General features: G+C 65.0%; 54 protein-coding genes (2 of these 54 running past the window's edge). 28 read left to right on the forward strand and 26 right to left on the reverse strand.

All coding sequences use genetic code 11. The annotated features are described in order from the left end of the window. Both ACSVIK_RS06010 and ACSVIK_RS06015 read left to right on the forward strand, forming a co-directional pair. Positions 1-610, forward strand: the 3' portion of a protein-coding gene (locus ACSVIK_RS06010; RefSeq protein ID WP_442443455.1) for a substrate-binding periplasmic protein. It extends 140 nt beyond the left edge of the window; the window shows 610 of its 750 coding nt (coding positions 141-750); its start codon lies off the left edge, out of view; it ends in the stop codon at positions 608-610. A gap of 73 nt (positions 611-683) precedes the next feature. Continuing rightward, positions 684-1,439 (forward strand): substrate-binding periplasmic protein, encoded by a 756-nt coding sequence (locus tag ACSVIK_RS06015; RefSeq protein WP_442443456.1) that lies wholly within the window; start codon positions 684-686, stop codon positions 1,437-1,439. A gap of 204 nt (positions 1,440-1,643) precedes the next feature. Here ACSVIK_RS06015 and ACSVIK_RS06020 read toward each other — a convergent pair whose 3' ends face one another. From ACSVIK_RS06020 to gpmI, 3 genes are all read right to left on the reverse strand, one after another. Further along, on the reverse strand, positions 1,644-2,957 hold the full coding sequence (locus ACSVIK_RS06020; protein WP_442443457.1) for a S41 family peptidase: 1,314 nt from the start codon (positions 2,955-2,957) through the stop codon (positions 1,644-1,646). Positions 2,958-3,004: 47 nt separating this feature from the next. Then, complete coding sequence (locus ACSVIK_RS06025; protein ID WP_442443458.1) at positions 3,005-4,246, reverse strand: murein hydrolase activator EnvC family protein; 1,242 nt, start codon at positions 4,244-4,246, stop codon at positions 3,005-3,007. A gap of 176 nt (positions 4,247-4,422) precedes the next feature. Next, complete coding sequence (gene gpmI, locus ACSVIK_RS06030; protein ID WP_442443459.1) at positions 4,423-5,955, reverse strand: 2,3-bisphosphoglycerate-independent phosphoglycerate mutase; 1,533 nt, start codon at positions 5,953-5,955, stop codon at positions 4,423-4,425. A 146-nt stretch (positions 5,956-6,101) separates the two neighbouring features. Between gpmI and ACSVIK_RS06035 the strand changes: the two genes are divergently transcribed. The 3 genes from ACSVIK_RS06035 to secB are packed head-to-tail and all read left to right on the forward strand — an operon-like array spanning position 6,102 to position 7,285. After that, positions 6,102-6,515: a rhodanese-like domain-containing protein gene (locus ACSVIK_RS06035; RefSeq protein ID WP_442443460.1), complete on the forward strand. Its 414-nt coding sequence runs from the start codon at positions 6,102-6,104 to the stop codon at positions 6,513-6,515. Position 6,516: 1 nt separating this feature from the next. Continuing rightward, positions 6,517-6,777 carry a glutaredoxin 3 gene (grxC, locus tag ACSVIK_RS06040; RefSeq protein ID WP_268179422.1) on the forward strand — a complete coding sequence of 87 codons (261 nt, stop codon included), beginning with the start codon at positions 6,517-6,519 and terminating at the stop codon, positions 6,775-6,777. A gap of 28 nt (positions 6,778-6,805) precedes the next feature. Next, positions 6,806-7,285 carry a protein-export chaperone SecB gene (secB, locus tag ACSVIK_RS06045; protein ID WP_442443461.1) on the forward strand — a complete coding sequence of 160 codons (480 nt, stop codon included), beginning with the start codon at positions 6,806-6,808 and terminating at the stop codon, positions 7,283-7,285. A gap of 1,004 nt (positions 7,286-8,289) precedes the next feature. On the opposite strand, the gene trmL is transcribed toward secB, so the two are convergent. Beyond that, positions 8,290-8,754 carry a tRNA (uridine(34)/cytosine(34)/5-carboxymethylaminomethyluridine(34)-2'-O)-methyltransferase TrmL gene (trmL, locus tag ACSVIK_RS06050; RefSeq protein ID WP_442443462.1) on the reverse strand — a complete coding sequence of 155 codons (465 nt, stop codon included), beginning with the start codon at positions 8,752-8,754 and terminating at the stop codon, positions 8,290-8,292. Here trmL and ACSVIK_RS06055 point away from each other — a divergent pair. After that, positions 8,753-9,196: a hypothetical protein gene (locus ACSVIK_RS06055; RefSeq protein ID WP_442443463.1), complete on the forward strand. Its 444-nt coding sequence runs from the start codon at positions 8,753-8,755 to the stop codon at positions 9,194-9,196. The two genes, trmL and ACSVIK_RS06055, sit on opposite strands and share 2 nt — an antisense overlap. Before the next feature lie 426 nt (positions 9,197-9,622). On the opposite strand, the gene ACSVIK_RS06060 is transcribed toward ACSVIK_RS06055, so the two are convergent. Next, on the reverse strand, positions 9,623-12,001 hold the full coding sequence (locus ACSVIK_RS06060; protein ID WP_442443464.1) for a penicillin acylase family protein: 2,379 nt from the start codon (positions 11,999-12,001) through the stop codon (positions 9,623-9,625). 118 nt (positions 12,002-12,119) lie between these two features. Between ACSVIK_RS06060 and ACSVIK_RS06065 the strand changes: the two genes are divergently transcribed. Next, positions 12,120-13,136, forward strand: a complete 1,017-nt coding sequence (locus ACSVIK_RS06065) for an AraC family transcriptional regulator ligand-binding domain-containing protein (protein WP_442443465.1) — start codon at positions 12,120-12,122, stop codon at positions 13,134-13,136. On the opposite strand, the gene ACSVIK_RS06070 is transcribed toward ACSVIK_RS06065, so the two are convergent. Further along, a complete protein-coding gene (locus tag ACSVIK_RS06070) occupies positions 13,133-13,708 on the reverse strand; it encodes a DUF6436 domain-containing protein (RefSeq protein ID WP_442443466.1) in 576 nt (191 codons plus the stop codon). The genes ACSVIK_RS06065 and ACSVIK_RS06070 overlap by 4 nt on opposite strands. A gap of 110 nt (positions 13,709-13,818) precedes the next feature. Between ACSVIK_RS06070 and ACSVIK_RS06075 the strand changes: the two genes are divergently transcribed. Beyond that, complete coding sequence (locus ACSVIK_RS06075; RefSeq protein WP_442443467.1) at positions 13,819-14,760, forward strand: alpha/beta hydrolase; 942 nt, start codon at positions 13,819-13,821, stop codon at positions 14,758-14,760. 229 nt (positions 14,761-14,989) lie between these two features. Here ACSVIK_RS06075 and ACSVIK_RS06080 read toward each other — a convergent pair whose 3' ends face one another. Further along, positions 14,990-15,754, reverse strand: a complete 765-nt coding sequence (locus ACSVIK_RS06080; RefSeq protein WP_442443468.1) for a hypothetical protein — start codon at positions 15,752-15,754, stop codon at positions 14,990-14,992. 120 nt (positions 15,755-15,874) lie between these two features. Here ACSVIK_RS06080 and ACSVIK_RS06085 point away from each other — a divergent pair, with 120 nt between their 5' ends. The 3 genes from ACSVIK_RS06085 to ACSVIK_RS06095 are packed head-to-tail and all read left to right on the forward strand — an operon-like array spanning position 15,875 to position 17,483. Next, on the forward strand, positions 15,875-16,492 hold the full coding sequence (locus ACSVIK_RS06085) for a 2OG-Fe(II) oxygenase (RefSeq protein WP_442443469.1): 618 nt from the start codon (positions 15,875-15,877) through the stop codon (positions 16,490-16,492). 3 nt (positions 16,493-16,495) lie between these two features. Further along, positions 16,496-17,008 carry a DUF523 domain-containing protein gene (locus ACSVIK_RS06090; protein ID WP_442443470.1) on the forward strand — a complete coding sequence of 171 codons (513 nt, stop codon included), beginning with the start codon at positions 16,496-16,498 and terminating at the stop codon, positions 17,006-17,008. 37 nt (positions 17,009-17,045) lie between these two features. Further along, positions 17,046-17,483: a DUF4399 domain-containing protein gene (locus ACSVIK_RS06095; protein ID WP_442443471.1), complete on the forward strand. Its 438-nt coding sequence runs from the start codon at positions 17,046-17,048 to the stop codon at positions 17,481-17,483. Between the two features lie 252 nt (positions 17,484-17,735). Here ACSVIK_RS06095 and serA read toward each other — a convergent pair whose 3' ends face one another. After that, complete coding sequence (serA, locus tag ACSVIK_RS06100) at positions 17,736-18,965, reverse strand: phosphoglycerate dehydrogenase (RefSeq protein ID WP_442443472.1); 1,230 nt, start codon at positions 18,963-18,965, stop codon at positions 17,736-17,738. A gap of 181 nt (positions 18,966-19,146) precedes the next feature. Here serA and ACSVIK_RS06105 point away from each other — a divergent pair, with 181 nt between their 5' ends. From ACSVIK_RS06105 to ACSVIK_RS06125, 5 genes are all read left to right on the forward strand, one after another. Further along, positions 19,147-20,538, forward strand: coding sequence for an FAD-binding oxidoreductase (locus ACSVIK_RS06105; RefSeq protein ID WP_442443473.1), 1,392 nt, complete (start codon positions 19,147-19,149; stop codon positions 20,536-20,538). A gap of 86 nt (positions 20,539-20,624) precedes the next feature. Beyond that, the gene (locus tag ACSVIK_RS06110) at positions 20,625-21,290 is read left to right on the forward strand and encodes a fumarylacetoacetate hydrolase family protein (RefSeq protein WP_442443474.1); all 666 of its coding nucleotides are present in this window, start codon (positions 20,625-20,627) and stop codon (positions 21,288-21,290) included. A gap of 79 nt (positions 21,291-21,369) precedes the next feature. Beyond that, complete coding sequence (locus ACSVIK_RS06115) at positions 21,370-22,287, forward strand: SdiA-regulated domain-containing protein (protein WP_442443475.1); 918 nt, start codon at positions 21,370-21,372, stop codon at positions 22,285-22,287. A gap of 231 nt (positions 22,288-22,518) precedes the next feature. Next, on the forward strand, positions 22,519-22,866 hold the full coding sequence (locus ACSVIK_RS06120; protein WP_442443476.1) for a YgiW/YdeI family stress tolerance OB fold protein: 348 nt from the start codon (positions 22,519-22,521) through the stop codon (positions 22,864-22,866). 61 nt (positions 22,867-22,927) lie between these two features. Continuing rightward, entirely contained in the window at positions 22,928-23,839 is a 912-nt protein-coding gene (locus ACSVIK_RS06125) for an SdiA-regulated domain-containing protein (protein ID WP_442443477.1), read from the forward strand. Between the two features lie 9 nt (positions 23,840-23,848). Here ACSVIK_RS06125 and cadR read toward each other — a convergent pair whose 3' ends face one another. Further along, on the reverse strand, positions 23,849-24,301 hold the full coding sequence (cadR, locus tag ACSVIK_RS06130) for a Cd(II)/Pb(II)-responsive transcriptional regulator (RefSeq protein WP_442443478.1): 453 nt from the start codon (positions 24,299-24,301) through the stop codon (positions 23,849-23,851). A gap of 78 nt (positions 24,302-24,379) precedes the next feature. Between cadR and ACSVIK_RS06135 the strand changes: the two genes are divergently transcribed. Continuing rightward, on the forward strand, positions 24,380-26,590 hold the full coding sequence (locus ACSVIK_RS06135; RefSeq protein ID WP_442443479.1) for a heavy metal translocating P-type ATPase: 2,211 nt from the start codon (positions 24,380-24,382) through the stop codon (positions 26,588-26,590). A 231-nt stretch (positions 26,591-26,821) separates the two neighbouring features. On the opposite strand, the gene rpiA is transcribed toward ACSVIK_RS06135, so the two are convergent. After that, positions 26,822-27,493: a ribose-5-phosphate isomerase RpiA gene (gene rpiA, locus ACSVIK_RS06140; RefSeq protein WP_061240136.1), complete on the reverse strand. Its 672-nt coding sequence runs from the start codon at positions 27,491-27,493 to the stop codon at positions 26,822-26,824. Positions 27,494-27,652: 159 nt separating this feature from the next. On the opposite strand from rpiA, the gene ilvA reads away from it, so the two are divergent. Together ilvA and ACSVIK_RS06150 are read left to right on the forward strand one after the other, a co-directional pair. Then, entirely contained in the window at positions 27,653-29,167 is a 1,515-nt protein-coding gene (gene ilvA / locus ACSVIK_RS06145) for a threonine ammonia-lyase, biosynthetic (protein ID WP_442443480.1), read from the forward strand. 14 nt (positions 29,168-29,181) lie between these two features. Continuing rightward, positions 29,182-29,622, forward strand: a complete 441-nt coding sequence (locus tag ACSVIK_RS06150) for a DUF2269 domain-containing protein (protein WP_442443481.1) — start codon at positions 29,182-29,184, stop codon at positions 29,620-29,622. A gap of 398 nt (positions 29,623-30,020) precedes the next feature. Here the strand turns inward: ACSVIK_RS06150 and ACSVIK_RS06155 are convergent, their stop codons facing one another. Beyond that, positions 30,021-30,674, reverse strand: a complete 654-nt coding sequence (locus ACSVIK_RS06155) for an HAD family hydrolase (protein ID WP_442443482.1) — start codon at positions 30,672-30,674, stop codon at positions 30,021-30,023. Positions 30,675-30,818: 144 nt separating this feature from the next. Between ACSVIK_RS06155 and ACSVIK_RS06160 the strand changes: the two genes are divergently transcribed. Beyond that, positions 30,819-31,298 (forward strand): RNA pyrophosphohydrolase, encoded by a 480-nt coding sequence (locus tag ACSVIK_RS06160; protein WP_159970811.1) that lies wholly within the window; start codon positions 30,819-30,821, stop codon positions 31,296-31,298. A 20-nt stretch (positions 31,299-31,318) separates the two neighbouring features. Next, positions 31,319-33,598 (forward strand): phosphoenolpyruvate--protein phosphotransferase, encoded by a 2,280-nt coding sequence (ptsP, locus tag ACSVIK_RS06165; RefSeq protein WP_442443483.1) that lies wholly within the window; start codon positions 31,319-31,321, stop codon positions 33,596-33,598. A gap of 101 nt (positions 33,599-33,699) precedes the next feature. Here ptsP and ACSVIK_RS06170 read toward each other — a convergent pair whose 3' ends face one another. Continuing rightward, positions 33,700-34,440, reverse strand: coding sequence for an NRDE family protein (locus ACSVIK_RS06170; protein ID WP_442443484.1), 741 nt, complete (start codon positions 34,438-34,440; stop codon positions 33,700-33,702). Positions 34,441-34,837: 397 nt separating this feature from the next. Between ACSVIK_RS06170 and ACSVIK_RS06175 the strand changes: the two genes are divergently transcribed. The 4 genes from ACSVIK_RS06175 to ACSVIK_RS06190 all read left to right on the forward strand — a co-directional run bounded on the left by ACSVIK_RS06175 (position 34,838) and on the right by ACSVIK_RS06190 (position 38,351). Then, positions 34,838-35,620, forward strand: coding sequence for a sulfite exporter TauE/SafE family protein (locus ACSVIK_RS06175; protein WP_442443485.1), 783 nt, complete (start codon positions 34,838-34,840; stop codon positions 35,618-35,620). Between the two features lie 10 nt (positions 35,621-35,630). Then, on the forward strand, positions 35,631-36,431 hold the full coding sequence (lgt, locus tag ACSVIK_RS06180; RefSeq protein WP_442443486.1) for a prolipoprotein diacylglyceryl transferase: 801 nt from the start codon (positions 35,631-35,633) through the stop codon (positions 36,429-36,431). Next, positions 36,431-37,225, forward strand: a complete 795-nt coding sequence (locus tag ACSVIK_RS06185) for a thymidylate synthase (RefSeq protein ID WP_442443487.1) — start codon at positions 36,431-36,433, stop codon at positions 37,223-37,225. The genes lgt and ACSVIK_RS06185 overlap by 1 nt, the downstream gene beginning before the upstream one ends. 64 nt (positions 37,226-37,289) lie before the next feature. Then, positions 37,290-38,351 (forward strand): transporter substrate-binding domain-containing protein, encoded by a 1,062-nt coding sequence (locus ACSVIK_RS06190; protein ID WP_442443488.1) that lies wholly within the window; start codon positions 37,290-37,292, stop codon positions 38,349-38,351. Here the strand turns inward: ACSVIK_RS06190 and ACSVIK_RS06195 are convergent. The 4 genes from ACSVIK_RS06195 to ACSVIK_RS06210 form a co-directional block, all read right to left on the reverse strand. Beyond that, positions 38,330-38,692 (reverse strand): hypothetical protein, encoded by a 363-nt coding sequence (locus tag ACSVIK_RS06195; protein WP_442443489.1) that lies wholly within the window; start codon positions 38,690-38,692, stop codon positions 38,330-38,332. The two genes, ACSVIK_RS06190 and ACSVIK_RS06195, sit on opposite strands and share 22 nt — an antisense overlap. Further along, positions 38,689-40,071: a GTPase/DUF3482 domain-containing protein gene (locus ACSVIK_RS06200; RefSeq protein WP_442443490.1), complete on the reverse strand. Its 1,383-nt coding sequence runs from the start codon at positions 40,069-40,071 to the stop codon at positions 38,689-38,691. The genes ACSVIK_RS06195 and ACSVIK_RS06200 overlap by 4 nt, the downstream gene beginning before the upstream one ends. A gap of 138 nt (positions 40,072-40,209) precedes the next feature. After that, a complete protein-coding gene (locus ACSVIK_RS06205; RefSeq protein ID WP_442443491.1) occupies positions 40,210-41,601 on the reverse strand; it encodes a DUF2868 domain-containing protein in 1,392 nt (463 codons plus the stop codon). Positions 41,602-41,661: 60 nt separating this feature from the next. Beyond that, complete coding sequence (locus ACSVIK_RS06210; RefSeq protein ID WP_442443492.1) at positions 41,662-42,801, reverse strand: glycerophosphodiester phosphodiesterase; 1,140 nt, start codon at positions 42,799-42,801, stop codon at positions 41,662-41,664. Between the two features lie 131 nt (positions 42,802-42,932). Between ACSVIK_RS06210 and ACSVIK_RS06215 the strand changes: the two genes are divergently transcribed. Further along, the gene (locus tag ACSVIK_RS06215) at positions 42,933-43,451 is read left to right on the forward strand and encodes a dihydrofolate reductase (protein WP_442443493.1); all 519 of its coding nucleotides are present in this window, start codon (positions 42,933-42,935) and stop codon (positions 43,449-43,451) included. A 48-nt stretch (positions 43,452-43,499) separates the two neighbouring features. Here ACSVIK_RS06215 and gloA read toward each other — a convergent pair whose 3' ends face one another. From gloA to ACSVIK_RS06235, 4 genes are all read right to left on the reverse strand, one after another. Then, positions 43,500-44,027, reverse strand: coding sequence for a lactoylglutathione lyase (gene gloA, locus ACSVIK_RS06220; RefSeq protein WP_442443494.1), 528 nt, complete (start codon positions 44,025-44,027; stop codon positions 43,500-43,502). Positions 44,028-44,271: 244 nt separating this feature from the next. Next, positions 44,272-44,730 carry a metallophosphoesterase family protein gene (locus ACSVIK_RS06225; protein ID WP_442443495.1) on the reverse strand — a complete coding sequence of 153 codons (459 nt, stop codon included), beginning with the start codon at positions 44,728-44,730 and terminating at the stop codon, positions 44,272-44,274. 164 nt (positions 44,731-44,894) lie between these two features. Continuing rightward, on the reverse strand, positions 44,895-45,707 hold the full coding sequence (locus ACSVIK_RS06230; RefSeq protein WP_442443496.1) for a formate/nitrite transporter family protein: 813 nt from the start codon (positions 45,705-45,707) through the stop codon (positions 44,895-44,897). A gap of 37 nt (positions 45,708-45,744) precedes the next feature. Next, complete coding sequence (locus tag ACSVIK_RS06235; RefSeq protein WP_442443497.1) at positions 45,745-45,894, reverse strand: hypothetical protein; 150 nt, start codon at positions 45,892-45,894, stop codon at positions 45,745-45,747. 351 nt (positions 45,895-46,245) lie between these two features. Between ACSVIK_RS06235 and ACSVIK_RS06240 the strand changes: the two genes are divergently transcribed. Next, positions 46,246-47,517: a nitrate- and nitrite sensing domain-containing protein gene (locus ACSVIK_RS06240; protein WP_442443498.1), complete on the forward strand. Its 1,272-nt coding sequence runs from the start codon at positions 46,246-46,248 to the stop codon at positions 47,515-47,517. 51 nt (positions 47,518-47,568) lie between these two features. Here the strand turns inward: ACSVIK_RS06240 and ilvD are convergent, their stop codons facing one another. After that, the gene (ilvD, locus tag ACSVIK_RS06245) at positions 47,569-49,407 is read right to left on the reverse strand and encodes a dihydroxy-acid dehydratase (RefSeq protein ID WP_442443499.1); all 1,839 of its coding nucleotides are present in this window, start codon (positions 49,405-49,407) and stop codon (positions 47,569-47,571) included. 439 nt (positions 49,408-49,846) lie between these two features. On the opposite strand from ilvD, the gene ACSVIK_RS06250 reads away from it, so the two are divergent. Next, positions 49,847-50,689, forward strand: coding sequence for a poly(ethylene terephthalate) hydrolase family protein (locus ACSVIK_RS06250; RefSeq protein ID WP_442443500.1), 843 nt, complete (start codon positions 49,847-49,849; stop codon positions 50,687-50,689). A gap of 210 nt (positions 50,690-50,899) precedes the next feature. Here ACSVIK_RS06250 and ACSVIK_RS06255 read toward each other — a convergent pair whose 3' ends face one another. The 5 genes in view from ACSVIK_RS06255 to ACSVIK_RS06275 are tightly spaced (at most 50 nt apart) and all read right to left on the reverse strand, a layout consistent with a single transcriptional unit that may run on beyond the window. Beyond that, entirely contained in the window at positions 50,900-51,964 is a 1,065-nt protein-coding gene (locus ACSVIK_RS06255; protein WP_442443501.1) for a protein-glutamate methylesterase/protein-glutamine glutaminase, read from the reverse strand. Then, positions 51,961-52,467: a chemotaxis protein CheD gene (locus tag ACSVIK_RS06260; protein WP_442443502.1), complete on the reverse strand. Its 507-nt coding sequence runs from the start codon at positions 52,465-52,467 to the stop codon at positions 51,961-51,963. The genes ACSVIK_RS06255 and ACSVIK_RS06260 overlap by 4 nt, the downstream gene beginning before the upstream one ends. Beyond that, a complete protein-coding gene (locus ACSVIK_RS06265; protein ID WP_442443503.1) occupies positions 52,460-53,269 on the reverse strand; it encodes a CheR family methyltransferase in 810 nt (269 codons plus the stop codon). The genes ACSVIK_RS06260 and ACSVIK_RS06265 overlap by 8 nt, the downstream gene beginning before the upstream one ends. A gap of 14 nt (positions 53,270-53,283) precedes the next feature. Then, positions 53,284-53,793 (reverse strand): chemotaxis protein CheW, encoded by a 510-nt coding sequence (locus ACSVIK_RS06270; protein ID WP_442443504.1) that lies wholly within the window; start codon positions 53,791-53,793, stop codon positions 53,284-53,286. Positions 53,794-53,843: 50 nt separating this feature from the next. Next, positions 53,844-54,637, reverse strand: the end of a protein-coding gene (locus tag ACSVIK_RS06275; RefSeq protein ID WP_442443505.1) for a methyl-accepting chemotaxis protein. It continues 826 nt past the right edge of the window; the window shows 794 of its 1,620 coding nt (coding positions 827-1,620); its start codon lies off the right edge, out of view; the stop codon is at positions 53,844-53,846.

Below are 54,637 nucleotides of genomic sequence, written 5' to 3' on the forward strand. Positions count from 1 at the left end.
CGCGCATGAGGAAAACATCGAAGGCATTGCCGTGGATGTCGTCAGGGAAATGTTCAAGCGGGCGGAGGTGCCCTACGACCTGACCCTGCGCTTCCCCTGGGATCGCATCTACAAGCTGGCGCTGGAAAAGCCGGGCTATGGCGTATTCGTCGCGGCGCGTTTGCCTGAGCGTGAGCAGCTGTTCAAATGGGTCGGGCCCATCGGCCCGGACGACTGGGTGATGCTGGCCAAGGGTGATAGCGAGGTGAAGCTCGACAGCCTGGAACAGGCCAGTCAGTACCGGATCGGCGCCTACAAGGGCGATGCCATTTCCGAGTACCTGAGCGAGCATGGCGTCGCGCACAGCACCTCGCTGCGCGACCAGGAAAATGCGCGCAAGCTGATGGCCGGGCAGATCGACCTGTGGGCCACGGGCGATCCGGCCGGGCGCTACCTGGCCAGGCAGGAGGGTGTCAGCGGTTTGAAGGTGGTGCTGCGTTTCAACAGTGCCGAACTTTATCTGGCATTGAACCGGGAAACCCCGGATGAGCTGGTGAAGCGCCTGCAGGCCGCTCTGGATCAGATGCGTGCCGAAGGTGTGCTGGACGAGATACAGAGAAACTACATGTGAGTGCGCCGTGCGGGAGCGGTTGCTCTCGGCGGTGGGCCGATCCTATCGATATGAAGTCTGGGGAGTCGCTCTTATGCTGAAGAAACTGAGTCAACGTCTGCTGTTTGTCCTGTGCCTCGGTGCCGGTATCGCCCATGCGGAACTGCCGCGCGATTACAAAGTGATCCTGCTGACCGAGAATTTCCCGCCGTTCAACATGGCGATCGATGACAAGAACTTCGCCCGTGACGACTCGATCGACGGCATCAGTGCCGATATCGTCCGTGAGATGTTCAAGCGCGCTGGCATCGACTACACCCTGACCCTGCGCTTTCCCTGGGATCGCCTGTATCGCCTGACCCTGGACAAGCCCAACTACGGCCTGTTCTCCACCACCTACACCGAGGAGCGCAAGCCGCTGTTCAAGTGGGTCGGCCCCATCGCCAGAACCGGCTGGGTGCTGCTCGCGGCGCCGGGTAGCGACATCAAGGTGTCGAGCCTCAAGGACGCGGCCAAGTATCGTATCGGTGCCTACAAGAACGACGCCGTCAGCCAGAACCTGGAAAGCCAGGGCCTGGCGCCGATCAACGCCCTGCGTGACCAGGAGAACGTGAAGAAGCTGGTGCGCGGACAGATCGACCTGTGGGCCACCACCGACCCGGTGGGTCGCTACCTGGCCAAGCAGGAAGACGTGACCGGCCTCAACACCGTGCTGCGCTTCAAGGATGCCGAGCTGTACCTGGCCCTGAACAAGGACACCCCCGACGAGGTGGTGCAGCGGCTGCAGCAGGCGCTGGATGCCATGCGTGCCGAGGGGTATGTCGACGAAGTGACCAACAACTACCTCTAACAGGCTGTTGAAAAACTACCTGCGTTGCCATTGCTGCGTTAAAAACAGGCTCAAAATGCTCATTTACAACTCGTAAACTGCGCTTCTTCGCCTGTTTTTGCCTTGCACTGGCTGCCTCGCCTACGTTTTTCAACGGCCTGCTAACGGCTGCGCAAAAAAAGCCCGGACTGAATGTCCGGGCTTTTTCATTTCAGCCGTGGGCTTTCACTCGCCGCGGGTGACGTTCAAACCCTTGAGCAGGTTCAGCGCCTGGCTCAGTTGATAGTCGTCATCCTGCGGGCGCTCTTTGCGGGCCGCCTGCGCGGCCTTGCTCGGACGGTCGGCGCCGCCATTGCCATTGCCCAGGTGGCCGAGCAGATCGGCTTCCTTGATGCCTTCGGGATCCTGCTCACGGGTGACCTTGGCGCGCTCCACCTCGATGTCCGGAACGATGCCCTGCGCCTGGATCGAGCGGCCGTTGGGGGTGAAGTACAGCGCTGTGGTCAGTTTCAGCGCGCGGTCGTTGTTCAGCGGCAGCACGGTTTGCACCGAGCCCTTGCCGAAGCTGTCGGTGCCCATCAGCACGGCGCGTTTGTGATCCTGCAGGGCACCGGCGACGATCTCCGAGGCCGAGGCGCTGCCGCCGTTGATCAGTACCACCAGCGGTACGCCTTCGCTGGCGTCGGCCGGGTCGGCGTTGAAGCGCAGTTCGGAGTTGGCCAGGCGCCCTTCGGTGTAGACGATCAGGCCGCTTTTGAGGAAGTGGTCGGCCACTTCCACTGCAGCCTGCAGCACGCCGCCCGGGTTGTTGCGCAGATCCATCACCAGGCCGCTCAGCTTCTTGTTGCCGTTTTCCTTGCGCAGCTTGGTCAGCGCCTTGCCCACTTCCTCGCCGGTGTTGACCTGGAACTGCGAGATCCGCAGGTAGCCATAACCGTCTTCGAGCAACTGGCTCTTGACGCTGCGCACCTTGATCACCGCGCGGGTCAGGGTGATGTCGAACGGGCGACCGCCATCGCGCACCAGGGTCAGCTCGATCTCGCTGCCGGCCTTGCCGCGCATCTTGTCCACGGCTTCCATCATCGACAGGCCCTTGGTCGGCTGGCCGTCGATCTTGACGATCAGGTCACCTGGCTGGATGCCGGCTTTCGAGGCCGGGGTATCGTCAATGGGCGACACCACCTTGACGAAGCCGTCTTCCATGCCCACTTCGATGCCCAGGCCGCCGAATTCGCCGCTGGTGCTTTCCTGCAGCTCGGCGAAGGCATCGGGTTCGAGGTAGGCCGAATGCGGGTCGAGGTTGCTGAGCATGCCCTTGATGGCATTCTCCAGCAGGGTCTTGTCGCTGACCGGCTCGACATAGGCGGCCTTGATGCGATCCATCACCTCGGCGAAGGTGCGCAGCTCATCCAGTGGTAGTGGCGCCGCCTTGCTGCTCGCCGCTGGCGCGGGGGCAGGCTCGGCAGCCTGCAGGGCGGGAGCGCCGAGCAACAGGCCAAGGGCCAGAGCCAGGCAGGTGGGGCGGAAGCGATGGGGCATGAAGACAACTCCTAAGTGGATGAGGCGCCACCAGGCAGCAAGCCTGGTTATCCCTGCGCGCGGCACCATTGTGCCGGATCACTCGGGCGACCGTTCTGGCGGATGGCGAAATACAGTGCCGGGGTAGCCTGGCCGCCGCTGGTTCCGACCGTGGAAATGGCTTCGCCCGCCTTGACCAGTTCACCGGCTCGCTTGAGCAGGCTCTGGTTGTGGCCATACAGGCTCAGATAGCCGTTACCATGGTCGAGAATGACTAACAGACCGGCGCCGCGCAACCAGTCTGCGAAAACCACGCGCCCTCCGTGCACGGCGCGCACCTGGCTACCCGCCTGCGCACCGATCAGGACGCCATCCCACTTAGTACGAGCATCATCGCCGCGAGGGGTTCCGTAGCGAGCTACCAATCGGCCATCGACAGGCCATGGCAGCTTGCCTCGTGCACTGGCGAAAGGCCCGCCATAGATGGCTCCGGAGCTGACCAGCGGGCCGCTGGCTGCCGGCTTGCCGGCACTGCTGGGGCGGGCTTCGCGGGCAGCCAGTTCGCGCTTGCGTGCCTCTTCGGCCTCGCGTGCCTGGCGCGCCAGGGTTTCTTCGATGGTCTTGAGCACGCGGCCCAGCTCGGCTTGCTCCTGCTGGCGCGCCTTGAGGCGCTTGTCGCGGCTGGAAAATTCGCTGTTGAGCTTGGCCAATGCCTGCTGGCGCTCCTTGCGGGCCTCGGCGAGCTGGGCATGGCGCTCATCCAGCTCGGCTTTCTGCGCCTGCAGTTGGGCCTGGTGAGCGTTGATTTCCTGTTCGACGTTGGCCAGTTGACGCAGGGTTTCGTTGAACGCCGAGAGTTGCTCCAGGCGCGCATGGCTCAGGTAGTCGTAGTAGGTGAGGGTGCGCGAGAACTTTTCCGGGTTCTGCTGGTTGAGCAGCAGCTTGAGGTATTCCTGGCGGCCGCTCTGATAGGCGGCGCGGGCCTGAATGGCGATCAGCCGTTGTTGTTCACTGCGCGCGCTCTGGAGTTTTTTTTTCTCCTTGTCCAGGCGCTGGATTTCCTGCTCGCTGTCCTTGAGCTCGTTCTGCAGATCCTTGACCTGGCTTTCCAGGTCGCCCATCTCGGTCTCGGTCTTCTTCAACTGCTGCTGTACGCCGGATTTCTCCTGCTGCAGTTTCTCCAGCAGCTTCTTCAGCTCGGCGACGTCCTGGCGCGCCGCTTCCAGTTGGCGCTGGGTATCGGCACGCTGATCGGCCATGGCCGGAGCGAGCAGGCTGCTGAGCAGAACGAGTATGAGGAAACGACGCATGGAGTGAGCGACACCTGGGCGGGGTAGCAATGGCGACTAGTATGCCTAAAAAAGCAGCGGCAAGCTGCAAGCCACAAGCTGCAAGAAGAACGAAAGCGACCTGTAGCCCGGATGCAATCCGGGAGCGGACTCCCCGGATTGCATCCGGGCTACGATTTCCGTGGCCTGAAGCTGCTCTATTGCAGCTCGACGATGGGCTTGCCGGTCATTTCGCTCGGTTGCGGCAGGCCCATCAGCTTGAGCAGGGTGGGCGCCACGTCGGCCAGTACGCCGCCTTCGCGGATGCGCGCCGGGCGCTTGCCGACGTAGATGAAGGGCACTGGCTCGCAGGTGTGTGCGGTGTGCGCCTGGCCGGTGCACTCGTCTTCCATCTGCTCGACGTTGCCGTGGTCGGCGGTGATCAGTGCCTCGCCACCGACCTTTTCCAGCGCCTCGGTGATGCGGCCGACGCAGGTGTCGAGGGTTTCCACGGCCTTGACCGCCGCCTCGAACACGCCAGTGTGGCCGACCATGTCGCCGTTGGCGTAGTTGACGATGATCACGTCATAACGCTGGTTCTCGATGGCGTCGACGATCTTGTTGGTGACTTCCGGTGCGCTCATTTCCGGCTTGAGGTCGTAGGTGGCGACGTTCGGCGAGGGAATCAGGATGCGCTCTTCGCCCTCGAACGGCTCTTCGCGGCCGCCGGAGAAGAAGAAGGTGACGTGGGCGTATTTCTCGGTTTCGGCGATGCGTAGCTGGGTCTTGCCGTTCTTCGCCAGGTACTCGCCGAGCACGTTGGTCAGCGCCTCCGGGGCGAAGGCCGCCGGTGCCGGGATGCTCGCCGCGTACTGGGTGAGCATGACGAAGCCGACCTGCGGCGCACGCTTGCGCTCGAATTCCTTGAAGCCGGGCTCGACGAAGGCGCGAGTCAGTTCGCGGGCGCGGTCGGCGCGGAAATTCATGAACACCACGGCGTCGCCGTCTTCGACCTGCACCGATTCGCCGATGCTGGTGGCCTTGACGAACTCGTCGCTCTCGCCACGCTCGTAGGCAGCCTGCAGGCCCTCCACGGCTGTGGCGGCCTTGAACTGGCCGGCGCCGTCGACGATCAGGTGGTAGGCCTGCTCGACGCGATCCCAGCGGTTATCGCGATCCATGGCGAAGTAGCGGCCGGTGAGGCTGGCGATGCGGCCCTTGCCGAGGCGGGCGAAGGTGGCGTCGAGCAGTTCGATGGACGGCTGCGCGCTCTTCGGCGGGGTGTCGCGGCCATCGAGGAAAGCGTGCAGGTAGATCTTCTCGGCACCACGCTTGGCGGCCAGTTCGGCCATGGCGACGATGTGATCCTGGTGGCTGTGCACGCCGCCATCGGAGAGCAGGCCGAGGATGTGCACGGCCTTGCCGGCGGCTACGGCCTTGTCCACGGCTTGGTTGATGGTGGCGTTGTCGAAGAATTCGCCGTCGCGGATGGCCTTGGTCACGCGGGTGAAGTCCTGGTACACCACGCGCCCGGCACCGAGGTTCATGTGACCGACTTCGGAGTTGCCCATCTGCCCGTCCGGCAAACCGACATCCATGCCGCTGCCGGAAATCAGGCCATGCGGGAAAGTGGCGCGCAGACGGTCGTAGACCGGTGTGTTGGCCGCATGGATGGCGTTGTATTCGGGTTTGTCGCTGTGACCGAAGCCGTCGAGGATGATCAGAACCAAGGGTTTGGGCGTGGCGCTCATTTAGCTGGCTCGCTCTGGGTCGATTGGCGGAAGACAAGGCCGGGCATTCTACGGTCAAGCGCCTGGCACGTCACTGCCGGACGGGGTTTGGCCGACCTGTGGGGCTGTGTATACTGGCCGGCATTTTACCGTCCTGGGTCTTATAGATGTTCGCCAACCTGATTGAGTTCGTCACCAACCACTACGTATTGGCCGGAACCTTCGTGGTTCTGCTGGTGCTGCTGATCGTCACCGAAATGCGCAAGGGCGGGCAGAGCCTGTCCACTCGTGAGCTGACCGCGCTGGTCAACAGCGACCAGGGCGTGGTACTCGACGTGCGTTCGCAGAAGGATTTCTCCGCCGGGCATATCGTCGACTCGCTGCACATTCCCTACGAGAAGGTCAGCACGCGCATCGCCGAGTTGGAAAAGCACAAGGCCAAGACCATCGTCATCGTCGATGCCATGGGCCAGCAGGCCGGCAGCATCGCGCGCGAACTGAAGAAAGCCGGTTTCACCGCTGCCAAACTCTCTGGTGGCATTGCCACCTGGCGTGGTGACAACCTGCCGCTGGTGAAGTGACATGGCCCAGGTGGTCATCTACTCCAGCGACTGGTGCCCCTTCTGCGTACGGGCCAAGCAACTGCTGGCCAGCAAAGGGGTGGATTACGAGGAGATTCGCGTCGATGGCCAGCCGGCCGTACGCGCGGAGATGACCCGCAAGGCCGGGCGCACCTCGGTACCGCAAATCTGGATCGGCAGCACCCACGTGGGTGGTTGTGACGACCTCTATGCCCTGGAGCGCGCCGGCAAGCTCGACGCCCTGCTGCAGAGCCCCGCTTGAAACCTCAACGTTAAGGAAGGCCAACGCCATGACCGAGCAAGCCAACAGCGGCGCCGCCGCCGAGCAGACCCCTCAGTTCTCCCTGCAGCGCATCTACGTCAAGGACCTGTCCTTCGAGGCGCCGAAGAGCCCGGAAATCTTCCGCCAGGAGTGGACGCCGAGCGTCGGTCTGGATCTGAACACCCGCCAGAAGGCCCTGGAAGGTGACTTCCACGAAGTGGTGCTGACCCTGTCGGTGACCGTGAAGAACGGCGAAGAAGTCGCCTTCATCGCCGAAGTGCAGCAGGCCGGCATCTTCCTGATCAAGGGCCTGGACGGCGCCTCCATGAGCCACACGCTGGGCGCCTTCTGCCCGAACATCCTGTTCCCTTATGCCCGCGAAGCGCTGGACAGCCTGGTGACCCGCGGCTCCTTCCCGGCGCTGATGCTCTCGCCGGTGAACTTCGATGCCCTGTACGCGCAGGAGCTGCAGCGCATGCAGGAGGCTGGTGAGGCCACTGTTCAGTAAGAGCATGTTGGTTGAGTGAGAAAGCGCCCTTCGGGGCGCTTTTTGCGTTTTGTGGAGTCATGCTGGACTGGCAAGTTTGTCGTGGCTTGTTGGCTTGTTGGCTTGTTGGCTTGTTGGTTGTTCGGGTGTTTGTTCCGAATTGCCGCGTTTTTGCTGATGTCTTTGGTTTCGCCCTCCCGGGCGAGTCACTTTGCGGGCAAAGTAACCAAACCCTCCGCCCTTTCATCCGGCCCTGGCTGCGCCAGGGTTCGCTCACTCCATCGCCGTTCCAGAGGCCCGCCGCGGTGGGCCATCCCTGGCCCATCGCGGCTCTCGCGACATCCATGTCGCTCAACCTCTTCCACGGCGATTCCGTTCGCCCTCCTGGGCGGGCTCTGCACGCGCCTGAACCTTAGGTAACCCAGAAGTTGCGCGGAGTGTTTGAGAGGGCCGCCGTAGGGCGGACTCAGGAGCGCCAGCGAACAGTCCGCCGGGCCATGCCGAGTTCGGCACTACGGCTCACGCCCAATACTTCCACCAACGGCGTACTGCTCCGCGAGTACGCCCTACGCGAATGAAAGTTTTGGTTTAACCCGGCAGCCACGTCATGGTTCCACTGTCACCAGAACACGCCGCACATGCCCGGAACCGATGTACGTTCAGGCGCGCGAATGGCCCCTTCAGGAGGGTGAGTGGAATCGTTGCGCAGAGGGGCGAGCGGCATGGATGCCGCGAGAGGCGTAATGGGCCAGGGATGGCCCATGTACGCCGACCCTCGGAGCAGCGATGGAGCGAACGAACCCCGGCGCAGCCGGGGCCGGATGGCGGGGCCAAGCCTTTTTGCTTTCTTTTGTGGCGTTTGACAAAAGAAAGTCGCCGGGGGGCGAAACGGGAGACATCAGCAGAGCGCCGATAAGCAGCTTGAACACCGAAAATAACAGCAGATCCACACAAATTTGCCAGTCCGGTGCCCGAACTGCCTTCCACGAAAATCCACGAAGAACCTTACTCGTCCGCCTACCGCCTCAATCGGCGTCGGCAAAGCCGTTCTGCCGCCAGGCCTCGTAAACGGTCACCGCCACGGTATTGGACAGGTTCAGGCTGCGGCAACCCGCGCGCATCGGCAGGCGCACGCGCCGTTCGGGTGGCAGGGCGTTGCGCACGTCCTCCGGCAGGCCACGGCTCTCCGGGCCGAACAGGAACGCATCGCCTGGCTGGTAGGCGATGTCGTGGAATGGCTGCGAACCCTTGGTGGTGAAGGCGAACAGGCGCGGTTGGCCGAGGCTGTCGAGGCAGCTATGCAGATCCGCGTGGCGCTTGAGCGTGGCGTATTCGTGGTAATCCAGCCCGGCGCGGCGCAGGCGCTTGTCGTCCAGCTCGAAGCCCAATGGCTCGATCAGGTGCAACTGGCAGCCGCTGTTGGCACACAGCCTGATAATGTTGCCGGTATTGGGCGGAATTTCCGGTTGAAAGAGGATGACGTGAAACATGCAGCACTCCGAGCACTGGGACGGGCGCCATTCTACGCCGCCGGAGGATCCGCGGCCGCGTTTGCGCTGGCGTTTCGTGGCCTCGATCATGCTCACCGCCTTTCTCGTCGGCGTGATGATCGGCCGGGTGTTCGATCCACCGCGCCTGCGCGTCGAGGCTGCCGAGCCCTGGGCGCAGGGGCTGCAGCTCTGGTTCAACCGGGCGCCAGAGGCACAGGCCGAGCCGGTCGACGGTGCGCTGAGATATCGTTTCGAGGATGCCTATGGGCGGGTGCGCGAAGGACAGTTGAAGCTGCCCCTGGGCATGGTGAACTGGCGCATCGAGCGCGATGGGCGGGATCTGCTGCTGGTGCTGATATCGCCGCGCCCGCTGAGCGGGGAGTGGCGCGGTAGCGAGGTGGACGGACGTTGGCGCGTGCAACTGACGCTACGCCCCGAATAAAGAGGGGGATTCCCCGGCCTGCCTGTACCAAGGTCCCCGAAACGGGTGGCGCCTGCCCCGTCGAGCGGGTTGTGGCGCACTGCACGTGACAACGTGGTCACGTCGAATAAAGAGGGGATTCCCCGGCCTGCCTGTACCAAGGTCCCCGAAACGGGTGGCGCCTCGCCCGTCGAGCGGGTTGCGGCGCGCAGCGTGTGACAGCGAGGTCACGTCGAATAAAGAGGGGGATTCCCCGGCCTGCCTGTACCAAGGTCCCCGAAACTGGGCTTGCACTAGCATATGCAGGGGGTGTGCCAATTTCGTGACCGGAGCGGCAAGGCCTGATTTGGCGGGCTTCAGAGCGCCCTGGCAAAGAACTGGCCGGGGCGTGGGGATGATGGGCGTGCACCAGAGAGCAGCATGCTGCTCTCTGGTGCACCATGCTGCTCAGCGCGGTAGCAACTCGAGGGTGCCCTGGGTATGGCTCGCTATGTCCGCTTCGTTCAGGTGCTGGGGCCGATAGAGGCCAAGCACATGGCCAGCGGCCTGGTCGGCGTAGTGCGCGTCGAACGGTACGCCGCTCTGGCCGACAGGATTGCCGCCCAGTGCCTGGCTCGCGTCGGCCAGGTCGATCAGGCGCCGCGTCGAGGGGCCATAGACCACCTGCCAGGGCGCCGGGCCGATCCTGTGCGAGAGGTTGTCCGGCACCTCGTGGCTACCCGGGGCGGCGAAGGGGCCGACGTTGAGCAGGCGGCCGAGCAAGGGCTGTTGGCCCAGCGGGTGGCCGTGGGTGAGGGTATGGACGCGGCCCCATTGCCAGTTCTGCGGATCATCCCCTAGCTGCTCGCGCAGGTGTGCCAGGCTGGCGCGCCAGGCGTCGGCGACGATTTGCGCGCGAGTTGCCGTGCCGTTGCTGTCCTTGCGTTGCCACCAGGGCGAATCTGCATCGGCGGTCAGACGCGGCAAGGCGATGTCGAGTGACCGGCTTTGCAGCAGGCTGTCGAAGAAGGCTTCGCCCAGTTCGTCGGCCATGGCTTCGTGGGCCAGTTGATAGAGCAACTGGTTGAACAGCGTCGCAGTGACCGAATCCAGCGGGTGCTCGCCATTCCATTCGGCCAGACGCTGCACCAGAGCCTGTTCCTGCTCGCCATGGGCGGCGCTGCGCAGCTCGCCGAGGATCGGCGCCAGCACGCGTCTGGGGTAGCCGCTGCCGGTGTCGAGCTGCAAGGCCTGGCTGTTGTGCACATCCCATTTCACCGAGGCGTCGCTCAGGCGCTGGTTCAGGCGCTGGCCACGGTCGGGCAGGTTGTAGTAGCCGGGAATCTCGATGCCACTGGCCGGCACTGGCTGATAGTTGGCCGAGACGATATAGCCACGCGCCGGGTTCTCTTCCTGCGGGTTGGCGCTGAAAGGGTGCCAGCCGAGCTTGTCCGCCTCGCCGCTGGCACCGTCGAGGATGAAGGTGGGGTTGACCCCGACCGGGCGCAGCGGCAGCTTGGCGGACGCCCACCAGCCGATATCGCCAGTGGCATTGGCCCAGATCACATTGAGGCCGGGTGCCTCGATCTTCTCGACGGCGGCGCGGGCCTTGTCCAGGGTGTCGGCGCGATCCAGTTGGTAGAAGGCGTCGAGCAAGGGGTTGTCGGTTTCGAGGAAGGCCCACCACATGGCGATGGGGGTGCTGCCGCTGCTCTGGCCGAGGGCGTCGTTGACGATGGGGCCATGGGGCGAACGGCGCAGGGTGATCTGCACCGGCTCGGCGCCCTTGACCTGAATGCTTTCCGTGCGTTGCTCGAGGTCGACCCAGCGGCCCTGATACCAGACCTGGTTAGGGTTGTCCGGGTTGACCCGCTCGGCGATCAAATCGAGGTCGTCGTTCTGGAACATGGTCAGGCTCCAGGCGAAGTCACGGTTGTGACCGAGCATGGCGCTGGGAATCAGAGCGTGATGGTAGCCGTACAGCTCGTAACCGGGCGCCTGCAGGTGCGCTTCGTACCACACCGCCGGCAGGGAGAAACGGATGTGTGGATCGCCCGCCAGTAGCGGTTTGCCGCTGGCGGTGCGGCTGCCGGACACGGCCCAGGCGTTGCTGCCCTCGAATTGCGGCAGGCCGCTGCCGGCCAGCGCGGCATCGCTGAGCTGGGCCAGGGCGGCCAGATCCTGCCAGTCGCCCGCGGCCAGGGGCGTGCCGAGTACGCCCTCGGGGTGCCATTCGAGGTCGAAGACCTTGAGGTAATCGGCGCCGAGCTGGTCGCGGATATGCGTCATGAGGGGCTCGGTACGCAGCGCGGCGGCGAAGCTGTAAGCCATGTAGCCGGCGACGCTGAGGGTGTCGGCGACGCTGAAGGGGCGCGGCTCGATGCCCAGCAGGTCGAACTCCATGGGCAGCGGGCGGCTGGCCTGGTACTGGTTGATGCCGTCCAGGTAGCTCTGCAGGGCGCGTACCGAGGGGCTGTTGGTATCCAACTGGGCGGCGCGGGCATCGGCGTGGCGGGCGATCTCCAGGGTGCGGAACAGACGGTCGGTGGGCAGCAGCTTCTCGCCGAGCACTGCGGCCAGCTCGCCGCGCGCCAGGCGCCTGAGCAGTTCCATCTGGAACAGGCGATCCTGGGCATGCACGAAACCCAGGGCACGGTACAGGTCGTCCTGATTCTGCGCCTTGAGATGCGGCACGCCGCGCTCGTCGTAGCGCACCGTCACCGGTGCATGCAGGCCAGCCAGGGCCAGTTCGCCGTCACGTTGCGGTTGTTTGCCATGCAGATACCAGCCAGCGCCGGCGGCACCAACGGCAACGATCAGGGCCAGAGCGGTGAGGGTACGTTTCATCGAGATCCTTGTTCTTGTGGGGCAGCAGGTCGGCATTCTGCGTAGCTGCCTCGGCGCTGGCATTGACCAAATGCAGCAGGCTTGAAAGTCTATCGTCAATTTTGCCCCGGATTCTGCCATGCCTGATGCCGAGCGCTCCGCATTCACCGCTCTGACGCACTCTGCCACCTTGCGCCGCCTGCTCTACGAGGCCCTGGCGGCACTGCGCCTGGATCCCACCGAGAGCTACCGACGGGCCTACGCCGGGGTGCCGCTGGCCTCGCCGCTGCGCGAGGCGCGTGAGGATCACGACAATGCGCCGCGCTTCTGGCAGGCCATCGCTGGCATCAGTGGCGATGCCGATATCGGCCTGCACCTGGCCGAAGCCATGCAGCCAAGGCCGATGGATGTGGTCGGTTACCTGCTGCTCAGCGCGGCCGACCTGCGTCAGGGGCTGCAGGCCTTCGTGCGTTTTCAGCACATTCTTTCCGGTGGCTTTGCCGCACGGCTGGAGGAGGGCAATGAGCAGGTGCGCCTGGTGATCGACCTCAACTACCGGGGCTTCGCGTCGTTGCGCCAGCAGATGGAATGCCTGGCCCTGCTGCTGCACAAGATGTTGCTGGCGGTCTGCCCGGTGCCCTTGCCGCTGCTGGGCGTCGAGTTTCGTCATGCCGCCCCGCGCCGGCTGCACGAGCATCGGCGCCTATTGGGCGTTACGCCGCTGTTCGAGCAGCCCCACGATGCCCTGATCCTGCCGCGTGGGGCGCTTGGTAGGCCGCTGCGTAGCGCCAATGCGCGGCTGTTCGAGGTGCTCTGCGAAGAGGCGCAGCGGCAACTGGAAGAACTGGTGGAAAACCAGTTGCTGGCGCGCGTGCGCTACTGGCTGGAGCGCAATCTGGGCCAGGCGCGCTGCGATCTGCGAAGCTGCGCGGCAGCGCTGGGTTTCTCCTATTCGGCGCTGCAGCGCGCACTGAGTGAACAGGGCAGCAGCTTTCGCGCCCTGCATGACGAGGTGCGCCGCCTCAAGGCGCTGCACCTGCTCGAACAGGGGCAGGCGGTGCGCGATGTGGCCCGTGCCTGTGGCTTCGCCGAGCTATCGCCGTTCTACCGGGCCTTTCACCGTTGGCAGGGAGGCACGCCGCGCGGGTATCGCTAATCCACGCTTTGCCAGTCACAGAAGCAGCCTACCGCCAGGGTGTTGCTGGCATCCACGCGGCGCCCTTCGGCCAGGGCTTCGAGGATCGGCTCGATGAAGCTGTTGCTCGAATTGCATACCAGCCCCTCGCTGTAGGGGCCGAAATAGGCAAGCTGGCCTTGCCGATCCCAGATCGCCACCGCCGGACTGGCCGGGATGGCGTCACTGCCTGGAAGTGTTTCCAGTACCTGCAGGCCGCCGAGATCGGCTGGCAGGCTGCCCTTGCTGCCGGGGCGTTGTACGGCGTAGAAGGCCACGCCCTTGGGCGCGTAGCCGCCGATCAGCTCGGCCAGGTGCTGCTGGTTGCCGACGTTGCACGGGCAGGCCGGATCCCAGAAATGCACCAGGCGGATCGGCCCAGGGCCGGCCAGTTCCTCGGGCAGGCGCAACGCGGCGCCGGAAAAGATTGCGGCGCGTTCGTCGAAGGGGCGCAGGTAGCGGGCCTCGAACCAGCGGTAGGCCATGAGCAAGGCCACCGCGCAGACGGCGGCCAGCAGCAGAGCGATCCAGGTAGTGCGTGATGGACGGGGCATGGGGGCAGGACTGGCAAACGGGCGCCTAGCTTGCCATGCCGCGCTCGGCAGCAGAATATCGCTGCATCGAGAAACTCTCTTCGCGTCATGCGAACCCTGTCGGAAGCCCCATGTCAGAGCCCTTCCAGCCCGAGCTGCTACGCCCCTTGCTGCGACCCTTGGCCGCAGCGCGCCTCGATCTTCCCGCCGTGCAGGCCTACCGCAGCTTCTATGGCCTCGACCTGGCGACGCGCCATGCCGGGCTGGACTGCCGCCTGGGCAGCTTCAACGCTGCCGGCTACCAGATCGCCGTGCAGCTCTGGGCACCGGCCGAGCCGCGCGGAACCTTGCTGCTGTTGCATGGCTATTACGACCATATGGGGCTGTATCGCCATGTCGTCGAGTGGGCCTTGGGCCTGGGGCTCGCCGTGCTGGCCTGTGACCTGCCAGGGCATGGTCTGTCCAGCGGCGCGCGGGCCAGCATCGACGACTTCGCCGAGTATCAGCAGGTGTTGCTCGGCCTGTTCGAGCAGGCCGCCGAGCTGGGGCTGCCGCAGCCCTGGCACCTGTGTGGGCAGAGCACCGGCGGGGCGATCCTGCTGGATTACCTGCTCACCGATGGCCAGCGACCCGAGCTGGGCCAGAGCATCCTGTTGGCACCGCTGGTGCGGCCGCGTGCCTGGAACTGGTCGAAGTTCAGCTACCTGATGCTCAGCCCCTTCGTGCGCGAGATTCCTCGGCGTTTCAGCGAGAACTCCAGCGACGCGGCCTTCATCGATTTCGTCCACAACCTCGACCCGCTGCAACCGCGCAGCCTGCCCACCCTCTGGGTCGGGGCGTTGAAACGCTGGGTGCCGCGCATCGAGGCCGCAGCGCGCAGCTCGCACAGCCCGCTGATCGTGCAGGGTGAAGAGGACATGACGGTGGACTGGCGGCACAACCTGGAGGTGCTACAGGACAAGTTCCGCCAGCCGAGCATCCTGCGCCTGCCCGAGGCGCGCCACCACCTGGCCAACGAGAACGAAACGCTGCGTCGGCGCTACTTCTACTTTCTCAGTGAGCGTTTGGCATAGCCGGCACAGGCGGTAGGAGCGGATTTATCCGCGATGGGCATGGTGCGTGCGTACCGGGCAGCGATTCGTGCGCGACGATGTACGCAGGCGGAGTTTCGCTGGAGAGTTGTGGTGCCGAAGTGGGCATGGCCCGGCGGGCTGTTCGCTGGCGCTCCTGAGCCCGCCCTACACGCTGGCCTCCTGAGCCCGGCCTACCTGCTGGCGTGCTGAGGTTGCCCTGCTTGATGATTCAGATGCCCTGCGGCGGTGGCACCAGCTCGCTGGTGCTCAGGCCCACGGCCAGGCCGGCGCGCAGGGCTGACAGGGCGGCCTTGTAGTAGGCCTGGCCATCGGCGGACTGGGCGAATTCGACGAACTGCTCCAGCTCCGGGTCGGACAGGTCGCGATAGACATGCAGCAGGGTATTGTCGAGATCCTGCTCGATCTGCGCCATCAGGCGTTCACGCTGGCCGTTGAGCAGGCTCTGTGCCTGGCCGCCGCTGAGCAGGCCGGGGATCATCTGGCTGAGGCTGTCGGCGGCCACGCCGGCCAGGGCCAGGCTGACCTCGGCACCGGCCTCCTTGGCCGGCAGGGCCTGCGCCAGGTGGCGGATCAGCAGGCGGCGGGTGGCATCGGCCTCGGTTCGGGGCAGGCCATTGGCGTAGCGTGCCAGTTGGTCACTGCTGGTGGCGCGCACCTCGGCGGCGACGATCTTGCGGCCCAGTTCGGACTCGAAGAAGGTCAGGGCCGGCTTGGGGTTGGCCAGCTCCATGCGCAGGCTGTACTCGGCACGGCGGTCGATGGAGGCCGCCGCGAAGCGCTGGTTGCTGTTGTCCACCAGTGCCTGGTAGACGGCCGGCGGCAGGGTGCTGCGGTAGCGTTGCTGGGCGGCGTCCAGTGCCTGGTTGAAATGCTCGCGCTGTTGCGGCCAGCCGGCCGCCTGGTACAGGCGCAGATGGTCGTCGGCCATGGCCGGCAGGGCCAGACAGAGCAACAGGGCAAACAGAACGCGCATCGCAAACTCCTTGGCAGACCGCCTGACCGTTGCACGGGACGAGGACTCGGCGGCGGGCTATTTTCAGTGGCTGGCATTGGCTTGTCGAGCGCTTCACCGGGGGCTGCTAGAATCGCCGGCATGACCGACATTCCTACCCCCTTTTCCGCTCTCATCAACGACCTGGCCAGCCAAGGTTGGTCCCAACAGGGGCTATTCGCCCCAGAGGGTCTGACCCGCGAACTGGCCGATGAGTGCCACCGCCGTGCGCAAAACGGCGACCTGCACGCCGCCGCCGTGGGTCGCGGCGAGGCCCAGCAGGTGCAGGAGGGCATTCGTGGCGACCGCATCCAGTGGCTCGAGCCGGGCCAGAGCGAGGCCTGCGACCGCTACCTGGGGCTGATGGACGAGCTGCGTCAGGCGCTCAACCAGGCCTTCTATCTGGGGCTGGAGGACTTCGAGTGCCACTTCGCCTGTTATGCCCCGGGAGCGTTCTACCAGCGCCATTTCGACCGTTTCCGCGACGACGACCGCCGTACCGTGTCGGCGGTGTTCTACCTCAACCACGACTGGCTGCCGGAGCAGGGAGGTGCGCTGCGCCTGCACCTGGCCGATGGCCGCGCGCACGATGTGCTGCCGCAGGCCGGCACCCTGGCGCTGTTCATGTCCGCCGAGGTGCCGCATGAGGTGCTGGCGGCCACCCGCGAGCGCCTGTCGCTGACCGGCTGGTTCCGCCGCCGTGGCGAGAGCCCGCTCTGAGTCATGCACAAGATTCTCGTCAGTCGCTGCCTGCTGGGCCATCACGTGCGCTACGACGGTGGCGCCCACGGCCCTTACGACCTGCTGCAGCAGTGGCTGGACGAGGGGCGGGTGGTGGCCCTGTGTCCGGAAGTGGCCGGCGGGCTGCCGACACCCAGGGCGCCCGCCGAGATCGCCGGTGGGCAGGGCGCGCAGGTATTGGATGGGCGCCTGCCGGTGCTGACCATCGAGGGTGGCGATGTCACCGATTCCTTCGTCGAGGGGGCGCAGCAGGCGTTGGCGCTGGTGCGTGAACACGGCATCCGTATGGCGCTGCTCAAGGCGCGCAGCCCTTCCTGCGGCAATCTGGAGAACTACGACGGCACCTTCAGTGGCGTGCGGGTGGCCGGTGAGGGGGTGACGGCTGCGCTGTTGCGTCGCGCCGGGGTGAGGGTATTCAACGAGCAGCAACTGGACGAGGCGCGGCAGGCCTTGTTGGCGCTGGAGAGCGAAACGGGAACGTCTGGCGCCGTTTAGAGTCCACCGTTTCCCTGTTTCTCTCGAGGACGCCGTGATGACCAGAACGCTGAATGCCATCTCTCTCTGCGCTGCCCTGCTGCTGGGCGCCAGTGCCACTGCCTGGGCCGACATGCCACGCACCGCGGCGCCGGAGGGTGCCAAGGTGTACTTCATCGAGCCGGCCGATGGCGCCACGGTGGATCAGACCTTTACCGTCAAGTTCGGCCTCAAGGGCATGGGCGTGGCGCCGGCAGGTGTCGATATGGCGGGTACCGGGCACCATCACCTGCTGATCGACGTCGACAAGCTGCCGCCGATGAACGCCCCCTTGCCGATGACCGATGCCATCCGCCACTTCGGCAAGGGCCAGACCGAAACCCAGCTGACCCTGCCGCCAGGCAAGCACACCCTGCAGTTGCTGGTCGGGGACAAGAACCACGTACCGCTGGATCCGCCGGTGATGTCGGAGAAGATCAGCGTCACGGTCAAATGATTCCGTAGCCCGGAGGCAATCCGGGGGGCAAGGCGCCAGACATCCCCGGATTGCATCCGGGCTACGGAGCTCCCTGTAGGAGCGAGCTCTGCTCGCGAAGCTTCTCGGTCGCCCAGGTTCGCGAGCAGAGCTCGCTCCTACAATCAGGCGGATGCTTTGCAACTCGCCGAAATCGCTGCCGGTAGAGCTTCCAGGCCAAGCCAAACGAAAAAGGGCGACCCGAGGGTCGCCCTTTTCATTTCCGCCTGTCGCTTAGAACAGCACGCGGCTACGGATGGTGCCATGCACCTGCTGCAGCTTCTCCAGCGCCAGATCGGAGTACTCGGCGTCGACGTCGATCACCACGTAGCCGACCTTGTCGTTGGTCTGCAGGAACTGGCCGGAGATGTTGATGTTGTTGTCAGCGAACACCTTGTTGATCTCGCTCATCACGCCCGGCACGTTCTCGTGGATGTGCAGCAGACGGTGCTTGCCAGCATGGGCCGGCAGGGCCACTTCGGGGAAGTTGACCGAGGATACCGAGGTGCCGTTGTCGCTGTACTTGACCAGCTTTTCGGCCACTTCCAGACCGATGTTGGCCTGGGCTTCGGCGGTGGAACCACCGATGTGCGGGGTGAGGATCACGCGATCCAGGCCGCGCAGCGGGCTCTCGAAGATGTCGTCGTTGGACTTGGGCTCGACCGGGAACACGTCGATGGCGGCGCCGATCAGGTGCTCGTCCTTGATCGCATTGGCCAGGTGATCCAGCTCGACCACGGTGCCACGCGCGGCGTTGATCAGGATGGCACCCTTCTTCATGGCGCGGATTTCCTTCTCACCGATCATCCACTGAGTGGATGGCAGCTCCGGTACGTGCAGCGAGACGATGTCGGCCAGGCCCAGCAGCTCGTGCAGGCTGCCGATCTGCGTGGCGTTGCCCAGCGGCAGCTTGGTCACGGTGTCGTAGAAATACACCTGCATGCCCAGCGCCTCGGCCAGCACCGAGAGCTGGGTGCCGATGGAGCCGTAGCCGATGATGCCCAGCTTCTTGCCACGGATCTCGAAGGAGTTGGCCGCCGACTTGATCCAGCCGCCGCGATGGCAGGAGGCGTTCTTCTCGGGGATGCCGCGCAGCAGCAGGATGGCTTCGGCCAGCACCAGTTCGGCCACCGAACGGGTGTTGGAGTAGGGCGCGTTGAACACGGCGATACCGCGCTCGCGGGCGGCGTCCAGGTCGACCTGGTTGGTGCCGATGCAGAAGCAGCCGACGGCGACCAGCTTCTTCGCACAGTCGAAGACCTCGGCGGTCAGTTGGGTACGCGAGCGAATGCCGATGAAGTGGGCATCGGCGATCCTCTCTTTCAGCTCCTCGCCTGACAGGGCGGTCTTGAGGTACTCGATGTTGGTGTAACCGGCGGCCTTCAGCGTGTCTACGGCGTTCTGGTGCACGCCTTCGAGAAGAAGGAACTTGATCTTGCTCTTTTCGAGAGAGGTCTTGCTCATCGGAGTACCTGTGTCCCACAGAAGAATGTCAGGGAAGGGCCGAGAAACTCAGCCAGCGCCCGCAGATCGCTGCATGTCACGATTCGCGGGGTGCGTATGCTAGCATGTTCGCCTTTTTCAATGCTCGGTTGCGACCTGAATGGTTCTCAGGGCGACCATGAATCCTTTGAGAGTTCACTTGATGACTACAGCGGTGCAGATCGAAGAGCTGAAGACCCTGGTCGAGCCCGGCAAGGTGCTGACCGACGCCGATTCCCTGGAAACCTATGGCAAGGATTGGACCAAACAGTACGCCCCTGCGCCTTCGGCCATCGTCTTCCCCAAGACCACCGAACAGGTGCAGGCCATCGTGCGCTGGGCCAATCAGCACAAGATCGCCCTGGTGCCCTCCGGTGGCCGTACCGGCCTGTCCGCCGCTGCCGTGGCGGCCAATGGCGAGGTGGTGGTGTCGTTCGACTACATGAACCGCATCGTCGAATTCAACGAATACGACCGCACCGTGGTCTGCCAGCCGGGCGTGGTGACCAAGCAACTGCAACTGTTCGCCGAGGAAAAGGGCCTTTATTACCCGGTGGATTTCGCCTCGAGTGGCTCCAGCCAGATTGGCGGCAATATCGGCACCAATGCCGGCGGCATCAAGGTGATTCGCTACGGCATGACCCGCAACTGGGTCGCCGGCCTGAAAGTGGTCACCGGCACCGGCGAGCTGCTGGAGCTGAACCGCGACCTGATCAAGAACGCCACCGGTTATGACCTGCGCCAGCTATTCATCGGCGCCGAGGGCACCCTGGGCTTCGTCGTCGAAGCCACCATGCGTCTGGAACGCGCGCCGAAGAACCTCACCGCGATGGTGCTCGGCACGCCGGATTTCGACTCCATCATGCCGGTGCTGCATGCCTTCCAGGGCAAGCTCGACCTGACCGCCTTCGAGTTCTTCTCCGACCGCTGCCTGGAGAAGATCCTCGGCCGTGGCGACGTGCCGGCGCCGTTCGAGAGCCGCACGCCGTTCTACGCCCTGCTGGAGTTCGAGGCCCTCAACGAGGACGTGGCCAACGAAGCCCTGGCCACCTTCGAGCACTGCGTCGAGCAGGGCTGGGTGCTCGATGGGGTGATGAGTCAGAGCCAGCAGCAGCTGGAAAACCTGTGGAAGCTGCGCGAGTACATCTCCGAGACCATCAGCCACTGGACGCCGTACAAGAACGACATCTCCGTTACCGTCGGCCAGGTGCCAGCCTTCCTCAAGGACATCGACGACATCGTTTCGGCCAACTACCCGGACTTCGACGTGCTCTGGTACGGCCATATCGGCGACGGCAACCTGCACCTGAACATCCTCAAGCCCGAAGCGCTGGCCAAGGAAGACTTCTTCGCCAAGTGCGCAGTGGTCAACCAGTGGGTGTTCGAGATCGTCGAGAAGTACAACGGCTCGATCAGCGCCGAGCATGGCGTCGGCATGACCAAGCGCGACTATCTGCAGTACAGTCGCTCGGCAGCCGAGATCGCCTGCATGAAGGCGATCAAGGCGGTGTTCGACCCCAACGGGATCATGAATCCCGGCAAGATCTTCAATTAAAGCCGCAAGCTTCAAGCTGCAAGCCGCAAGAAAAGCAGGGCGCGGATTCACTTGTAGCTTGGGGCTTGTAGCTGCGGAGCAACCCCATGAGCTATCAGCATCAGTACGTCGACGGCACCACCGTGCACTTCCCGCTCGGCAAGGTGGTGTGCATCGGCCGCAATTACGCCGAGCACGCCAAGGAACTGAATAACCCGGTGCCCAGCGAGCCGCTGCTGTTCATCAAGCCCGGCTCCTGTGTGGTGCCGCTCGATGGCGGCTTCGCCATCCCCGAGGATCGTGGCGCGGTGCATTACGAGGCGGAAATCGCCGTGCTGATCGGCAAACCGCTGTCATCGAAGCCCGATGCCGAGGAAGTGCGCGATGCCATCAGCGGTTTCGCTCCGGCACTGGATCTGACCCTGCGCGACGTGCAGGCCAAGCTCAAGGAAAAGGGCTACCCCTGGGAAATCGCCAAGAGCTTCGACGGCGCCTGCGTGCTGGCGCCCTTCGTGCCGGGCGATGCCATCGAGGATCTGAGCGATATCGGCATTCGCCTGGTGATCAATGGCGAAACCCGTCAGGACGGCAACAGCCGCGACATGCTCAACCCCATCGTCGGCATGATCCAGCACATGGCCGGGCACTTCGCCCTGCAGCCGGGTGACGTCATCCTCACTGGCACGCCGGTGGGCGTCGGCGCGCTGAACAAAGGCGACGAACTGGAGCTGGAGCTGGTCGGTCATAGCCGCTTTAGCAGCCGTGTACTGTAAGTAAGACCGCCGCCCCAGGGCGGTGGAACTCCCGTCGTTGGCCGGGGTCGCATGGGCACCTTGCAGTCGAGTCGTCGCGATGTCCTCTCTCCGCTCCCGCCTGAAGCGCCCGCGCTATTGGCTTACCTGTTGTGCGCTGCTGGCCTGCGGCGTGCTGGTGAAGACCCAGCACTGGGACGACCGCGCCCAGCTCTGGTGGCAGGAGCGCTCCACGCCGCTGGGCAATCGCCTCGCCAGTATCTGGCTGCCCGGTTACCGCGCTGTGGTGCAGGCCAAGGCCCTGGCCGGCCTGGAAGAGGACGAAACCTCCGGGCTGACCTACAACCCGCAGACCGGCACCCTGTTCACCGTTACCGGCAAGCATCCGCTTTTGGTGGAGTTGTCCCGTGATGGCGATATCCTGCGGCGCATCTCGCTCAAGGGCTTCTCCGACCCGGAGGGGGTGGAGATGCTCGACAACGGTCGCATGGCCATAGTCGACGAGCGCCGCCGCCAGCTCACCACCTTCACCCTGCAGGACGATGCGTTCGAGCTCAATGCCGCCGATTTTCCCGGCTTCGACCTGGGCTTTGCCGACGCCGGCAACAAGGGCTTCGAGGGCCTGGGCTGGGATTCGCGCAGCCACAGCCTGCTGCTGGGCAAGGAACGCAGCCCGCTGGGTCTGTTCAGCCTGCCCTTCCCCGGTGAGGACGGCAGCGCTGGCGCGCTGCAACCGCTGCTATCGGATCATCTGGCGCTGCGTGACATCTCCTCCCTGAGCGTGGATGAGCGTACCGGCCACCTGCTGGTGCTGTCCGACGAGTCGCGCATGCTGCTGGAACTCGACCGTGCCGGCCAGCCAGTCAGCTTCCTCAGCCTCAATGGCGGGTTCAATGGTTTGCACAGCGGCATCGAGCAGGCCGAAGGCGTGGCCATGGACGAGAGCGGCGATATCTACATCGTCGCCGAACCCAACCTGTTCTATCGCTTTCGCAAGTCTCTGCCAGGTGCGGGCTGAGCTTGAAAAACTATCTACGTTGCCATTGCTGCGTTAAAAACAGGCTCAAAATGCTCATTTACAGCTCGTAAACTCCGCTTTTTCGCCTGTTTTTGCCTTGCACTGGCTGCCTCGCCTACGTTTTTCAACGGCCTGCTAGAGCATTCAGCTTGGCTTAAGCGGCGATTCAGTCTGGCTTCAGCTTGCGGCACTAATCTGACCCCGTCACTTACGAACAACGAGGTTCTCAACATGAAACGTACCGCTCTCGCTCTGATGTTCCTGCCGCTGCTCAGCACTGCCGCTTTCGCCACCGGCTACACCGGCCCGAGCGCTACGGCGCAGGTCACCACCGTTGCTGCCGCGCAGCAGGCCGCCGACGACACCCACGTCGTGCTGGAAGGTCAGATCGTCAAGCGCCTGCAGGACGAACTGTACGAATTCAAGGACGCCACCGGCACCATCCAGGTGGAGATCGACGACGAAGACTGGCCGAACCAGACCGTCTCGGAAAACGCCAAGGTGCGCCTGACCGGTGAAGTCGACAAGGATCTCGACAATCGTGAGATCGATGTCGACCGTGTCGAACTGATCAACTGATCCCCGCTGTTCTGCCCACCCGCCACAGATAAGCTGTGGCGGGTTTTTTCGTGAGATCACCATGCGCCGCCTGCTTGCCATCAACCCCTGGTTCTACCTGCTCGGCCTGGCGTTGCTGGCCATTGCCGTGGCGGCCCAGCAATACCGCCTGTTCGAGCGCGCCTGGTTCGCCGTGCAGGAGTGGCAGCATGGTGAGCAGTGGCGCGAGCGCTCCTTGTGGCTGGGCGATTACCGCGTGGTGATCGAGGCCAAGGCCATCGGCGATATCAGCGATGTGTCGGCGCTGACCTTCGATCCGGATCGGCGCAGCCTGTTCAGCGTCACCAACAAGCCGGCCAGGGTGATCGAGCTGAGCCTGCAGGGCGATCTCAAGCGCACCATCGACCTGCAGGGGTTCGGCGATCCCGAGGCCATCGAATACGTGGCGCCCGGCACCTACGTAATCGCCGACGAGCGCGAACAGCGCCTGGTCAAGGTGCGTATCGACGATGCCACGCGCGTGCTCGATGCGGCCGACTACCAGCAGCTCTCGCTGGGCATCGGCCGTAATGGCAACAAGGGCTTCGAGGGGCTGGCCTATGATGCCGCCAACCACCGCCTGCTGGTGGCCAAGGAGCGTGACCCGGTGCGTATCTTCGAGGTGCTGGGCTTCCCTCATGTCGACGAGAGCAAGCCGCTGGCCCTGCAGGTCAACACCGATCCCAAGCGTGATGCGCGGCTGTTCGTGCGCGATCTGTCGAGCCTGGACTTCGACGCCGCTACCGGCCACCTGCTGGCACTATCGGATGAGTCGCGCCTGGTGATCGAGCTGGATACCGAGGGCAAGCCGATCAGCACCCTGTCCCTGCTGCCCGGTCAGCATGGCCTCAAACGCAGCGTGCCGCAGGCCGAAGGGGTGGCCAGCGACGAGGTGGGTAACCTGTACCTGATCAGCGAGCCAAACCTGTTCTACGTATTTCGCAAGCCGCAGTGACGCCTAGCGTCAATGTGAATGGCTCTTGCCGACATGGGTATGGTTGTCGTCCGGTAGCGGCTGCACGCCGCCGCTGACGTTGAGCTGGCGAATGATGCCGCAGTCCTCCGCCTCCTTGGGGCCATGGCAGCGGTCGCGCAATTCGCTGAGTTGATCACGCAGGGCCATCAGGCTGTCGATGCGCGCCTGCACGTGCTCGATATGTTCGTCCACCAGGCTGTTGATGCCGGCGCAACTCTCATGGGGCAGGTCGCGCAAGGCCAGCAGACGCTGGATCTCTTCCAGGGTCATGTCCAGGGTGCGGCAGTTGCGGATGAACACCAGGCGTTCCAGGTGATTCTGGTCGTAGACGCGGTAGTTGCCCTCGGTGCGTGCCGGCTCGGGCAGCAGGCCTTCGCGTTCGTAGTAGCGCACCGTCTCCACCTGGCAGCCGGCCTTTTTCGCCAATTCTCCGATTTTCATGGAATCGCCTCCTATTGCTTGACCCTATAGTGACTACAGGGTGTGTACTCGGCAACAGAGACCTGACGGAGAGTTGCCATGAGTCGCTGCTGCGATCACACGCATCAACAGACGCCTGCCCACCATGACCATGCCGGGCATGATCAGCAGGGCGCAGCCCATTCGGCGAGCGACGAGCCGCTGACGGGCGCGCAGAACACCCGCATTCGCATCGAGCAGATGGACTGCCCGACGGAGGAGCGCCTGATCCGTGATGCTTTGGGCCGCCTGCCTGGCGTTGCCGGGCTGCACTTCAACCTGCTGCAGCGGGTGCTCACCGTCAGCCATGAGGCCGGGGCGCTGGCTCAGGTGCTGCCGGCCATTCGCACGCTGGGCTTTACCCCGCAGGTGGAGGACGAGGGCACGGCGCAGCAGGCACACGCCGCGCCGGCAAAAGCGTCTTGGTGGCCGTTGGCTATGGCGGGTGTGCTGGCGACGGCGGCCGAGGTCGCGCACTTCGCTGCGCTCGGCACCGACTGGCTGGTGGCCGTGCTGGCCCTGGCGGCCATCGGTCTGTGTGGGCTCAATACCTACAAGAAGGGCTGGATCGCCCTGAAGAACCGTAACCTCAATATCAACGCGCTGATGAGCATTGCCGTGACCGGTGCGGTGTTGATCGGCCAATGGCCGGAAGCGGCGATGGTGATGGTGCTGTTCAACCTGGCCGAGCTGATCGAGGCGCGCTCGCTGGATCGGGCGCGCCATGCCATCCGTGGCTTGATGGATCTGGCGCCATCGCGCGCCACGCTCAGGCAGGCCGATGGCAGTTGGCAGGAGGTGGATGTGCAGTCCATCGGCCTGGATGCCGTGGTACGTGTACGCCCTGGCGAGCGCATCAGCCTCGACGGCGAGGTGGTCAGCGGCAGTTCGACGGTCAACCAGGCGCCGATCACCGGAGAAAGCCTGCCGGTGGAGAAGCGCAGCGGGGATGCAGTGTTCGCCGGCACCATCAACGAGGCCGGTTCGTTGGAGTTTCGCGTTACGGCGGCGGCACGCGACACCACCCTGGCGCGCATCATCCATGCGGTGGAAGAGGCGCAGGGTTCGCGCGCGCCGACCCAGCGCTTCGTCGACCAGTTCTCGCGCATCTATACCCCGGCGGTGTTCGTCTTCGCCCTGGCGGTGGCGGTACTGCCACCGCTGCTGATCGGCGGCGCCTGGTTCGACTGGATCTACCGCGCCCTGGTGCTGCTGGTGGTGGCCTGCCCCTGCGCGCTGGTAATTTCCACCCCGGTGACCATCGTCAGCGGCCTGGCGGCGGCGGCGCGCAAGGGCATTCTGATCAAGGGTGGTGTCTATCTGGAGAATGGTCGGCATCTGGCCCTGCTGGCGCTGGACAAGACCGGCACCCTGACCCACGGCAAGCCGGTGCAGACCGACAGCCTCCAGCTGTTGGACAATGCCGAGCCCGAGCATGCCATCTGGGCGGCGAGCCTGGCCGCGCGCTCCGATCACCCGGTTTCCCGGGCGCTGGCCCAGCATGCCGACCAGCAGGGGCAGACCCTGCGAGAGGTGGAAGACTTCGAGGCGCTAGCGGGGCGGGGCACCAAAGGTCGGGTCGATGGCAGGCTGCTGTACCTGGGCAACCACCGCCTGGTGGAAGACCTCGGGCTCTGCTCGGCGCAGTTGGAACAGCGTCTGGAGGCGCTGGAGCGCCAGGGCAAGAGCCTGGTGGTGCTGTGCGACGAGCAGCGCCCGCTGATGCTCTTCGCCGTGGCCGATACGGTGCGCCAGAGCAGCCGTGAGGCCATCGCCGAATTGCACGAGCTGGGGGTGCGCACCTGCATGCTCACTGGCGACAACGCCCACACCGCTGCGGCCATCGCCGAGCAGGTTGGTATCGATGAAGCGCGTGGCGACCTGCTGCCGGCGGACAAACTGGCCTGGGTCGAAGTGCGACAGGGGCAGGGCAAGGTGGTGGGCATGGTGGGTGACGGCATCAACGATGCACCGGCACTGGCCAAGGCCGAGATCGGTTTCGCCATGGGTGCCGCCGGCACCGATACTGCCATCGAAACGGCGGATGTCGCGCTGATGGACGACGACCTGCGCAAGATTCCGGCCTTCGTCCGCCTGTCGCTCCAGACCCACGCCATCCTCGTGCAGAACATCGCCCTGGCGCTGGGCATCAAGGCGATCTTCCTGGCCATGACCCTGGCTGGCGAGGCGACCATGTGGATGGCCGTGTTCGCGGATATGGGCGTGAGCCTGATGGTGGTGTTCAACGGGTTGCGGTTGTTGCGCAAGTGAACACCCGGCCCGTAACCCGGATTTCATCCGGGCTACTCAGGCGCACAGGCTTCATGTAGGAGCGAGCTCTGCTCGCGAACCCTGGCAAATGGCAAAAGCTTCGCGAGCAGAGCTCGCTCCTACCTTGATGCACCACGTTTTGCTTCCGGGGTTCCGAGCGAGGTCACGCCGTGCCGGATGCAATCCGGGAGCGTTGCGTCAGGCATCCCCGGATTTCATCCGGGCTATGTTCTAGCGCTTGAGCTCTTTCACGCCCTCGGCAGTACCGAGCAGCAGCAGATCCGCCGGGCGGGCGGCGAACAGGCCGTTGGTGACCACACCGACGATGGCGTTGATATCCGCTTCCAGCTTCACCGGGTCGACGATCGACATGTTGTGCACGTCGAGGATGATGTTGCCGTTATCGGTCAGCACGCCCTCGCGGTACACCGGGTCGCCGCCGAGCTTGACCAGCTCGCGAGCCACGTGGCTGCGGGCCATGGGGATGACTTCCACCGGCAGCGGGAATTCGCCTAGTACCGGCACCAGCTTGCTGGCGTCGGCGATGCAGATGAAGGTCTTGGCCACAGCGGCGACGATCTTCTCGCGGGTCAGTGCGGCGCCGCCGCCCTTGATCAGGTTGAGGTGCTCGTCGCTCTCGTCGGCACCATCGACGTAGAACTCCAGGTCGCTGACAGCGTTGAGGTCGTATACCGGGATGCCATGGCCCTTGAGGCGCGCGGCGGTGGCTTCGGAGCTGGCCACGGCGCCGTCGAATTCCATCTTGTGCTGGGCCAGCGCGTCGATGAAGAAGTTGGCGGTGGAGCCGGTGCCGACGCCGACGATGCTCTTGCTGTCGAGGCGCGGGAGAATGTGGTCGACGGCGGCCTGGGCCACGGCCTGTTTCAGCTGATCCTGGTTCATCGCGGGTCTGTGCCTGGGAGTAGGGAAACGAGAGGGGCGAATTATAGCGGCAAGTGGTGTGCTCACGGGGCAAAACCCGCGTGTTTCGTATGGTCGCCTGGCGCGGCGCTGGGGTAGACTCGGCAGTCCTCTCAAAGCCCGAACGCCTGCGAAATCGCCATGCTCGAACAGTACGTGAAGAAGATCCTCACCTCGCGCGTCTACGACGTCGCGGTGGAAACCCCGCTGCAACCCGCCCGTCAGCTCAGCGAGCGCCTGGGCAATCAGATTCTGCTCAAGCGCGAGGATCTGCAGCCGGTGTACTCGTTCAAGATTCGCGGCGCCTACAACAAGCTGGCACAGCTCTCGCCCGAAGAGCTGGCGCGTGGCGTGGTCACCGCTTCGGCCGGCAACCACGCCCAGGGCCTGGCCCTGGCCGCCAAGACCCTGGGAGTCAAGGCCACCATCGTCATGCCGCGCACCACGCCAGAGCTGAAAGTGCAGGGTGTGCGCTCCCGTGGCGGCAAGGCGGTGCTGCACGGCGATGCCTTCCCCGAGGCGCTGGCGCACTCGCTGAAACTGGTGGAGGAGAAGGGGTACACCTATATCCACCCCTACGACGACCCGCTGGTGATCGCCGGCCAGGGTACCGTGGCCATGGAGGTGCTGCGTCAGCATCAGGGGCGTATCGACGCCATCTTCGTCCCGGTCGGTGGCGGCGGCCTGATCGCCGGCATCGCTGCCTACGTGAAGTACCTGCGCCCGGAGATCAAGGTGATCGGCGTCGAGCCGGACGATTCCAACTGCCTGCAGCAGGCGCTGGCGGCGGGTGAGCGGGTGGTGCTGCCGACTGTCGGGCTGTTCGCCGATGGTGTGGCGGTGGCGCAGATCGGCCAGCACACCTTCGATATCTGCAAGCATCACGTCGATGAGGTGATCACCGTCAGTACCGATGAAATCTGTGCGGCGATCAAGGACATCTACGACGACACCCGTTCGATCACCGAGCCGGCCGGCGCCCTGGCTGTGGCCGGGATCAAGAAGTATGTAGAGCGCGAAGGCGCCAGTGGCCAGGTGCTGGTGGGCATCGATTCCGGCGCCAACGTCAACTTCGACCGCCTGCGCCACGTCGCCGAGCGCGCCGAGCTGGGGGAGAAGCGCGAGGCCATCATCGCCGTGACCATTCCCGAGCAGCCGGGCAGCTTCAAGGCCTTCTGCGAGGCGGTGGGCAAGCGCCAGATCACCGAGTTCAACTACCGCTACCACACCGGCAGCGAAGCGCACATCTTCGTCGGCGTGCAGACTCACCCGGAGAACGACCCGCGTGCCGCGCTGGTCGAGGGCCTGCGCGCCCAGGGCTTCCCGGTGCTGGATCTGACCGACAACGAGCTGGCCAAGCTGCATATCCGCCATATGGTCGGTGGCCACGCCGCCGGCGTGGGTGACGAGATGGTGCTGCGCTTCGAGTTCCCCGAGCGGCCGGGTGCGCTGTTCAACTTCCTGCAGAAGCTGGGTGGGCGCTGGAACATCTCGATGTTCCACTACCGTAACCACGGCGCCGCCGACGGCCGCGTGCTGGCCGCGCTGCAGGTGCCGGAAGACGAACGCCATCTGGTGCCGGAGGCGCTGGACGCCATCGGTTACCCCTATTGGGACGAGAGCGAAAACCCGGCTTATCGCCTGTTTCTGGGCTGAACAAGGACTTCCTGATGGAACACTACCTGCTGGTTCGCATTCTCCATGGCGCCCCGGGCGTATTGCTGCTGCTCGGCCTGATCGCCCATGGCGTGATGCTGTTCAAGGCGCAGCGCAGCGGCGATGCGGCCGTGCTGGCGCGCAAGCTGTGCGTGACCCTGTTGTTCAGCTTTCCCGCATTCGCTGTGTTGGCGCTCAGCCTGCCGCTTACCGGCTACTGGCTGGTGGACACCGCCGGTTGGCCGCTGGGGCAGACCTGGCTGCTGCTCGGCAGCATTCTCTACGCGGTGATGATGCTGCTCGGTCTGCTGCTGGCCGGTCGCCTGGCCGCCTGGCGTGCACTGGGCGATACGCCGGCACCGACGGCGCTCAAGCGTCTGTGCCTGATCTATGCCGGGCTGATTCTGGCGTTGCTGCTGGTCATCATGGCCCTGATGGGGGCCAAGCCGGCCTGATTGAGACTAGGTCCCGGATTGCATCCGGGCTACGGGCGCTTCGGCGGCTCAGCACCCCTTTTCGTGCTCCTGCGTGCCGAGGCATCTGCTACCCGGTGCGCGCAGCGCACCCTACGTCATTGCACGGCATGCGCTCGGATTCGTAGGGTGCGCTATGCGCACCAGCTTCTGACAAGGGGCTGGCGTAGGTTGTGCTGCCGAACTCGGCATGGCCCGGCGGACTGTTCGCTGGCGCTCCTGAGTCCGACCTACGGGCTCTTCGCGATCGTGCGTGTCGGGGCATCTGCTACCCGGTGCGCGCAGCGCACCCTACGTCGTTGCGGTGTGCGCTTGGGTTCGTAGGGTGCGCTATGCGCACCAGCACCTGACAAGGCGTGGTGCGCAGGGCAAACCGAGGCTCAGCGCAGCGAGATCACCGGCCAGCCGCGTTCGAGGGCGGTGGCGCGCAGCACGTCGTCCGGATCCACGGCCACCGGGTTGGCCACGGCTTCCAGCAGCGGCAGGTCGTTGCGCGAGTCGCTGTAGAAGTAAGCGTCGTCCAGGCTGTAACCCGTTTCTGCCAACCATTCGTTCAAGCGCGTCACCTTGCCGCCCTGATAGCACGGCGTGCCGGTGATTTGGCCGGTGTAGCGGCCATCGACCATGCCGCATTCGGTGGCGATCAGGGTTTCCACGCCGAGGCGCTCGGCGATTGGGGCGGTGACGAAGCGGTTGGTGGCGGTGATGATCACCAGCTTGTCGCCAGCGGCGCGGTGCTCGGCCAGCAATGCTTCGCCCTTGGCCAGGATGATCGGCTCGATCACCTCGGTCATGAACTCGCGGTGCCACTGCGCCAGTTGCGCCATGTCGCTGCGGCCGAGAATGGCCTGGCTGAAGTTCTGATAGGCCACCACATCCAGCTTGCCGGCACAGTAGTCGGCATAGAAGGCATCGTTGCGCGCCAGGTACTCGGCGGCATCCACCAGGCCGCGCCGGCAGATGAATTCGCCCCAGCTATGATCGCTGTCGCCAGCCAGCAGGGTGTTGTCGAGATCGAAAAGGGCCAAACGCACGGTTGCCTACCTGTTCTGCAAGGGTCGAGAGCGCGCCAGAATAGCCGCTTTGCCAGGGCTTTCAAACTGCGCCAAAACCTGCGTTGCTGCTGTCGGCGGCTTTGTGGAACAATGCCCTAACTTGCGTCTATGAGGTTGCTTGCCGTGATCGATTCCGATGGTTTCCGCCCGAATGTCGGCATCATCCTGACCAACGATGTCGGCCAGGTGCTCTGGGCGCGCCGAATCAACCAGGACGCCTGGCAGTTCCCCCAGGGCGGCATCAATGACCGTGAGTCGCCTGAAGAAGCACTGTACCGTGAACTGAACGAGGAGGTCGGGCTCGAAGAACGGGACGTGAAGATCCTCGCCTGCACCCGTGGCTGGTTGCGTTATCGTCTGCCTCAACGCCTGGTACGCACCCACAGTCAACCACTGTGCATCGGGCAGAAGCAGAAGTGGTTCCTGCTGCGCCTGACCGGCTCCGAGGATCGCGTGCGCATGGATCTGACCGGCAAACCGGAATTCGATGGCTGGCGCTGGGTCAGCTACTGGTATCCGCTGGGCCAGGTGGTCACCTTCAAGCGCGAGGTTTACCGCCGGGCCCTCAAGGAACTTGCACCGCGCCTCAGTGTGCGCGACTGATTACGGGATTCTGACCGAGCATGCTCAACACGCTGCGCAAGATCGTCCAGGAAGTGAACGCCGCCAAGGATCTCAAGGCGGCGTTGTCGATCATCGTGCAGCGGGTCAAGGAGGCCATGGGCAGCCAGGTCTGTTCGGTCTATCTGCTCGATCCGGACAGCAACCGTTTCGTCCTGATGGCCACCGAGGGCCTCAACAAGCGCTCCATCGGCAAGGTCAGCATGGCCCCCAACGAGGGTCTGGTGGGCCTGGTCGGCACCCGTGAGGAGCCGCTGAACCTCGAAGACGCCGCCAGCCATCCCCGCTATCGCTACTTCGCCGAAACTGGCGAGGAGCGTTTCGCCTCCTTCCTCGGCGCACCGATCATCCACCACCGTCGGGTGATGGGCGTGCTCGTCGTGCAGCAGAAGGAGCGCCGCCAGTTCGACGAAGGCGAAGAAGCCTTCCTGGTGACCATGAGCGCGCAGCTCGCCGGGGTCATCGCCCATGCCGAGGCCACCGGCTCGATCCGTGGCCTGGGCCGTCAGGGCAAGGGGGTACAGGAGGCCAAGTTCATCGGCGTGCCGGGCGCACCGGGGGCAGCGGTGGGCACCGCTGTGGTGGTGCTGCCCCCGGCCGATCTGAACGTGGTGCCGGATCGTAACGTCGAGGACATCGACGCCGAGCTGGCCCTGTTCGACAAGGCGCTGGGCTGGGTGCGCGAGGACATGCAGGAGCTGTCCGAGAAACTCGCCACGCAGTTGCGCAAGGAAGAACGCGCGCTGTTCGACGTATACCTGATGATGCTCGACGACGCCGCCCTGGGTAACGAGGTGCGCAAGGTCATCAAGACCGGGCAGTGGGCCCAGGGTGCCCTGCGCCAGGTGGTGCTCGACCACGTCAAGCGCTTCGAGCTGATGGACGATGCCTACCTGCGCGAGCGCGCCAGTGACGTGCGCGACCTCGGCCGGCGCCTGCTCGCCTACCTGCAGGAAGAGCGCAAGACCTCCCTGGTCTACCCGGACAACACCATTCTGGTCAGCGAGGAGCTGTCGCCGGCGATGCTCGGCGAGGTGCCGGAAGGCAAGCTGGTGGGCCTGATTTCGGTGACTGGCTCGGGCAACTCCCACGTGGCCATTTTCGCTCGCGCCATGGGTATTCCCACGGTGATGGGCGTGGTCGACCTACCGTACTCGAAGATCGATGGCATCAAGCTGATCGTCGACGGCTATCACGGCGAAGTCTTCACCAACCCCAGCGATCTGCTGAGCAAGCAGTACGCCGACGTGGTCGAGGAGGAGCGTCAGCTCACCGAAGGCCTCGACGCCCTGCGCGCGCTGCCCTGCGAGACCCTCGACGGCCATCGCATGCCGCTGTGGGTCAACACCGGCCTGCTCGCCGACGTGGCCCGTGCCCAGCAGCGTGGCGCCGAGGGCGTCGGCCTGTACCGCACCGAAGTGCCGTTCATGATCAACGAGCGCTTCCCCAGTGAGAAGGAGCAGCTTGCCACCTATCGCGAGCAACTGCAGGCCTTCCACCCGCTGCCTGTGACCATGCGCACCCTGGACATCGGCGGCGACAAGGCGCTGTCCTACTTCCCGATCAAGGAAGAGAACCCCTTCCTCGGCTGGCGTGGCATCCGCGTCACCCTCGATCACCCGGAAATCTTCCTGGTGCAGACCCGCGCCATGCTCAAGGCCAGCGAGGGGCTGAACAACCTGCGCATCCTGCTGCCGATGATTTCCGGCACCCAGGAGCTGGAAGAAGCGCTGCACCTGATCCACCGCGCCTGGGGCGAAGTGCGTGACGAGGGCACCGATGTGCCGCTGCCGCCCATCGGCCTGATGATCGAGATTCCCGCCGCGGTCTACCAGACCCGCGAACTGGCGCGCCAGGTGGACTTCCTCTCGGTGGGTTCCAACGACCTGACCCAATACCTGCTGGCGGTCGACCGCAACAACCCGCGCGTGGCCGACCTCTACGACTTCCTCCACCCTGCCGTGCTGCAGGCCTTGCAGAAGGTGATCGACGATGCCCATGCCGAAGGCAAGCCGGTGAGCATCTGCGGTGAGATGGCTGGCGACCCGGCCGCTGCCGTGCTGCTGCTGGCCATGGGCTTCGATTCGTTGTCGATGAACGCCACCAACCTGCCCAAGGTGAAATGGCTGCTGCGCCAGATCACCCAGAGCAAGGCCAGGGAAGTGCTGGCCCAGGTGATGACCATGGACAACCCGCACCTGATCTACAGCACCCTGCACCTGGCGCTGCGCAACCTCGGCCTGGGCCGGGTGATCAACCCGGCCTCCAATATCCAGGCCTGAATTATTGCGTAGGAGCGAGCTCTGCTCGCGAACCCTGGCAAACGGCAAGAGCTTCGCGAGCAGAGCTCGCTCCTACATCCAATGCACGTTCTGCTGCCGGGCTACCCGCGCAAGGCCACCTCGCCCAAGCACGTACCGTACGGCCCGAAGCTGCGCTCGATGATTCGCCAACCCGTCCGTTCCAGTCTCACCACCGTGCTGGCGCGCGTGCCGTAGGTGGCGCTGGCGATGAAGATGCTCGACAGCAGACGCTCTGCGGCCAGGCCGACGCCGGTGTCCGGCAGCTCGCTGTCGGCTGGCCGATGGGTGTCGGCCATCAGCGCCAGCAGCCGTTGGTCGTCGGCATGCGGCTCGTCCTGCAACCTCTGGCGCGCGCGCAGCAGCTTGGGCCATGGCGTGTCCAGGTCGGCGTTACCCAGGCCATAGACGCCGGCCTCAAGGCAGCGCGCCTGACCGCTATGGGAGTTGAAGTGCCAGAGCTGGCTTCTGTCGCCCAGCAGCAGATTGAAGCCGCCATAGCTCGCCGCCCGCGCCATCACTGCTTCGAGGTAGGCCTGTGGCCCCAGATGGCCGCGCAGGTAGTCGGCGCTCAGCTCGCCGCGCGAGCGTAGGCCTGCGCGCTGCTTGGGGTCACGGATATTGGTCAGGGCGGCGAAGCGCCCCTCCGCGTTGATGCCCAGCCAGGTACCGCCAGCCTCCAGGTCACGCCCGGCGAAGACGCCGCGTGCCTCTTGCCACTCGCTCAGCACGGCGCTCGGGCGGTCATAGAACTCGTCGCGGTTGGCGACCAGACGCAGAACCTGGGGATGCTCGGGTTGCCAGGCAAAGACGATCAGGCACATGGGCAGCTCCTTGTGAGCGATGACCCCGGCAGTCTAGGGTCTGTTGCCGTTTCGCGCACGGCCGCGACGGAGCCAGTTTTTGCGTGGAGCTAGGCGCGAGGCGCGAAGTTTGGTCGCCCAAATGAGTCGCCCTGCAACGGCGCACCACGCAAAAACTGGCCTGTCCCTTCGGGTTGCGCGGCAAATTGCGCCGTGCGTCGTTGCGGGATTTGGCAAGGGAGCAACCATTCCCTGCATCCCGCGCCTAGCCCGGCGCAATTTGGCGCGGCAACACGGCTCGCGTCGAAACGGCAACAGACCCTAGCACGAAGTGCATCCGGTTCAGGTGTCCGACACCTGGCGCCTGCCGTTTCCTGGGCATTTCCGCTACCATGCCGCTTTGTTTTCGGGGGTGTCGATGGAACTGCTGCTCTACCTGGTGCTGGGCGCGGCCGCCGGTGTGCTGGCCGGGCTGTTCGGCGTGGGCGGCGGTCTGATCATCGTGCCGGTGCTGGTGTTCAGCTTCGCCTCGCACGGTATGTCCACGGAAATCCTCACCCATCTGGCGGTGGGCACCTCGCTGGCCACCATCGTCTTCACCTCGATCAACTCGCTGCTGGCGCACCACCGCATGGGCGCCGTGCGGTGGCCGCTGTTTCGCTGGCTCACCGGCGGCATCCTGCTTGGCGCGGCGCTGGGGGCCATGACCGCGGCGCTGATCCAGGGGCCGCTGTTGCAGAAGATCATCGGCACCTTCGCCATTCTCGTTGCCGTGCAGATGGCGCTGGATCTGAAACCCAAGGCCAGCCGTGGTGTCCCAGGCAAGCCCACGCTGACCCTGGCCGGCGGCGTGATCGGCTGGGCTTCGGCGATCTTCGGCATCGGCGGTGGTTCCTTGACCGTGCCCTTTCTGGTCTGGCGCAGCGTACCGATGCAACAGGCCGTGGCGACCTCGGCAGCCTGTGGCCTGCCCATCGCCATCGCCGGAGCGTTGAGTTTCATGTACACGGGCTGGAACAACCCGGATCTGCCGCCATGGAGCGTCGGTTTCGTCTATCTTCCGGCGCTGCTGGGTATTGCCCTGACCAGCATGTTCTTCGCCCGTTTCGGCGCGCGCTTGGCTCACCGCCTGTCGCCGCGCCTGCTCAAGCGTCTGTTCGCCCTGCTGCTGTTCAGCGTGGGCCTGAGTTTTCTCATCTAAGGAGTTCTGCATGCTGCCTTATCCGCAGATCGACCCGGTGGCTGTCGCCCTCGGCCCGCTGAAAATCCATTGGTACGGCCTGATGTACCTGGTGGGCATCGGTGGCGCCTGGCTGCTGGCCTCGCGACGGTTGAACCGCTTCGACCCCACCTGGACCAAGGACAAGTTGTCCGACCTGGTGTTCTGGGTGGCCATGGGGGTGATCCTCGGCGGACGCCTGGGTTATGTGCTGTTCTACGACCTGCCGGCCTATATTGCCGAGCCGGTGAAGATCCTGCGCATCTGGGAGGGCGGCATGTCCTTCCATGGCGGCCTGATCGGCGTGATGCTGGCCACCTGGTGGTTCGGCAAGCGCAACGGCAAGAGCTTCTTCGAGCTGATGGACTTCATTGCGCCGCTGGTGCCCATCGGTCTCGGGGCCGGGCGTATCGGCAACTTCATCAATGCCGAGCTGTGGGGCAAGGCCACCGACGTTCCCTGGGCGATGATCTTCCCCACCGATCCGCAGCATTTGCCGCGCCACCCTTCGCAGCTCTATCAGTTCGCCCTGGAGGGCGTGGCGCTGTTCCTGATCCTCTGGTTCTACTCGCGCAAGCCGCGCCCGACCATGGCCGTGTCCGGCATGTTCGCCGCCTGTTATGGGGTGTTCCGCTTCATCGTCGAATTCGTCCGCGTGCCCGATGCCCAGCTCGGCTACCTGGCCTGGGGCTGGCTGACCATGGGGCAGATTCTCTGCGTGCCGATGATCCTCGGCGGCATCGGCCTGATCGTCTACGCCTACAAGCGCCAGCCCGTTCAAGGAGCCGCCTGATGAAACAGTACCTCGACCTGATGCGCCACGTGCGTGAGCACGGCACCTTCAAGGAGGACCGCACCGGCACCGGCACCTACAGCGTGTTCGGCTACCAGATGCGCTTCGACCTGGCGGCTGGTTTTCCCCTCGTCACCACCAAGAAGTGCCACCTGCGCTCGATCATCCACGAGCTGCTGTGGTTCCTGCAGGGCGATACCAACATCCAGTACCTCAAGGACAACGGCGTCAGCATCTGGGACGAGTGGGCCGACGAGAACGGCGACCTCGGCCCGGTTTACGGCTACCAGTGGCGTAGCTGGCCGGCGCCCAATGGCGAGTCCATCGACCAGATCGCCAAGCTGATCGAGATGATCAAAAAGAACCCGGATTCGCGCCGCCTGATCGTCTCGGCCTGGAACCCGGCGCTGGTGGAGCAGATGGCGCTGCCGCCGTGCCATGCGCTGTTCCAGTTCTATGTGGCCGACGGCAAGCTGAGTTGCCAGCTCTATCAGCGTTCGGCGGACATCTTCCTCGGCGTGCCCTTCAATATCGCCAGCTACGCGCTGCTGACGCTGATGGTGGCGCAGGTCTGCGACCTGCAGCCGGGCGAGTTCATCTGGACGGGCGGCGACTGCCACCTGTACGCCAACCATATCGAGCAGGCCGACCTGCAGCTCAACCGCGAGCCGCTGCCGCTGCCGACCATGCAGCTCAACCCTGAAGTTAAGGATCTGCTGGCCTTCAAGTTCGAGGACTTCGAGCTGGTCGGTTACCAGGCGCATCCGCATATCAAGGCGCCTGTCGCGGTCTGAGGCCTGCTAACGGCAGGGGGCGATTTGCTACCCTTTCACTAAACGAGTGAAGAGGGAGTCCCCCGTGAGCCGAATCGCACTGGCCCTGCTGCTGGTCTTCAGTTGCCTGACGAGTCATGCCGATACCCAGCCCCTGCGGGTCGGCATCACCGAAGTGCCGCCGTTCGTGATCAACAACGAGGATGGCAGTTGGAGCGGTATCAGCATCGATCTGTGGAATGCCATTGCCGAGAAGAACGGCTATGCCTTCGTCTACCAGCCGATGCCCTTCGGTCAACTGCTCGACAGTCTGGAGCAGAGCAAGGTGGACGTGGTGGTCGGAGCGATGACCATGACGCCCGAGCGCGAGGCACGCTTCGACTTCACCCATCCCTTCTATTTCACCGGCCTGGCCATCGCGGTGCCGGCCACCGCTTCCGCGGGCTGGTGGACGACCTTCACCCGCCTGTTCTCCTGGCGCTTCATCAGCGTGGTGCTCGGCCTGGCCGCCGTGCTGATGCTGGTGGGCGCCCTGATCTGGCTGTTCGAGCGCCGACGTAATCGCGAGCAATTCCCCGAAGAGCCGGTGCGCGGCCTGGGTGATGGCTTCTGGTGGGCAGCGGTGACCATGACCACCGTTGGCTACGGCGACAAGTCACCGGTGACGCTCGGCGGGCGGCTGGTGGCGGTGGTGTGGATGTTCGCCGGGTTGATCATGGTGTCCACCTTCACCGCGGCGATGACCACCGCGCTGACCGTGAGCAATCTGCAAGGCAGCATCCAAGGACCGAAGGATCTGCAGGGCGCCAATGTCGCCAGCGTGCAGCACACCGCCAGCTCGCGCTGGCTGCAGGAGCAGCGCATCCGCCAGAGCGACTACCCGAACCTGACGAAGGCGCTGCAAGCCGTGCAGCAGGGTGAGGCCGATGCCATCGTCTATGACAAGCCGATTCTGCAATACCGCAATCGCGAGCTGGTCGGAGCCCGGTTGCAGGTCTTGTCAGGCACCTTCGAGAACCAGAGCTACGGCTTTCTGGTGCGCAGCGGCAGCCCGCTGCGTGAGCCGATCAGCCGGGCGATACTGAGCATCATGGACGATGCGCAGTGGCCGCGAACGGTGAGTGATTATCTGGGCGAGGCGCCCTGATCCGGCTGTGGTTCCGGCACCTTGAGGGCAAAGCGGCGCGCGATGTCTTCAACGATCTCGCGCGGCCCGCTGAGCTTCCAGTCCAGCCAGTTGTCCCATTCCAGCTTCAGCTCATCCAGCCCACGACGCAGGCGATAGCAGTCGTAATCGATACCCTTGTCGAAGGCCAGTGGGCTGTATTGCGCGACCTGCCGCCAGCCCTCGGCTTTGAGGCTGTCGAGAATCTCGTTGCCGACCTCGGTGTCGATCATCTCCAGGGAAATGTGATCGGCCGTGCTCACCGGAACGCGTTCGAGCAGGCGGCGCTGCAGCCAGCGGCGCAACGCTGCAAGCCTGCTCACGCCTTCTGCACCTGATCCAGCTCGGCGGTCAGGCGCTGCACCTGCTCCTGGCGCTCGGCCTCTTCCAGGCGTGCGCCGGGATTCAGTGATGACCATTCGGGATGGGCGCGCGCCACGTTGAGCGGGGCGGGCAGTTTGCCCTGGCGCCATAGGCTTTCCTGGGGGGCGCTCAGGGTGATGGCTTCCATCGCTGCGTGGCCACGGGCGTCCAGGGCGGCCAGCAGGTGCTGTTGGCGCAGGGCGAGCAGGCGCAGCACGGCGTCGTCCACGGTCAGTTCGCGCTGGCCCTTGAGTTTGCCTTTCAGCCGTTGCCCATAGTTGCGCAGGGTCTGTGCGCTGCCGCCGATCACCGCGCCCAGCGCAGCCGCGGCGCCCATGGTCAGGCCGCCGACCAGCAGGTCGACGCCGACGCCGGTGGCGGCACCGGCGGCCATGCCACTGCCCACCTTGATGCCGAGCTGCTTCAGCGTCTCCGGGTTGAACAGGTCGTCGCCCCAGCGGCCATCGAGCAGGGGCAGATCGGTCGCCTTGGCATCGCTGTTGCGGAAGGCGTACAGGCGCAGCAGGGCCTCGACGCAGCGTTGCTCGCGCTGGCGAATGGCTTCGCGCAGTTCGTTGATCGCGCCTTTTTCCAGCAGCGGCTGGGTGGCGACGCTGCGGCGGCAGGCGGCGCAGTCGATCAGCAGTTCGGCGATCAGCCGCTGGCCAGCCTGGCGCCGGGCCTGGCGCTGCGCTTCGTGATCCTCGATCAGCCTTTGCAGTTGCGGGCGCGCACGTTCCAGCAGCAGGGCCAGGCTTTCGTACAGGCGCCGTTCGCCATCTTCCGGCGGCGCCACGCTGTCGAAGGCCACCAAGGCATGCAGGCCCAGGCGCGCCAGGGCTTCACGCCACTCGCCTTCACGATGGCTGGCACTGGCGACGAAATTCAGCACCGGCAGCAGCGGGCGGCCACACATGTAGAGCACGGCCAGTTCGTCGCGGTACTTGGCCAGCACCGGCTCGCGCACGTCGATGACGTAGAGCCCGGCGTCGCAGGCCATGAGCTGGCGTAGCACCTTGGCTTCCTGTTCATAGCGCTGGCGTGCTTCGCTGCCGTCGAGGAAGCGAGTCAGGCGCGCCGGGCCGTCCAGCCGTTCGCCGGGGCGGTCGAGGCGTTCCAGGTAGTCGAGCAGGGCGATGGCATCTTCCAGGCCGGGGGTGTCGTACAGCTCCAGCAGTGCCTGGCCGTCCACCGACAGACGCGCGCCTTCGACATGGCGGGTAGTGCTGGCGCGCGGTGAGACTTCGCCGAAGTCGATATCGCGGGTCAGGGTGCGCAGCAGCGAAGTCTTGCCGACATTGGTGTGGCCGACCAGGGCCAGTTTCAGCGGCGGGGTCATGGCGTGGCCTCGATCAGGCAAGCCTTAGGCAGAGCGTAGATTAAGGTAGGAGCGAGCTCTGCTCGCGAACCATGGCAAACGGCAAGAGCTTCGCGAGCAGAGCTCGCTCCTACATGAGGCCCGTCTGCCTGCAGCTCTCTAGTCATGCCCTGTCTCCAGCCAGCTCAAGGGTGACGTATCGCGGCGCGTCAATCCCAGGGCGTCCAGTGCCTGGTGCCAGTCCGCCAGGCGCGCGCTGTCCAGGCTTTGGCCGGGCGCGGGCGACAGCAGCCAGATGCGCGTGGCGGTTGCGCAACGCGCCAGTTCGCCGAGCAGCGCCAGGGTGCCGCGATCCGGCGAGCGGCGCGGGTCGCAGGCGACGGCCAGGCGCTCGGGTGGGAAGCGGGTCAGTTGTTCGAGCAATTGCCGGCGCTGTTCGCGGCTGTCGATCACCCCGGCATCGGCCACGCCCCTGGGCAAGGCGGCGGGTGGCCAGGGCCGGCTGTCGTCCAGCTCCAGGCCGAGCAGCAGGGCGCCGCTGGAGGGCTGGGCGCTGCTGCCGCCCTGCGGCTGGTGCAAGGCAGCGGGGGGCAGGTCACAGACGCCGAGACGTTCGCTGTCCGGTTGCAGGCGCTGGCGCAGCAGGCCGTAGCCGGGCAGGTCGAGATCCAGGTGCAGCGAGGCTTTGCCGGATAGCCAGCGCCACAGGCACAGCAGCGCCAGCAGCAGGCGTGGCAGCAGGCCGTAGACCAGTACCACGCCCACCAGCCAGCCGGCCCAGCTCTGCCGGGCGACCTCGCTGGCGATGGCGGCGTCGCCGCTGGCGCGGATCAGCTCCACGTCCGGCAGGCTGAAGCCGAGCAGGGCGGGCAGGGCGCCGATGGCCTGGGTCAGGGCAATGAAGGTGTCGCCGCCGAGGATGGTGGTTTCCCAGACGAAGCCATAGCGGCGCGTGGCGAGCAGCAGCAACAGGGTGCTCAGCGCGGCGAGCATGGCTAGCGTCCACAGGCCGTTGACCAGCAGGCCCAGGCCCCAGCGGGTCAGGCGCTGGCGTTGCAGCATCAACAGCAGGGCTGGTGCCAGTTGCGCAGCGCTGGCGTCGCGCGCCAGCTTCTCGCTGAGCCATAACCACAATCTGCCCAGGGCACCGGGATGGTCGCGGGTCAGCAGCAGGCCCAGCAGCCAGCCGAGCAGCATCAGCAGGTTCAGCCCCAGCAGGCTGCCCAGCGCCCAGAACACATTGACCGGCTGGCGCCCGTCACCCAGCGCCGCCAGGGCCAGGCCGGCACCACTGAGCAGGGCCAGCAGCATCAGTAACAGGCCAGCCAGGCGTGCGCCCTGCAACCAGTGCAGCAGCGCCTGCCATTGGCCGTCGCGGCGCGCCAGGAGCAGGGCGCGGTGCTGGATGCGTGCGGCCAGGTCACCCGCTTCTGCGCGGGCCAGGCGATTGGCCTCGGCGTCTTCCAGCGGGCCGGCGTGTTCCTCGCGCAGACGAATGGTTTCGCTGAGCCAGAGGCGTTGCAAAGGCGTAGGGGAGGAGGCGTCAGTCACGTGGCGTCTCGTCGTGCGGATCAGGGGTTGAGGATAACCCCTGATCCGCCGGGACGCGAATCAGGGCTTGTCGCGCAGACGCACGGCAATATCCGGCTGGTCGATGAACAGGCCGTCGATGCCGGTGGCGAGGAAGGTGCGCAGTTCGGTGTCGATGTCGCCGCGCTCGGTCGGGTCGTTGCCGCTGCGCAGGCTGGTGGGCAGGAAGGCGTTCTCGGCGCGGAAGGTGTAGGGGTGCACCTTGAGCTTGGCGGCGTGGGCATCGCGCACCAGGCTGGTGGGCGTGGTGAGGTTACCGGCGGCGTCACGCGGGATGATCATGCCTTTCTCCGGGCCGATGCCGTCGGCATAGCGGGCGATCGCTTTAAGGCCTTTGGGGGTGATCATCTGCGCGTAGCTGAGGTCGCTGCCCAGGGCCTGCTGATCGTAGGGCTGGCCGTCCGTCCACAGCAGTTGGATGAGGCGGATGGAGGTCATGCGGCTGAGGGTCTTGAGGTTTTCCACCTCGAAGGACTGGATGTACACCGGGGCCTTGGCACTGGCGTAGCCGTTGCGCTTGAGCACCCTCAGCAGAGGTTTTTCCATGGCCAGGCCGAGTTGCTGGAAGTGGGTGGGGTGCTTGGTTTCCGGGTACAGGCCGATGACCCGCTGCTGGCTGAGCTGCAGGCTTTTCACCAGGTCGATGATTTCCTGCAGGGTGGGGATCTCGAACTGGCCGTCGAAACGGGTGTTGGCTGGGCGCACCTGGGGAATGCGCTCGATGGCGCGCAGGGTCTTGAGTTCGGCCAGGGTGAAGTCCTCGCTGAACCAGCCTTCCAGGCTGACGCCGTCCACTGTCTGGGTGCGCTTGCGGTTGGCGAATTCGGGGTGCTGCGCCACGTCGGTGGTCAGGCCCAGCTCGTTGTCGTGGCGGGCCACCAGTTGGCCGTCACGGGTCATCACCAGATCCGGCTCGATATAGTCGGCGCCTTGCAGCACGGCCAGGGCATAGGCGGCCAGGGTGTGTTCGGGCACGTAGCCGCTGGCACCACGGTGGGCGATCACCAGCGGCGAGCGGGTGCCCTTGCCCGGGGCGTGCTTGGCGCCCGGCTGTTGTTGAGCCCAGTCGATGGCAGACTGGACGTTGCCGGCCAGGGCCTGGGTGCTGCCAAGCAGCAGGCCGGCGCATAACAGGCCGGTGCGCAGAAGGTTGGACATCATGGAGGCATCTCCTTGCTCATGGGGGAAGCCAAAGCCTGCCTGAACGAACATGACGATCAGGCGACAAACCGATAATTGGTATGGCTTGCCTGTGCTGCTCGTCACAGGATGGCTCTGCTATGCTCGCCAGCATGAAAAAGACCCTGCCTCTCTCGCTGATCGCCGCCCTCGCCCATAACCGGGTGATTGGTCGCGACAATCAACTGCCCTGGCACTTGCCGGCGGATCTCAAGCATTTCAAGGCCATGACCCTGGGCAAGCCGATCATCATGGGGCGCAAGACCTGGGATTCGCTGGGTCGCCCGCTGCCGGGCCGGCTCAATCTGGTGGTCAGCCGCCAGCCGGGCCTGCAGCTCGAAGGCGCCGAGGTGTTCGCCAGCCTGGAGGCGGCCATCGCCCGTGCCGACGAGTGGGCGCGCCAGGAAGAGGCCGACGAACTGATGCTGATTGGCGGGGCTCAGCTCTATGCCCAGGGCCTGGCATTGGCCGAACGCCTGTACCTGACCCGTGTGGGGTTGGAGCCCGAAGGCGATGCCTTCTTCCCCGAGGTGAGCGAGGCCGATTGGCACCTGAGCTCCAGCGTCGAGCACCCGAGCACGGGGGACACCCCCTTCTACGCCTTCGAGGTGTGGCAGCGCCGTAGCGCTTGATGACGAGCGGCCTGGCCTTGGCGCCAGGCCGGCATGTCGTCAGGGCGCTCAGTTCACCTCGGTGAACTGGATGATCTCCACCCAGTAGCCGTCCGGATCCTTGATGAAGGCGATGTCGCGCATGCGGCCGTCGCTCAGGCGCTTCTGGAAGGCCACGCCGAGATCCTCGAAGCGTTGGCAGGCGGCCTTGATGTCCGGCACCGCCACACACAGGTGGCCGAAGCCGCGCGGGTCGCTGTTGCCGCTGTGGTAGGCAAATTCCGGATCCTTCTCGGTGCCGTAGTTGTAGGTCAGCTCCAGTACGCCGGGGATGGACTTGCGCCACTGATGGCGTGCTGCCGGGTCTGCCGGAATCTGCGACTTGTCTTTGAGCAGCGCGAGGAAGTAGAGGCTGAATTCGGCCTCGGGGAAGTCGCTCTTCTCCAGCAGGGTGAAGCCCAGCACGCGGGTATAGAAATCCAGGGACTTCTCGAGATCCTTCACGCGAATCATGGTGTGGTTGTAGACGAAGTCGGCGGTGGCAGCGTCGGGTTTGGCGGTCACGCCGGGCAGGGTGTTGAGTTCGTCGAGGGTCATCGGGTTCTCCATCAGGCGTGAAAAGTCGTACTAGGGTCTGTTGCCGTTTCGTCGCGGCCGTGCGCGAAACGGCAACAGACCCTGGCTAGATGGACGCGGCGGTGGCGTTTTTCAAGGCAGCACAGGGTTTCAGGCATGGCCGACTGGAAAGGGTTCCCCGGATTGCATCCGGCTACGGACTTTGCGCGTAGGGTGGACAGCGCTGTTTTTGTCCACCATGGATTGGCACAGCGGTGGACGGATTTCAGACCTGCAGCGTGATCAGCTCGGCGCGTATCTGCTGGCCGTCGATATGCAGGAGGCCCACGCCGATGGGCAGCTTGAAGCGCCGCGGCCCGGCACTGCCGGGGTTGAGGTAGAGCACGCCATTACGCTCCTCATGCAGCGGCTTGTGCGAGTGCCCGGCGATCACCGCATCGATGCCGTCGGTGGCCGGGTCGATGGCCAGTTGCTTGAGATCGTGCAGCACATGCAGCGTGACGCCGCCAAACGTCAACGTAAGGCGCTCGGGAATGGCATCGGCCCAGGGCTCCTGATCGTTGTTGCCGCGCACCACCGACAGCGGCGCGATGCGCTCCAGCTCGGTGAGGATATGCGGCCCGCCAATATCGCCGGCATGGATCAGGTGGTCGACACCCTGCAAAGCCGCCAGTGTCTCTGGGCGTAGCAGGTTGTGGGTGTCGGCGATCAGGCCGATGCGCATGATGGGCTCCTGAGCGTGAATGCAGGAGCCAGCTTGCTGGCAATCGCGCCCGGATGCAAAACCTGGTTTCAGCAGCAAGCCTGGCCTGGCTATGGGCGCGGCATGCACCCGCGTCGCCAGTGATCACTGCAAGGCCCCGGCAGGGGCCTGCAGCATGAGGTTGCTCAGGCCAGGGTGCGCTTGGCCGAGGTCTTCACATGGGTGGCATAGAGAGTCAGGCCGGTGAAGGCCAGGCCGCCGACCAGGTTGCCCAGGGCGGTGGGGATCTCGTTCCAGATCATGTAGTCGGCGATGGAGAAGCCGCCGCCCATGATCATCGCCGAGGGGAACAGGAACATGTTCACCACCGAGTGCTCGAAGCCCATGAAGAAGAACAGCATGATCGGCATCCACATGGCGATCACCTTGCCGCTCACCGAGGTGGAGATCATCGCGCCGACCACGCCCATGGACACCATCCAGTTGCACAGCATGCCGCGGATGAAGATGGTCAGCCAGCCGGCCAGGCCGTATTCGGCGTAGCCCAGGGTGCGGGCCTCACCGATGTGCGCGATCTTCTCGCCGATCGCGCCGGGGCTGGTGGAGAAGCCGTAGGTGAAGACGAAGGCCATCATGAAGGCCACCAGCAACGCGCCGGCGAAGTTGCCGAGGAACACCAGGCCCCAGTTGCGCAGCACGCCGGACAGGGTAACGCCCGGGCGGCGATCCAGCAGGGCCAGCGGGGTGAGCACGAAGACCCCGGTGAGCAGGTCGAAGCCCATCAGGTAGAGCATCACGAAGCCCACCGGGAACAGCATCGCACCCACCAGTGGGCTGCCGGTCTGCACGGTGATGGTGACCGCGAACACCGCTGCCAGGGCGAGGATGGCGCCGGCCATGAAGGCGCGGATCAGGGTGTCGCGGGTGGACATGAAGATCTTCGCTTCGCCGGCGTCGACCATCTTCTTGGCGAACTCTTGCGGGGCTAGATAGGACATGGGCGTATCTCCGAAAAGCGTGGGACGTTGGGTTGGGTCACGCGGCAGTAAGCAAAGGATCGGTGCCTTGCGCAGGGACGCCGATCAGGGGCGTCGGCCATAGGGCCAGGCGCAATTCGCTATGCATCAGGGACAGGCCGTCGCGCGGCTTGCGTATGGAGCGCTGCGGGGCGAGGTAGGTGCACATGGCGTTTCTCCGGTGAAAAAAAAGCGCCTGACCCCCCGGGAGAGGGTCAGGCGCCTTTGCCTGTTCTTGCATCTGCGATGTGGGCGAACGCGGGCATCGCCGCGCCGTTCGCAAGTTCGATCGCTGCATCAGCCGTGCCAGCTTCTCGAAAAGCCCTTGCAAGGCGGGGTTCCGCTGGATTGCGCCCCGCACGGGATGGGTTCGGGCTGTAGCGCGGGTTTCGTCACGGTGCGCCTGCCCGGCGCATTGCACCAAAACTGCACGCTGAACGGCGTCTAACGCGATGACAGCGCCTTGTCAGGCTGGAGCGCTAATTGCACCGCAAGGGTATCTTCTACAGGTGCTTGCTCCATGTCCGACCCGCAGTTGCCACCCGTCCTGCGTTTCATGATGGCTGCCCGCCGCTGTGAGCTGCTGGGGCTGCAGAGCCTTGCGGCGACCTGTGAGCTGGTGGTCGCGGTGAGCCGGCTGGTGCATGCGCTGCAGAAGGAGCGCGGCTACTCCAACCTCTACCTGAGCAACCACCTAGCGCGCTGCCTGCCGTTGCTCGATGGGCACAGCGATGATGCACGGGCGATGGAGCGGGAAGTGCGCGGGCGGTTTTCCGAGATGGATCTGGAGGGCGGCGCCGCGCTGGAGCGTGCACGTCTGTTCAACCGCATCGCCCATGTGCTGCACGGCCTCGACGAACTGCCGGCACTGCGCCGACGCATTCGCGAGCAGGACGTCCAGGCTGGCGAGGCCACGGCCGTGCTGACCCGCCTGATCGGGGGTTTGCTCGGGGTGGTCTTCGAGGCCGCCGACATGGCAGTGGATCCGCCCCTGGCACGGCGCCTGGTGGCGCTGTTCAACTTCATGCAGGGTAAGGAGCTCGCCGGGCAGGAGCGTGCCATCGGCGTCGTCGGTTTCGCCCAGGGGCATTTCCAGAGCGCGGCACTGGAGCAACTGCGCCACCTGCAGGAGGGCCAGGCGCGGGCTTTCGAGAGCTTCCTGGAGTTCGCCAGCGAGCCCGCGCGCCGCGCCTGGGAAAAACTGCTCGAGGAACCGACGCTGGGCGAACTGCAGCGGCTGCGTGAGCTGGCTACGCGGATCTCGGCGCAGTCTCCGCTGGACAGCGGCCTCGGCGAGCTTTGGTTCGACCTGGCGACGCGGCGCATCGATGCCATGAAGCTCATCGAGAATGATCTGGCGACCGATTTGCGCAGTTCCTGTCGGCAGAGCATCGACGAGGCCGCCGCCGATCTGGAGAGCCATCGCGCCTTGCTCAAGCGTTTCGCCGCGCTGGAGGCGGGGGGCGGCCAGGCGGTGCTGTTCAGTTTGCAGGGCAGCAGCCTGGATACGGCACCGCCGGATGGCGTGGGCAATCAGCTAGGGCGCTCGTTGCTCGACCTGATGCAGGAGCAGACGCAGCGCCTGCAGCAGGCCAACGACGACCTGCGTCAGGCGCGCCAGCGTCTCGATGAGCGCAAGCGCCTGGAGCGCGCCAAGGCACTGTTGATGCGTGAATACCGCTTGAGCGAGGCCCAGGCTCACCAGCGCCTGCAGCAGGCCGCCATGAGCCGTGGCCTGTCGCTGGTGGAGGTGGCGGACGGCCTGCTCGAGCAGATGGCGCCAAAACGCTGAGCCCACAACGCACGATGCCGCCCGTAGGCGGCATCGTGAAGGTCGGCTGGCTCAGCCTTCGAGCATGCGCTTGTCGCGCACCGCACCCTTGTCGGCGCTGGTGGCCAGCAGGGCGTAGGCCTTCAGCGCGGTGGATACCTTGCGTGCGCGCGGCTGCGCCGGTTTCCAGCCCTTCTTGTCCTGCTCGGCGCGGCGCTCGGCCAGTTCTTCATCGCTGACCAGCAGGTTGATGCTGCGGTTGGGGATGTCGATGAGGATCTTGTCGCCGTCCTTGACCAGGCCGATGGCACCGCCGGCAGCCGCTTCCGGCGAGGCGTGGCCGATGGACAGGCCGCTGGTGCCGCCGGAGAAGCGGCCGTCGGTGAGCAGGGCGCACTGCTTGCCCAGGCCCTTGGACTTCAGATAGCTGGTGGGGTAGAGCATTTCCTGCATGCCCGGGCCACCTTTCGGGCCTTCGTAGCGGATGATGACGATATCGCCCGGCTTCACTTCGTCGGCGAGGATGCCTTTGACCGCACCGTCCTGGCTCTCGAAGATCTTCGCACGGCCCTCGAAGACATGGATGGATTCGTCCACCCCAGCGGTCTTCACCACGCAGCCGTCGAGGGCGATATTGCCGTACAGCACGGCCAGGCCACCTTCCTGCGAGTAGGCGTGCTCAACCGAACGGATGCAGCCGTTCTCGCGGTCGTCGTCCAGGCTCGGCCAACGGGTGTCCTGGCTGAAGGCGATCTGGGTGGGGATGCCGCCCGGGCCGGCCTTGAAGAAGGTGTGCACGGCTTCGTCTTCGGTCTGGGTGATGTCCCACTGGGCGATGGCGTCGGCCATGCTCGGGTTGTGCACGGTGGGCACGTCGGTGTGCAGCAGGCCGCCACGGGCCAGTTCACCGAGGATGGAGAAGATGCCGCCGGCGCGGTGCACGTCTTCCATGTGGTACTTCTGGATGTTCGGCGCCACCTTGCACAGTTGCGGCACCTTGCGTGACAGGCGATCGATGTCGCGCAGGTCGAAGGGGATCTCGGCTTCCTGGGCGGCGGCCAGCAGGTGCAGGATGGTGTTGGTCGAGCCACCCATGGCGATGTCCAGGGTCATGGCGTTCTCGAACGCCTTGAAGCTGGCGACGTTGCGCGGCAGCACCGATTCGTCGCCTTCGCCGTAGTAGCGCTGGCACAGCTCGACGGCCAGGCGGCCGGCGCGCAGGAACAGTTGCTCACGGTCGGCGTGGGTGGCCAGGGTGGAGCCGTTGCCCGGCAGCGCCAGGCCCAGAGCTTCGACCAGGCAGTTCATCGAGTTGGCGGTGAACATGCCGGAGCAGGAGCCGCAGGTGGGGCAGGCGCTGCGCTCGTATTCGGCGACCTTCTCGTCGGAGCAGGAATCGTCGGCGGCCACCACCATGGCATCGACCAGATCCAGGCCATGGTTGGCCAGCTTGGTCTTGCCGGCTTCCATCGGCCCGCCGGAGACGAACACCACCGGGATGTTCAGGCGCAGGGCAGCCATCAGCATGCCGGGGGTGATCTTGTCGCAGTTGCTGATGCAGACGATGGCGTCGGCGCAGTGGGCGTTGACCATGTATTCCACGGAGTCGGCGATGATCTCGCGGCTCGGCAGGGAATAGAGCATGCCGTCGTGGCCCATGGCGATGCCGTCGTCCACGGCGATGGTGTTGAATTCCTTGGCCACGCCGCCATGGCGCTTGATCTCGCGGGCGACCAGTTGGCCGAGATCCTTCAGGTGCACGTGGCCGGGCACGAACTGGGTGAAGGAGTTGGCGATGGCGATGATCGGTTTCTTGAAGTCTTCGTCCTTCATCCCGGTGGCGCGCCACAGGGCACGGGCGCCGGCCATGTTGCGGCCGTGGGTGGAGGTTTTCGAGCGGTAATCGGGCATGACGGTTTCCTGCGGCTGATCAGGTGATGTGCGTTGCTGAGCGTCGACTGAGCCGGATGCAAACGGAAGGTGGCCGTGCGTTCGGCGGGGCCGCAGGACGCCGCGGGGTGGCCGCGCGTCTGGCCCGTGCTCAGGGCCCGCCAGGGGATGAATGGCGAGAGATGCGCTGATTCTACGCCGGCCACCGGCGCAGCGCCAAGGCGCGGCTGATTGCCGGTGCCGATGGCTGTCGCTCCTTGGTGTTATGCCATTCATCCGGTTGCGCCGTTCGGGCGACTATGACGTCACTCTGTGCTCATCTAGGCTGCGTGATGGTGCGCTCTGCTTATCGGCAGGGGCCCACGTTCGCCAGCGCAAGCTAGGAGGTGTGCTGCGCCGCCCTATCTGGTGGTTCGCGGGGCGATGGCGACTCGTACAACAATGGAATGAGGAACCTTCGATGCTTAACGTGAAACTCGCTGGCCTGGCGGTCTCCTGCCTATCCGTCTGCGCCGCCGTCACGGCTGCTCCCCTGCCGGATACACCGGGAGCGCCATTTCCAGCTGTCGCCAGTTTCGACCGCAGTGGCCCCTACGCCGTCAGCAGCCAGAGCGAGGGGCCGAGCTGCCGCATCTATCGGCCCCGCGATCTGGGGCAGGGCGGCGTGCGTCATCCGCTGATCCTCTGGGGCAATGGCACCGGTGCCGGGCCGTCCACCTATGCCAGCTTGTTGTCGCACTGGGCAAGCCATGGTTTCGTGGTGGCGGCGGCGGAAACCTCGAATGCCGGTACCGGGCGGGAAATGCTCGCCTGCCTGGATTATCTGGTACGTGAGAACGACAGCCCCTACGGCACCTATGCCGGCAAGCTCAATACCGGGCGGGTCGGTACCTCGGGGCATTCTCAGGGCGGTGGCGGCTCGATCATGGCGGGGCAGGATACGCGGGTGCGCACCACGGCGCCGATCCAGCCCTACACCCTCGGCCTGGGGCACGACAGTGCCTCGCAGCGGCGTCAGCAGGGGCCGATGTTCCTGATGTCCGGTGGCGGCGACACCATCGCCTTTCCCTACCTCAATGCCCAGCCGGTCTACCGGCGTGCCAATGTGCCGGTGTTCTGGGGGGAGCGACGTTACGTCAGCCATTTCGAGCCGGTCGGTAGCGGTGGTGCCTATCGTGGCCCGAGCACGGCCTGGTTCCGCTTCCAGTTGATGGATGACCAAAGTGCTCGCAGCACCTTCTACGGCACGCGTTGCAGTCTGTGCACCAGCCTGTTATGGTCGGTCGAGCGCCGCGGGCTCTAGCAGGCTGTTGAAAAACTACCTGCGTTGGCAATACTGCGTTAAAAACAGCCTCAAAATGCTCATTTACAGCACGTAAACTGCGCTTTTTCGGCTGTTTTTGCCTTGTCTTGCCTGCCTCGCCTACGTTTTTCAACGGCCTGTATAGCGCTGCGCCATGCTCCGCCCTGTGGGGCGGAGCTTCAGGCGTTCGATGCTCAGGTTGTAGAGGCGCTAACCACGCAGAATGGCCGCTGGAATCTGCTCCAGCGGAATTTCCCGGCTGACCCCGCCGAGCTTCATGGCTTCCTTGGGCATGCCGTAGACCACGCAACTGGCCTCGTCCTGGCCGAGGGTGAGGGCGCCGGCCTCGTGCATCTCGCGCAGGCCACGGGCACCGTCGTCGCCCATGCCGGTCATGATGATGCCGGTGGCATTGGCGCCGGCGGCACGGGCAGTGGAGCGGAACAGCACGTCCACCGAGGGTTTGTGCCGGCTGACGGGCGGGCCGTCGACCACTTCCACCATATATTGCGCGCCACTGCGCTTGAGCAGCATGTGACGGCCGCCGGGGGCGATCAGGGCGCGGCCGGGGATGACCCGATCACCGTGCTTCGCTTCGCGCACTTCGATCTGGCACAGGGCGTTGAGGCGTTCGGCGAAGGCAGCGGTGAACTTCTCCGGCATGTGCTGGACGATGACGATGCCCGGGCACACGCGCGGCAGGGCGGTGAGCACGTACTCCAGGGCCTGGGTGCCGCCGGTGGAGGTGCCGATGGCGACGATGCGCTCGGTGGTGCGGGTCATGGCGCCTGGGCCGCCGGCTGGGAGGATCGCATCAGCGCTGAGCTTGGGCGCGGCTGGCTGCTGCGGCGGCTTGGGCGTGAGCCGCTTGAGGCGGGCCTGGGCGGCGGCGCGGATGGCGCTGGCCAGTTCTTCGGTGGCTTCCAGGAGGAACTGACGCAGACCGGCCTGGGGTTTGGTGACGATGGCCACGGCACCGGCGGCCATGGCTTCCATGGTGGTGGCGGCGCCTTTTTCCGTTAGGGTGGAGCAGATCACCACCGGGGTGGGGCGTTCGGCCATCAATTTCTTGAGGAAGGAGATGCCATCCATGCGCGGCATTTCCACGTCCAGCACGATCACGTCGGGCCACTCGCGTTGCATCTTGTCCAGGGCGAACAGCGGGTCGGCGGCGGTGCCGATCACCTCGATCCCGGCGTGTTCGGACAGCGTGCCACTCAGTACCTGGCGTACGACGGCGGAGTCGTCGACGATCATCACCTTGATCTTGTTCATTTTGGCGCCTCGTAGCGGCGTGTAGCGATCTGTTGTTGGGAGGGGCTGCGCATCATGACCTGGCCACTCCAGACGTCGAAAATCAGGTTGCGATAACCCGCGCCTCCTGCATCTCGGGCATGACAACGCAGGCCGTGCGCGGTGAGCAGTTCCAGGCCGGCGTTGACGTTCGAGTCGCCGATGTTGCTCTGCGTCAGGCTCGTGAACATGTTACCGCCGCCGAACAGGCTGATGCGGTAGTCCTTGGCCTGGGTGCCACTGGCGCGAATCTCGCCGAGCAGCAGGTGCAGCGCCTCGTCGGCGTAGCGGCCATCGAACTGGCTGCCGCGATGGCGGCGGCTGGGCAGCATGTAATGACACATGCCGCCGAGCAATTCACGCTCGTGCCATAGCACCAGCGAAACGCACGAACCCAGCAGGGTACGGATGCGCGTGTGACGGTCGCCGAAGTACAGGTCACCTGGCTGCAGGAAGACTTCGATGACGCCGTCGGGCTTATGCATGGGGTTTCCGGTAAATGGACGGGCGCAGCGGCTGCAGCTCGTCGCTGATGCCGTTGAGGCTTTCCGAGTGGCTGACGAAGAAATAGCCACCGGGGCGCAGTCGCGCGCTCAGGCGCTGTACCACCTGGCGCTTGGTCGGCTGGTCGAAATAGATCATCACGTTACGCAGGAAGATCACGTCGAACAGGCCCACCTCGGGCAGGGCGTTGTTGAGGTTGATCTGACGGAAGTCGATGCGCTTCTTCAGCGCCGACTCCAGGGTGAACATGCCGGCATGCTGGCCGGTGCCCTGCAGGCAGTGGCGGTGCAGCAGCTCACGGGGGATGCCGGTGGCGTCCTCCAGTGGGTAGATGCCGGCACGTGCCTTGTCGAGAATGCGCGTGCTGATGTCCGAGGCGAGTATCTCCCATTGCCGCGTGCCCAGGCAGTCGGCCAGCAGCAGGGCCAGGGTGTAGGGCTCCTCGCCGCTGGAACAGGCCGCGCTCCAGATGCGCAGGGGTTGGCTGCCAGTGCGCAGATCATCCTGCAGGCGTTCACGCAGGAAGTCGAAGTGCTTGGGCTCGCGGAAGAAGTAGGTCTCGTTGGTGGTCAACAGGTCCACGGCCGTCTGCAGTTCGGTCTTGTCCTTGAGCAGCAATTGGAAGTAGTCGCCGAAACTGTCCAACTCGTAATGGCGCAGACGCTTGCTCAGGCGTCCGACTATCAACTGGCGTTTGGCCTCGCTCATGGCGATGCCGGCGATCTCGTAGATCATGTCGCGAAACTGCTGGAACTCGCGGTTGCTCAGGCTGGTGGTGGTCATTGCGGGCTCCAGGGTCAGGCCGAGCGGGGCAGGTCGGCGCTGGCCAGCAGGCGCAGATCGTCGAGCGACAGCACGCGGCCAATGTCGATCAGCACCACCAGACGGTTTTCGAGCTTGCCCATGCCGATGAGAAAATCGGTGGGAATGTGGCTGCCGAAGCTGGGCGGCGGCTCAATATCTTCTTCGGGAATCTCCAGCACGGCATTCACCGCTTCGACGACGATGCCGATGACCTGTTCGGCGCCCTCGCGCTGCACTTCCAGAATGACGATGCAGGTGCGCCGGCCTACCTGGGTGGCGCCTTGGCCGAAGCGCTGGCGCAGATCCATGATCGGCACCACGCCGCCGCGCAGGTTGATCACGCCGAGGATGCTCGGGGGCATCAGCGGCACCGAGGTGAGGTGGCCGTATTCGATGATCTCGCGCACGTTGTGCGTGCCCACGGCGAAGATTTCTTCACCGAGGGAGAAGGTCAGGTACTGCTGGCGGGTGTCCGTGGCCGTCGCTGGGTTGAAGCTGGACATGAATCGCTCCTGGGGCACCCCCTGGTGCCCGGCTGCGAAGGTGGGACGGATCAGTGCTGGAAGCGAATGAAGCCGCCAGACATCGATGGCTGGGCGAACGACTTGCTGCCGCTATCGCCGCTGTCATGCTGGGTAGTCGCTTGCTTGCTGCGCTCGGGGCGCTTGTTGCCGCTGCTGTTGATCTTGAAGAAGTCCATCAGTTGCTGCAGTTGCTCGGCCTGGCCACTCATTTCCTCGGCGGTGGCGGCCAGCTCTTCGGAGGCCGATGCCGACTGCTGGGTGATGCTGTTGAGCTGAGTCATGGCACTGTTGATCTGCCCGACCCCGGAGCTTTGTTCTTCGGAGGCAGCGGAGATTTCCTGCACCAGATCGGAGGTCTTGTTGATCGTCGGCACCATCTCGTCGAGCAGGGTGCCTGCGCGCTCAGCCAGCGACACGCTGCTCTTGGCCACTTCGCTGATTTCCTGGGCGGCAATCTGGCTACGCTCGGCCAGCTTGCGCACTTCGGCGGCCACCACGGCGAAGCCCTTGCCGTGTTCGCCAGCGCGGGCCGCCTCGATCGCGGCGTTGAGCGCCAGCAGGTTGGTCTGGTAGGCGATGTCGTCGACGATGCCGATCTTGTCGGCGATGGTCTTCATGGCTGCCGTGGTGTTCCTCACGGCCTGGCCACCCTCTTGAGCCTCGCGTGCGGCCTTGCTGGCCATGCCATCGGTGATCTTGGCGTTCTCGGTGTTCTGCGCGATGGAGGCGGACATCTGTTCCATCGAGGCGCTGGTTTCTTCGACCGAAGCCGCTTGTTCCGAAGCACCCTGGCTCATGCTCTGGGCCGTGGCGGAGATTTCTT

The sequence above is a fragment of the Pseudomonas sp. NCHU5216 genome, assembly GCF_052156495.1.
Lineage (GTDB): Bacteria > Pseudomonadota > Gammaproteobacteria > Pseudomonadales > Pseudomonadaceae > Aquipseudomonas.

Bases quoted from the DNA above. Each gene is read 5' to 3' on its own strand.
- ACSVIK_RS06015 (WP_442443456.1), top strand. From the start codon at position 684: ATGCTGAAGAAACTGAGTCAACGTCTGCTGTTTGTCCTGTGCCTCGGT.
- ACSVIK_RS06020 (WP_442443457.1), bottom strand. From the start codon at position 2,957: ATGCCCCATCGCTTCCGCCCCACCTGCCTGGCTCTGGCCCTTGGCCTG.
- ACSVIK_RS06025 (WP_442443458.1), bottom strand. From the start codon at position 4,246: ATGCGTCGTTTCCTCATACTCGTTCTGCTCAGCAGCCTGCTCGCTCCG.
- gpmI (WP_442443459.1), bottom strand. From the start codon at position 5,955: ATGAGCGCCACGCCCAAACCCTTGGTTCTGATCATCCTCGACGGCTTC.
- ACSVIK_RS06035 (WP_442443460.1), top strand. From the start codon at position 6,102: ATGTTCGCCAACCTGATTGAGTTCGTCACCAACCACTACGTATTGGCC.
- grxC (WP_268179422.1), top strand. From the start codon at position 6,517: ATGGCCCAGGTGGTCATCTACTCCAGCGACTGGTGCCCCTTCTGCGTA.
- secB (WP_442443461.1), top strand. From the start codon at position 6,806: ATGACCGAGCAAGCCAACAGCGGCGCCGCCGCCGAGCAGACCCCTCAG.
- ACSVIK_RS06055 (WP_442443463.1), top strand. From the start codon at position 8,753: ATGCAGCACTCCGAGCACTGGGACGGGCGCCATTCTACGCCGCCGGAG.
- trmL (WP_442443462.1), bottom strand. From the start codon at position 8,754: ATGTTTCACGTCATCCTCTTTCAACCGGAAATTCCGCCCAATACCGGC.
- ACSVIK_RS06060 (WP_442443464.1), bottom strand. From the start codon at position 12,001: ATGAAACGTACCCTCACCGCTCTGGCCCTGATCGTTGCCGTTGGTGCC.
- ACSVIK_RS06065 (WP_442443465.1), top strand. From the start codon at position 12,120: ATGCCTGATGCCGAGCGCTCCGCATTCACCGCTCTGACGCACTCTGCC.
- ACSVIK_RS06070 (WP_442443466.1), bottom strand. From the start codon at position 13,708: ATGCCCCGTCCATCACGCACTACCTGGATCGCTCTGCTGCTGGCCGCC.
- ACSVIK_RS06075 (WP_442443467.1), top strand. From the start codon at position 13,819: ATGTCAGAGCCCTTCCAGCCCGAGCTGCTACGCCCCTTGCTGCGACCC.
- ACSVIK_RS06080 (WP_442443468.1), bottom strand. From the start codon at position 15,754: ATGCGCGTTCTGTTTGCCCTGTTGCTCTGTCTGGCCCTGCCGGCCATG.
- ACSVIK_RS06085 (WP_442443469.1), top strand. From the start codon at position 15,875: ATGACCGACATTCCTACCCCCTTTTCCGCTCTCATCAACGACCTGGCC.
- ACSVIK_RS06090 (WP_442443470.1), top strand. From the start codon at position 16,496: ATGCACAAGATTCTCGTCAGTCGCTGCCTGCTGGGCCATCACGTGCGC.
- ACSVIK_RS06095 (WP_442443471.1), top strand. From the start codon at position 17,046: ATGACCAGAACGCTGAATGCCATCTCTCTCTGCGCTGCCCTGCTGCTG.
- serA (WP_442443472.1), bottom strand. From the start codon at position 18,965: ATGAGCAAGACCTCTCTCGAAAAGAGCAAGATCAAGTTCCTTCTTCTC.
- ACSVIK_RS06105 (WP_442443473.1), top strand. From the start codon at position 19,147: ATGACTACAGCGGTGCAGATCGAAGAGCTGAAGACCCTGGTCGAGCCC.
- ACSVIK_RS06110 (WP_442443474.1), top strand. From the start codon at position 20,625: ATGAGCTATCAGCATCAGTACGTCGACGGCACCACCGTGCACTTCCCG.
- ACSVIK_RS06115 (WP_442443475.1), top strand. From the start codon at position 21,370: ATGTCCTCTCTCCGCTCCCGCCTGAAGCGCCCGCGCTATTGGCTTACC.
- ACSVIK_RS06120 (WP_442443476.1), top strand. From the start codon at position 22,519: ATGAAACGTACCGCTCTCGCTCTGATGTTCCTGCCGCTGCTCAGCACT.
- ACSVIK_RS06125 (WP_442443477.1), top strand. From the start codon at position 22,928: ATGCGCCGCCTGCTTGCCATCAACCCCTGGTTCTACCTGCTCGGCCTG.
- cadR (WP_442443478.1), bottom strand. From the start codon at position 24,301: ATGAAAATCGGAGAATTGGCGAAAAAGGCCGGCTGCCAGGTGGAGACG.
- ACSVIK_RS06135 (WP_442443479.1), top strand. From the start codon at position 24,380: ATGAGTCGCTGCTGCGATCACACGCATCAACAGACGCCTGCCCACCAT.
- rpiA (WP_061240136.1), bottom strand. From the start codon at position 27,493: ATGAACCAGGATCAGCTGAAACAGGCCGTGGCCCAGGCCGCCGTCGAC.
- ilvA (WP_442443480.1), top strand. From the start codon at position 27,653: ATGCTCGAACAGTACGTGAAGAAGATCCTCACCTCGCGCGTCTACGAC.
- ACSVIK_RS06150 (WP_442443481.1), top strand. From the start codon at position 29,182: ATGGAACACTACCTGCTGGTTCGCATTCTCCATGGCGCCCCGGGCGTA.
- ptsP (WP_442443483.1), top strand. From the start codon at position 31,319: ATGCTCAACACGCTGCGCAAGATCGTCCAGGAAGTGAACGCCGCCAAG.
- ACSVIK_RS06170 (WP_442443484.1), bottom strand. From the start codon at position 34,440: ATGTGCCTGATCGTCTTTGCCTGGCAACCCGAGCATCCCCAGGTTCTG.
- ACSVIK_RS06175 (WP_442443485.1), top strand. From the start codon at position 34,838: ATGGAACTGCTGCTCTACCTGGTGCTGGGCGCGGCCGCCGGTGTGCTG.
- lgt (WP_442443486.1), top strand. From the start codon at position 35,631: ATGCTGCCTTATCCGCAGATCGACCCGGTGGCTGTCGCCCTCGGCCCG.
- ACSVIK_RS06185 (WP_442443487.1), top strand. From the start codon at position 36,431: ATGAAACAGTACCTCGACCTGATGCGCCACGTGCGTGAGCACGGCACC.
- ACSVIK_RS06200 (WP_442443490.1), bottom strand. From the start codon at position 40,071: ATGACCCCGCCGCTGAAACTGGCCCTGGTCGGCCACACCAATGTCGGC.
- ACSVIK_RS06210 (WP_442443492.1), bottom strand. From the start codon at position 42,801: ATGATGTCCAACCTTCTGCGCACCGGCCTGTTATGCGCCGGCCTGCTG.
- ACSVIK_RS06215 (WP_442443493.1), top strand. From the start codon at position 42,933: ATGAAAAAGACCCTGCCTCTCTCGCTGATCGCCGCCCTCGCCCATAAC.
- gloA (WP_442443494.1), bottom strand. From the start codon at position 44,027: ATGACCCTCGACGAACTCAACACCCTGCCCGGCGTGACCGCCAAACCC.
- ACSVIK_RS06225 (WP_442443495.1), bottom strand. From the start codon at position 44,730: ATGCGCATCGGCCTGATCGCCGACACCCACAACCTGCTACGCCCAGAG.
- ACSVIK_RS06230 (WP_442443496.1), bottom strand. From the start codon at position 45,707: ATGTCCTATCTAGCCCCGCAAGAGTTCGCCAAGAAGATGGTCGACGCC.
- ACSVIK_RS06235 (WP_442443497.1), bottom strand. From the start codon at position 45,894: ATGTGCACCTACCTCGCCCCGCAGCGCTCCATACGCAAGCCGCGCGAC.
- ACSVIK_RS06240 (WP_442443498.1), top strand. From the start codon at position 46,246: ATGTCCGACCCGCAGTTGCCACCCGTCCTGCGTTTCATGATGGCTGCC.
- ilvD (WP_442443499.1), bottom strand. From the start codon at position 49,407: ATGCCCGATTACCGCTCGAAAACCTCCACCCACGGCCGCAACATGGCC.
- ACSVIK_RS06250 (WP_442443500.1), top strand. From the start codon at position 49,847: ATGCTTAACGTGAAACTCGCTGGCCTGGCGGTCTCCTGCCTATCCGTC.
- ACSVIK_RS06255 (WP_442443501.1), bottom strand. From the start codon at position 51,964: ATGAACAAGATCAAGGTGATGATCGTCGACGACTCCGCCGTCGTACGC.
- ACSVIK_RS06260 (WP_442443502.1), bottom strand. From the start codon at position 52,467: ATGCATAAGCCCGACGGCGTCATCGAAGTCTTCCTGCAGCCAGGTGAC.
- ACSVIK_RS06265 (WP_442443503.1), bottom strand. From the start codon at position 53,269: ATGACCACCACCAGCCTGAGCAACCGCGAGTTCCAGCAGTTTCGCGAC.
- ACSVIK_RS06270 (WP_442443504.1), bottom strand. From the start codon at position 53,793: ATGTCCAGCTTCAACCCAGCGACGGCCACGGACACCCGCCAGCAGTAC.